The 49210-nt window shown below is 70.3% G+C and carries 52 protein-coding genes and 2 pseudogenes (1 of these 54 cut by a window edge); 35 read left to right on the plus strand and 19 right to left on the minus strand.

Going from position 1 to position 49210, the window contains the following annotated elements:
- From ABZ135_RS23510 to ABZ135_RS23520, 3 genes are all read right to left on the minus strand, one after another.
- Positions 1–281, minus strand: partial view of a DUF6300 family protein gene (locus ABZ135_RS23510; protein ID WP_356698200.1) — the 5' portion only. The gene continues 94 nt to the left of window position 1, outside the view; only the first 281 of its 375 coding nucleotides appear in the window; it begins with the start codon at positions 279–281; the stop codon falls past the left edge of the window.
- Between the two features lie 40 nt (positions 282–321).
- Entirely contained in the window at positions 322–498 is a 177-nt protein-coding gene (locus ABZ135_RS23515) for a hypothetical protein (RefSeq protein ID WP_356698201.1), read from the minus strand.
- 261 nt (positions 499–759) lie between these two features.
- A complete protein-coding gene (locus ABZ135_RS23520) occupies positions 760–1143 on the minus strand; it encodes an ankyrin repeat domain-containing protein (RefSeq protein ID WP_356698202.1) in 384 nt (127 codons plus the stop codon).
- Between the two features lie 362 nt (positions 1144–1505).
- Here ABZ135_RS23520 and ABZ135_RS23525 point away from each other — a divergent pair, with 362 nt between their 5' ends.
- Complete coding sequence (locus tag ABZ135_RS23525) at positions 1506–1769, plus strand: hypothetical protein (RefSeq protein ID WP_356698203.1); 264 nt, start codon at positions 1506–1508, stop codon at positions 1767–1769.
- A 319-nt stretch (positions 1770–2088) separates the two neighbouring features.
- On the opposite strand, the gene ABZ135_RS23530 is transcribed toward ABZ135_RS23525, so the two are convergent.
- Positions 2089–2607: a ricin-type beta-trefoil lectin domain protein gene (locus ABZ135_RS23530; protein ID WP_356698204.1), complete on the minus strand. Its 519-nt coding sequence runs from the start codon at positions 2605–2607 to the stop codon at positions 2089–2091.
- 117 nt (positions 2608–2724) lie between these two features.
- On the opposite strand from ABZ135_RS23530, the pseudogene ABZ135_RS23535 reads away from it, so the two are divergent.
- The 5 genes and pseudogenes from ABZ135_RS23535 to ABZ135_RS23555 all read left to right on the plus strand — a co-directional run.
- Positions 2725–2979 (plus strand): annotated as a pseudogene (locus tag ABZ135_RS23535) (transposase); the annotation flags it as partial.
- A gap of 47 nt (positions 2980–3026) precedes the next feature.
- Positions 3027–3848: a hypothetical protein gene (locus ABZ135_RS23540; RefSeq protein WP_356698205.1), complete on the plus strand. Its 822-nt coding sequence runs from the start codon at positions 3027–3029 to the stop codon at positions 3846–3848.
- A 336-nt stretch (positions 3849–4184) separates the two neighbouring features.
- Entirely contained in the window at positions 4185–4517 is a 333-nt protein-coding gene (locus ABZ135_RS23545) for a hypothetical protein (protein ID WP_356698206.1), read from the plus strand.
- A gap of 293 nt (positions 4518–4810) precedes the next feature.
- A complete protein-coding gene (locus ABZ135_RS23550) occupies positions 4811–5245 on the plus strand; it encodes a hypothetical protein (protein ID WP_356698207.1) in 435 nt (144 codons plus the stop codon).
- 516 nt (positions 5246–5761) lie between these two features.
- Entirely contained in the window at positions 5762–6406 is a 645-nt protein-coding gene (locus ABZ135_RS23555) for a hypothetical protein (protein ID WP_356698208.1), read from the plus strand.
- Here ABZ135_RS23555 and dnaB read toward each other — a convergent pair.
- From dnaB to ABZ135_RS23570, 3 genes are all read right to left on the minus strand, one after another.
- On the minus strand, positions 6351–7700 hold the full coding sequence (gene dnaB / locus ABZ135_RS23560; RefSeq protein ID WP_356698209.1) for a replicative DNA helicase: 1350 nt from the start codon (positions 7698–7700) through the stop codon (positions 6351–6353). The genes ABZ135_RS23555 and dnaB overlap by 56 nt on opposite strands.
- 76 nt (positions 7701–7776) lie before the next feature.
- Entirely contained in the window at positions 7777–8532 is a 756-nt protein-coding gene (locus ABZ135_RS23565; RefSeq protein WP_356698210.1) for a DUF721 domain-containing protein, read from the minus strand.
- Positions 8533–8579: 47 nt separating this feature from the next.
- Positions 8580–8915, minus strand: a complete 336-nt coding sequence (locus ABZ135_RS23570) for a DciA family protein (RefSeq protein ID WP_356698244.1) — start codon at positions 8913–8915, stop codon at positions 8580–8582.
- A gap of 54 nt (positions 8916–8969) precedes the next feature.
- Between ABZ135_RS23570 and ABZ135_RS23575 the strand changes: the two genes are divergently transcribed.
- Positions 8970–10148 carry a hypothetical protein gene (locus tag ABZ135_RS23575; protein WP_356698211.1) on the plus strand — a complete coding sequence of 393 codons (1179 nt, stop codon included), beginning with the start codon at positions 8970–8972 and terminating at the stop codon, positions 10146–10148.
- Between the two features lie 794 nt (positions 10149–10942).
- On the opposite strand, the gene ABZ135_RS23580 is transcribed toward ABZ135_RS23575, so the two are convergent.
- Entirely contained in the window at positions 10943–12355 is a 1413-nt protein-coding gene (locus ABZ135_RS23580; RefSeq protein ID WP_356698212.1) for an RNA-guided endonuclease TnpB family protein, read from the minus strand.
- A gap of 274 nt (positions 12356–12629) precedes the next feature.
- Between ABZ135_RS23580 and tcmP the strand changes: the two genes are divergently transcribed.
- Complete coding sequence (gene tcmP, locus ABZ135_RS23585; RefSeq protein WP_356698213.1) at positions 12630–13814, plus strand: three-Cys-motif partner protein TcmP; 1185 nt, start codon at positions 12630–12632, stop codon at positions 13812–13814.
- Between the two features lie 47 nt (positions 13815–13861).
- Here the strand turns inward: tcmP and ABZ135_RS23590 are convergent, their stop codons facing one another.
- The 5 genes from ABZ135_RS23590 to ABZ135_RS23610 all read right to left on the minus strand — a co-directional run bounded on the left by ABZ135_RS23590 (position 13862) and on the right by ABZ135_RS23610 (position 19083).
- Complete coding sequence (locus ABZ135_RS23590) at positions 13862–14608, minus strand: phage Gp37/Gp68 family protein (protein WP_356698214.1); 747 nt, start codon at positions 14606–14608, stop codon at positions 13862–13864.
- 163 nt (positions 14609–14771) lie between these two features.
- Positions 14772–15440 (minus strand): DciA family protein, encoded by a 669-nt coding sequence (locus ABZ135_RS23595; RefSeq protein ID WP_356698215.1) that lies wholly within the window; start codon positions 15438–15440, stop codon positions 14772–14774.
- 10 nt (positions 15441–15450) lie between these two features.
- Complete coding sequence (locus tag ABZ135_RS23600) at positions 15451–16287, minus strand: hypothetical protein (protein WP_356698216.1); 837 nt, start codon at positions 16285–16287, stop codon at positions 15451–15453.
- A gap of 1480 nt (positions 16288–17767) precedes the next feature.
- Positions 17768–18328 carry an ATP-binding protein gene (locus ABZ135_RS23605; RefSeq protein ID WP_356698217.1) on the minus strand — a complete coding sequence of 187 codons (561 nt, stop codon included), beginning with the start codon at positions 18326–18328 and terminating at the stop codon, positions 17768–17770.
- Positions 18325–19083, minus strand: coding sequence for a GntR family transcriptional regulator (locus ABZ135_RS23610; RefSeq protein ID WP_356698218.1), 759 nt, complete (start codon positions 19081–19083; stop codon positions 18325–18327). Before ABZ135_RS23610 ends, ABZ135_RS23605 begins: the two co-directional genes overlap by 4 nt.
- Positions 19084–19454: 371 nt before the next feature.
- Between ABZ135_RS23610 and ABZ135_RS23615 the strand changes: the two genes are divergently transcribed.
- From ABZ135_RS23615 to ABZ135_RS23690, 16 genes are all read left to right on the plus strand, one after another.
- The gene (locus tag ABZ135_RS23615; RefSeq protein ID WP_356698219.1) at positions 19455–20291 is read left to right on the plus strand and encodes a hypothetical protein; all 837 of its coding nucleotides are present in this window, start codon (positions 19455–19457) and stop codon (positions 20289–20291) included.
- A 144-nt stretch (positions 20292–20435) separates the two neighbouring features.
- The gene (locus ABZ135_RS23620; protein WP_356698220.1) at positions 20436–20810 is read left to right on the plus strand and encodes a hypothetical protein; all 375 of its coding nucleotides are present in this window, start codon (positions 20436–20438) and stop codon (positions 20808–20810) included.
- Between the two features lie 78 nt (positions 20811–20888).
- Positions 20889–21068 (plus strand): hypothetical protein, encoded by a 180-nt coding sequence (locus ABZ135_RS23625; protein WP_356698221.1) that lies wholly within the window; start codon positions 20889–20891, stop codon positions 21066–21068.
- Positions 21069–21231: 163 nt separating this feature from the next.
- Positions 21232–21537 carry a WhiB family transcriptional regulator gene (locus ABZ135_RS23630; protein ID WP_356698222.1) on the plus strand — a complete coding sequence of 102 codons (306 nt, stop codon included), beginning with the start codon at positions 21232–21234 and terminating at the stop codon, positions 21535–21537.
- 189 nt (positions 21538–21726) lie between these two features.
- Entirely contained in the window at positions 21727–21918 is a 192-nt protein-coding gene (locus ABZ135_RS23635) for a DUF5999 family protein (RefSeq protein ID WP_356698245.1), read from the plus strand.
- Positions 21919–22034: 116 nt separating this feature from the next.
- A complete protein-coding gene (locus ABZ135_RS23640) occupies positions 22035–22604 on the plus strand; it encodes a hypothetical protein (RefSeq protein ID WP_356698223.1) in 570 nt (189 codons plus the stop codon).
- 148 nt (positions 22605–22752) lie between these two features.
- Positions 22753–25323, plus strand: a complete 2571-nt coding sequence (locus ABZ135_RS23645; RefSeq protein WP_356698224.1) for a hypothetical protein — start codon at positions 22753–22755, stop codon at positions 25321–25323.
- A 270-nt stretch (positions 25324–25593) separates the two neighbouring features.
- Entirely contained in the window at positions 25594–26106 is a 513-nt protein-coding gene (locus ABZ135_RS23650) for a hypothetical protein (protein WP_356698225.1), read from the plus strand.
- 58 nt (positions 26107–26164) lie between these two features.
- Positions 26165–26740 carry a hypothetical protein gene (locus tag ABZ135_RS23655; RefSeq protein WP_356698226.1) on the plus strand — a complete coding sequence of 192 codons (576 nt, stop codon included), beginning with the start codon at positions 26165–26167 and terminating at the stop codon, positions 26738–26740.
- Positions 26741–26960: 220 nt separating this feature from the next.
- Positions 26961–28766, plus strand: a complete 1806-nt coding sequence (locus ABZ135_RS23660) for a hypothetical protein (RefSeq protein WP_356698227.1) — start codon at positions 26961–26963, stop codon at positions 28764–28766.
- A gap of 21 nt (positions 28767–28787) precedes the next feature.
- On the plus strand, positions 28788–29168 hold the full coding sequence (locus tag ABZ135_RS23665; protein ID WP_356698228.1) for a hypothetical protein: 381 nt from the start codon (positions 28788–28790) through the stop codon (positions 29166–29168).
- A gap of 101 nt (positions 29169–29269) precedes the next feature.
- Positions 29270–31594, plus strand: a complete 2325-nt coding sequence (locus ABZ135_RS23670) for a hypothetical protein (protein WP_356698229.1) — start codon at positions 29270–29272, stop codon at positions 31592–31594.
- A 353-nt stretch (positions 31595–31947) separates the two neighbouring features.
- On the plus strand, positions 31948–32478 hold the full coding sequence (locus ABZ135_RS23675; RefSeq protein WP_356698230.1) for a hypothetical protein: 531 nt from the start codon (positions 31948–31950) through the stop codon (positions 32476–32478).
- A gap of 80 nt (positions 32479–32558) precedes the next feature.
- Complete coding sequence (locus ABZ135_RS23680; protein WP_356698231.1) at positions 32559–33197, plus strand: hypothetical protein; 639 nt, start codon at positions 32559–32561, stop codon at positions 33195–33197.
- Between the two features lie 108 nt (positions 33198–33305).
- Positions 33306–33908, plus strand: coding sequence for a hypothetical protein (locus tag ABZ135_RS23685; RefSeq protein ID WP_356698232.1), 603 nt, complete (start codon positions 33306–33308; stop codon positions 33906–33908).
- Between the two features lie 94 nt (positions 33909–34002).
- On the plus strand, positions 34003–34251 hold the full coding sequence (locus ABZ135_RS23690; protein WP_356698233.1) for a hypothetical protein: 249 nt from the start codon (positions 34003–34005) through the stop codon (positions 34249–34251).
- Here the strand turns inward: ABZ135_RS23690 and ABZ135_RS23695 are convergent.
- The 6 genes from ABZ135_RS23695 to ABZ135_RS23720 form a co-directional block, all read right to left on the minus strand.
- Entirely contained in the window at positions 34213–35118 is a 906-nt protein-coding gene (locus tag ABZ135_RS23695) for a hypothetical protein (RefSeq protein ID WP_355273817.1), read from the minus strand. The two genes, ABZ135_RS23690 and ABZ135_RS23695, sit on opposite strands and share 39 nt — an antisense overlap.
- 72 nt (positions 35119–35190) lie before the next feature.
- Positions 35191–35664, minus strand: coding sequence for an ATP-binding protein (locus tag ABZ135_RS23700; protein ID WP_355273814.1), 474 nt, complete (start codon positions 35662–35664; stop codon positions 35191–35193).
- A 94-nt stretch (positions 35665–35758) separates the two neighbouring features.
- Positions 35759–36205 (minus strand): hypothetical protein, encoded by a 447-nt coding sequence (locus ABZ135_RS23705; RefSeq protein WP_355273811.1) that lies wholly within the window; start codon positions 36203–36205, stop codon positions 35759–35761.
- Positions 36202–38319, minus strand: a complete 2118-nt coding sequence (locus ABZ135_RS23710; RefSeq protein WP_355273808.1) for an integrase — start codon at positions 38317–38319, stop codon at positions 36202–36204. The genes ABZ135_RS23705 and ABZ135_RS23710 overlap by 4 nt, the downstream gene beginning before the upstream one ends.
- Positions 38316–40055, minus strand: coding sequence for a hypothetical protein (locus ABZ135_RS23715; RefSeq protein WP_355273805.1), 1740 nt, complete (start codon positions 40053–40055; stop codon positions 38316–38318). Before ABZ135_RS23715 ends, ABZ135_RS23710 begins: the two co-directional genes overlap by 4 nt.
- The gene (locus ABZ135_RS23720) at positions 40052–41521 is read right to left on the minus strand and encodes a site-specific integrase (protein ID WP_355273802.1); all 1470 of its coding nucleotides are present in this window, start codon (positions 41519–41521) and stop codon (positions 40052–40054) included. Before ABZ135_RS23720 ends, ABZ135_RS23715 begins: the two co-directional genes overlap by 4 nt.
- Here ABZ135_RS23720 and ABZ135_RS23725 point away from each other — a divergent pair.
- The 11 genes and pseudogenes from ABZ135_RS23725 to ABZ135_RS23775 form a co-directional block, all read left to right on the plus strand.
- Entirely contained in the window at positions 41462–42466 is a 1005-nt protein-coding gene (locus tag ABZ135_RS23725; protein WP_356698234.1) for an ATP-binding protein, read from the plus strand. The genes ABZ135_RS23720 and ABZ135_RS23725 overlap by 60 nt on opposite strands.
- On the plus strand, positions 42463–42672 hold the full coding sequence (locus tag ABZ135_RS23730) for a hypothetical protein (RefSeq protein ID WP_356698235.1): 210 nt from the start codon (positions 42463–42465) through the stop codon (positions 42670–42672). Before ABZ135_RS23725 ends, ABZ135_RS23730 begins: the two co-directional genes overlap by 4 nt.
- A gap of 111 nt (positions 42673–42783) precedes the next feature.
- Positions 42784–43542, plus strand: coding sequence for a hypothetical protein (locus ABZ135_RS23735; RefSeq protein ID WP_356698236.1), 759 nt, complete (start codon positions 42784–42786; stop codon positions 43540–43542).
- Between the two features lie 93 nt (positions 43543–43635).
- A pseudogene (locus tag ABZ135_RS23740) lies at positions 43636–43749 on the plus strand (GGDEF domain-containing protein); the annotation flags it as partial.
- A gap of 102 nt (positions 43750–43851) precedes the next feature.
- The gene (locus ABZ135_RS23745; RefSeq protein WP_356698237.1) at positions 43852–44052 is read left to right on the plus strand and encodes a hypothetical protein; all 201 of its coding nucleotides are present in this window, start codon (positions 43852–43854) and stop codon (positions 44050–44052) included.
- Positions 44052–44531, plus strand: coding sequence for a hypothetical protein (locus ABZ135_RS23750; RefSeq protein ID WP_356698238.1), 480 nt, complete (start codon positions 44052–44054; stop codon positions 44529–44531). Before ABZ135_RS23745 ends, ABZ135_RS23750 begins: the two co-directional genes overlap by 1 nt.
- Positions 44532–44726: 195 nt before the next feature.
- Positions 44727–45125 (plus strand): HIT domain-containing protein, encoded by a 399-nt coding sequence (locus tag ABZ135_RS23755; RefSeq protein ID WP_356698239.1) that lies wholly within the window; start codon positions 44727–44729, stop codon positions 45123–45125.
- Positions 45122–45616: a nucleoside 2-deoxyribosyltransferase domain-containing protein gene (locus tag ABZ135_RS23760; RefSeq protein ID WP_356698240.1), complete on the plus strand. Its 495-nt coding sequence runs from the start codon at positions 45122–45124 to the stop codon at positions 45614–45616. Before ABZ135_RS23755 ends, ABZ135_RS23760 begins: the two co-directional genes overlap by 4 nt.
- Positions 45617–46210: 594 nt before the next feature.
- On the plus strand, positions 46211–47389 hold the full coding sequence (locus tag ABZ135_RS23765; protein ID WP_356698241.1) for a ParB N-terminal domain-containing protein: 1179 nt from the start codon (positions 46211–46213) through the stop codon (positions 47387–47389).
- A 12-nt stretch (positions 47390–47401) separates the two neighbouring features.
- Positions 47402–48253, plus strand: a complete 852-nt coding sequence (locus ABZ135_RS23770) for a ParA family protein (RefSeq protein ID WP_356698242.1) — start codon at positions 47402–47404, stop codon at positions 48251–48253.
- 787 nt (positions 48254–49040) lie between these two features.
- On the plus strand, positions 49041–49210 hold a 170-nt coding region (locus tag ABZ135_RS23775), incomplete at its 3' end, for a DUF2637 domain-containing protein (RefSeq protein ID WP_356698246.1).

Raw genomic sequence — 49210 nt, forward strand, 5'->3', positions numbered from 1 at the left:
GTCTCGGTGCGACGTGCGGCACCCGGGGCGGCGGCCATGCGCTCCCTGGTCCATTCGAGGACGAGGCGCGCGGCCTCCGGGAGGTGCGCGGCGTCGCGGTCGCCGTCGTCGGCGAGGACCCGCAGCAGGTGCCCGGCGGCCGGTCGGGACGGGGTGTCCGCGTCGCACGCCGGGCACAGCTCCAGAAGGAGCGGCCAGCCGACGGCGTCGTCCTGCGCCAGGACCACGCTCATGAGGAGCTCGCTCGGCAGCGCGAGCATGGCGGCAGCCGCGTCATCCACCTCACCCAGGCCCGACGCCCCCCTGGGGTCTGACGGCAGGCTATGCAGGCCGGGCGCGTCGCGCGAGCTCGACGGGGGCGGGGACGATCTGCACGTCCGAGACACCGGGCCGCGCCTCGTAGGCCGCCTTGTAGTCCTCGGCAGCCGCCGGGCTGAAAGCGACCGCGGACTCCCGCCGCTCGCCGCCCTCTATCCACGTGATCCGGACGTTCTCCACCTGCGCTCCTCTGGTCTGATTGCCCCGCCCGGCGGCCGCATCGGCTGGGGCCGCCGGGCTCCGTCAGGGTGTCACGGGGCACTGACAAGAGCCTCGACCAGGTCCGGCCGGGCTCCTCGGGTGGCGACGAGGTGGTTCCGGATCGCGCCCAGGTGCTCGCGTTCGGAGTGCGAGACGCCGCTGCGGACGATCTCGGCGGCCAGGCGGGCGCTGCACCGCAGGCGCTGGGCGAGGTCGGGCGTATAGGACCTGTCCGGCCGATCATCGGCGAAGCCACCGCCGGCGGATGCTTCTGAATCGGGCCTTCGGTTTGGCCTGGCGGGTGCCGAACCGATCCAGCAGCCTGATCGCCATGCCGTGATCGTAATAGCGGGCCAAGTCGTGGGCTGTTCTGCCGTCGATCTCTGTCGCAGGATCGGCGCCGTAGGCAAGGACGATCGCGGTGAGAGCACTGTCGATCGGTTTCCCCGATTGCAGCGCCGAGTCCCCTTCCAGGTCGATGGCGTGCATCAGCAACGTCATCCCGCAGCAGACCTCATCGACGTCCGCTCCTTCGTCGAGGAGCCGGGTGAGCGTGGCGGGTTCGCTGGACTCCACCGCTTGATGGGCGGGCGTCCAAGGGTTCTCGATCTCGAAGCTGATCACCAAGGCATCATGCCTGCTCCCAAGATCGGCCGGACAGTTCCTAGGCGGCACCGAGGGCGCGTAGGGCCCGGTGCTGGGAGGTGATGAAGCTGCGGGCGGCTGCGGGCCGGGCAGCGGCCACAGCCGCTCGATGACGTCCCCGATGGGTTCGAGGAGGTAGGGGCCGTGGATGATCGTGTCGTGGAGGTAGCGGGCGGAGGCGGCGACGACCGGGGATTGGGAGCTCTTCAACGCCTCACGGCTTCGACTCCCATACCGAGCGCTGGCGGGAGGACGCCCTCAAGGCCGCCCTGCCCGCACTGCTGGCCCGGACATCGGCCAAGCGGCTGCGCGGCCAGCTCTTGGTGCACGCCGACGAGAAGATGCTGACCGACCTGGCCGCCAAGGGCACGGTGACCATCGCTGACGTGCCCGCCATCCTGAAGCACCGCCGCGTCTGGGCGGACCTGGTCGGGCCTGCTGCGCGAGACGGCTCCACCTCATCGCCCGCCTCTACGGCGTTCGCCGTCAGCCGTGCACAAGGCTGCTTCTCACGCCGTAACCGTGAGGGGGTCGGGCTCTTGCCCGAGAAAGGCGAGGTGATCCCGTCTGCCCCCCATAGCCCCGGGCCGAAGGCCAGCGTCTGAGCTGCGGTCATTCGCGGCCCGACGGACGTCGTCGTCGAGGTGGGCCATGGCGTAGACGTATTTCACGGGACCTATCGGTTTAGTCACTCATGGAGCATCGCGGAACTCGCAGACCAGAAGTGCACCTCGGCAAGCCTGACCCCTACATTTACGCGCCAAATAAGATGACATCTTAGGAGGTGAGACAGTCCGTCGGTCGCCGTGAATGCCGAAGGGTCCGGCGGACGGATGTCTCGCCGGACCCTTCGTGGCGGGGTCAGTGACTACTTCCACAAAATGCAGAGCAATTCGCAAAACTCACGAAGTGATCCAGGAAGCTCTAGAGGTCACCGGGCATGTGCCAATTCTGAACCAACGGAAAGTAGGAGTTGCACTTCCATAGGGTCATCCATGTCCCGTTACTACCACCGTTGCCATAATTCGTTATGCACTTACTCCCGTAAACAGTCCATACCTGCTGATCAAAGCGATCACCAGGCCATGTATCAAACATCTGGGAGCTTCCATCAACATTGTCGCACGGCCAGAGGGTGAGGACCGCACCATCAGTTCCGGACGCGTTCCCGCGTGGAGTGATGCACTTTCCACTAGAAATGTGCCGGATCTGGTAGTCATGTTCCCAGATGAACTGCTGAAGAGGGCTTCCCGTGCAATCCCAAATAGTGAGGACGGTGCCGTTCGCCGTACTATTCCCCTCAGGTGTAGCGCATTTGGTCCCGTTGGGGCCCCAATTGACCATTTCGCCAGATTGACCCCTATCCGCAAAAGCGGGTGAAGCGGACAAAGTGACAAAGGTGACGATACCGGCCACCAGCGCTGCAATCCTGCGTGCGCCCATTAGACAACCTTCCCTCAGATGAGAGATTTGATCATAAGCGCAGGTGGGGTAGGAAGTGAAATTGGAGCAGAGTACCTAAGACGTCATCTCATTGGCTGCCTCGGTAGGCTATAGCTCTTGGGGATCGTTGGGCGGCTGGTGCCGGAGGAGTTGTGGAAGTTTCTCCAGCGGGTGGTGCCAGAGGCCCCCTTGCGACCTCAAGGCGGTGGCCGACGCCGCCACGGTGACCGGGAAGTGCTGGCCGCGATCGTGTTCGTGGCCACGTCAGGCTGCACGTGGCAGCAGTTGCCGTCCGCGTCGTTCGGGCCGTCGGGAGCGACGGCCCACCGGCGTTTCTCGGAGTGGACGAAGGCTCGAGTGTGGGCCAAGCTCCGGCTGGCGGGGACTGACAGGGGGCGGGCCCCCGTACGATCACGGCCATGTCGATCACTCCACCCATACCGGCTCTCCACGCCGACGGGGACACCGTCGTCCTCGCGGAGGGCGACGCGCTGCTCCTGCGCCGCCCGCACGAGCAGGCGCGCATCCCGCTGGAGGCCGTCAGCCGCGTGCTCGTCGACGGGCGGACCGTCTCGATCGAGCTGACCGCCTCGCCGACCGCGGAGAGGACGCACGTCCACCGGATCTGGGACGTGGCTGACGAGGCCGCGGCCGTCGCCTTCGCCGATGCCGTGAACGCCGCGCTCCCCGAGCGTACGGAGGCGATCGCCGGTGCCGACCTAGTCACCGGGGAGCGCCTCTACCAGCCGAGCTACCGGAGGTGGCTCCGCGGGGTGAAGCGGGGCGCGCTCATCGCGACCCTCGTGGTCATCGGGCTGTGCGTGCTCGCGCGCTCCTCGGGGCACCCCGGCGCCATCGTCGTCTTCATCTCCGGGTTCTTCGCGGTCCCGACCCTCGCGCTCGCCGCATGGCTCATGTTCGAGCCGATCGAGGAGCGGTACCTGCGGAAGCACGGCGTCCGGACGACCGCCGTCCGGCTCCAGAGCCAGCCCGGCCGGTACGAGTACGTCGATCCGGCCGGCGTGTTCCGCGGCGTGCGACACTCCGTCCAGACGTGGAGCATCGAGGCGATGTACGACCCGCGCGACCCCGGCCGCGTGTGCCCGGTCAAGTCGCGGGGCCAGCGGATCCGGTTCGCGTCCCTCATCCTGTTCATCGCCATCATCGGCCTCCTCTTCACGGCTGGGACGGTCTTGGGTGTGGTCTTCGCCTTCCTCGGCACATGGGAGGGCCAGCTCTGAGACTCCGGGACCTCGCAGGTGGGAGGGTCAGGCGCCAGCGATCAGCCCCACCGTCGCCAGGACACACACCGCGTCGGACAGGAGCGCCGACCGCTGCGCGCTTCGTTTGAACCCCAGGCGGGCCTTCTGCTCCCGATGCGACCGCCTCGCCGTCTACCTCGCGCGATAGCCAGCACGCGCCCCACTACCAGCAGCGCACCGGCCGGCCCCCGGCCAGCGGGCCCGGCATGGATGCCCTCGCGGCCGCCGCACAGCGATAGCCGCCTTGAAGGCCGGTCATGTCTGCCGCCAACGGCGCAGTCGCCGCCCCCGAGACGCGGTGTCAGGGTGGATGCCATGGGCAGATACAACGGGTCGGCGACCGTCATCGCCGATGGAGTCGACTACACGGTCCGCGCCGAGCTGTGGTGTGAGCCGAGCCCGCCGCAGAGCGTGCGGTCCTTCGCCGGTTCGAGTCCGGTCGGCGGCGGCGGGATCGAATGGGGCGGCACGCTGTACGCCTCCGGAGGGACGGACGCGTTCGCCATGCACCAGGCGAACAGCCTGCTCCTGCGCCTCGACGACGGAGCGGAGGCACCCTTCACCTTCCCTCCGGGTGGCGAGGGCGACCTTGAGGCCGGGGAGCTGGAGATCCGGGGCAGCGGCACGGTGCCATTCGACTGCGGCTAGACCGCGGAGCTGCGCCGTCTCGCGGTCGTCGGTGGCCGATACGGGCTGGATCGGCGGACCGATGCCCTCAGCGGGCGGCGGCCACCGCTGCTTTGGGTGTGCAGCGCCTCGGAGGCTCATGCCGGTGTTCGGCCAGGTGCTAGCGGCGCGCCACGGATGCCTTCCCCGCCCGGCCGCAGCGTCATCTCCGTCGGAGGCCCCGATGCGCGCTTCCTCCAGGTTGGTACAAGCCGGCCGCGCCCCTTGGTGTTGCGTTCCCGTCCTGACCGCGGCAACCCTGGTAGGACGAATCCATGACCGCCACGAGACACCGCCGTACTTACGCAGCACTCCAGCATGTGATCGATGCCCTGGAGTCCGATTCCTGGAGCGACGCGATCCACGAACGTGGCTTTCGCCTGACAGTCAGTGATGAAGGCGGCGCGCTCATCATCTCACCGGATTCCACCGTGCCCGGCCCGTCCGCGCCCCCAGTTCGCTGCCGGTACCCCGAGGACCAGCGCCTTCAGCGCGCGAGGAATCACCTGACCTGGCTGCGTGGCGACTTGCTCTCCATCGGCCTCGACTTCGCTGACCGTTTCCCCGATGTCTTTCGGAAAATCACAAGCGGCGAGGCCGTCCAGGTCGTCGAGTACGAACCGAGGCGCAGTGTCGGGGACGCCGTCCTCCGCCCCGAAGATGGCAGGGTCCAAGGGGTCACCGTCGCAGCCACCGGATTCGACGAGTAACTGGTCAGGCACTTCTGCAGCGGTCTTGCGGACCTGCTCTGTGGTCGCAGGGCCGGCTGTTCCGGGGACGAACCGGTTCTCGGGCTGCTGGCGGGCGAATCGCCGTGGATGAGGGTCCGTCTTCGCAGGTCCTGTAGACCGGCGGGCCCTTGCGTCGCCGGGACGGAACCGTGGCCCGCGCCTGCTTCGCGGGCTGAGTGACCGCCGTCCCGTCCGGCTTGGGGAGGGGCACCTCGCAGGCCGGTGGGACGGAGAAGGACCGCAGGGCGGTGGGCGGTGTGGCTCTGCCCCTTCCGCTCGCTTCCGTCGCGCCGGCTGGCTTCATCGTGGCCAATGTCCTGGTCGGGCTGAAGCGTCGCGCAGTTCGGGGCGCTTCTTTCGGTCGGTACGGCTGGCGACGAGGGCTTGGCGGATCTCTGCGGCAGTTTTACGGGCGTGCTCGGTGGTCGCAGGACCGGCTGTTCCGGGGACGAACCGGTTCTCGGGCTGCTGGCAGTGCGGGCAGGGTGAGTCGTCGTGGAGGAGGCGGCCGTCTTCGCAGGCTCGGTCACCGCAGGACCTGGGCCTGACAAGGAACTCGGCGATCTCCTGGGGGGCCCAGCGGCGCCGGTTGTCCTCATCGCGTTCGTGGATGGCGTGGGACCACCGGTTGTGCCAGCGACGCTCGATGCGGTCGAGGAGCTGGGCAGGAGTTCGGTGGGCAAGCTCGGCGAACAGGATGTCGGGCAGGGTGGGCGGCAACCGGTGGCCGAGGGCCTGAAGGAGTGGTTGGGGGAAGCCCTGCATGATAAAGCCGACGGGGTCTCGCCCAGGGCCGCGCTTCCACTTGTTGCAGGTGCAGGTGCTGTCCTCGGGAAGAGCGTTGCCACATCGCTGGCAGACTCCGCGGCAGTCCGCGCACAGGCCGTTGTCGAGGCCTTGGAGGTGGGGCGCCGGCGCGCGGCCGCAGTCTTGGCAGCAGGAGGCGCACAGGCCGCAGAGGCGTTCTTCGCCTACCCATTTGGCCCAGGGGCGCTGCTGGCAGCGGCAGCAGAGGTGGACCTTGCAGAAGTCGCCGTGGGCGCCCTCGTAGCGGCCGAGGATGTCGAGCATCTCAGAGTCTCCCTCAGGTTCGGGCCATGTCGACGAATCGGGAGTAGTGGCCTTGGAAGGCCACGGTGATGGTGGCGGTGGGGCCGCCTCGGTGCTTGGCGACGATGAAGTCGGCCTCGCCGGCGCGGGGCGACTCCTTCTCGTAGGCGTCCTCGCGGTGCAGGAGGATGACGAGGTCGGCGTTGTCCTCCAGGGACCCGGAGTCGCGGAGGTCGATGAGCATCGGCTTCTTGTCGGTGCGCTGTTCGGCGCCGCGGTTGGCCTTGGAGATGGCGACGATGGGGACGTGCAGTTCCTTGGCCAGCAGTTTCAGGCAGCGGGAGATCTCGGAGATCTCTTCGTAGCGGGATCCCAGCGGGCGGGTGCCGTAGGTCATCATCTGCAGGTTGTCGACGACGATCAGCTTGACGTCCCGCTGGCCGGCGAGCCGGCGGCACTGCGCCCTCAGGTCGGTGAACGTGGGCCACGCCTCGTCCTGGATGTACACGGGGGCCTTGGCGACGTCCGGGACTCGGCGGGCCAGCCGGATCCAGTCCTCGTCGTCCATCATGCCGCCTCGCATGTGATGCAGGGCCACGCGGGCTTCCGCGGACAGGATGCGGGTGGCGATTTCCTCGCGGCCCGACTCATAGGTGAACAGGGCCGCGGGCAGGCCGTGCTTGATCGCGGCGGAGCGCAGGAGGTCCAGGGCGAGAGTGGAGGTGCCCATCGCGGTCCGGGCGGCGACGACGATCAGGTGTCCGGGGCGCAGTCCGCCGGTGAGCAGGTCCAGGTCAGTGAAGCCGGTCGGGACTCCGCTGAGGATGCCGGTGCTGCCGGCCGCCTCGAGCTCGTCGAGTGCGCCCTCCAGGACATCGCCGATCGAGTAGGAAGGGGCGAGGCCGCGGGGGCGTTGAGCGGTGGCCGCGAGGATTTCGGCCTGAGCGATGTCGGCGAGACGATCGGCCTCCTCCGGCGTGCTCTCGGCGGCAAGGCTCTCCACCCGGGCGGCAGCTTCCTTCGTGCGCCGCAGCATGGCGTGGGCCTGCACACGCTCAGCGGCGCGGCGCCAGCCATCGCCGCTGCCTCTGGCAATCAGCAAGTCGAGATAGTCACGGCCGCCGGCGGCGTCCAGGCTTCCGTCAGAGTCGAGCACCTTGGCCACTCGAAGGAGGTCGGGGCTTTCACCAGAGCCGTAGACGTGGAGCACGGCCTCATAGATCAGGCCATGGGCCGGCTCGTAGAAGTCGCGGGGATGGAGCATCTCGACGACGTCGGCGATGGTGTCGGTGGACAGCAGCATCGCGCGCAGCACGGTCTTCTCCGCCGACACCGCGGCCTCGTCGCTGCCCGAGGTCTCTCGGCCGTCTGACTCGTTGCTCATGGTGGTGTTCCCCCGCTCCCCCGCCGCCGTGCCGGCGTCGACACGTCCGGTGAATGGTCGTGATCGGACAACGACTTTATGGCCCCGGCGACGGTGACGGTGCACTCGCCTTCTCCATCCGGGCCCGGCGCAGTGCCGCCTCCCACACCGAGTCGGAGGCCTCGAAACTTCCAGCCGCCGCTGCGGTGCGGGCGCGCTGGCGCTCCAGTCGGCCACGTGACTCCCGCTCCGCCTGCGCCGCTTGCCGGGACACCGCGTCGTCCACCGCCTGATCCATGACGGGGGCGTAGCGAGGGGCGAAAGCCCGCGGCAGCCAGGACATCTGCCGCGGCAGCGAGCGGAAGGCCTCGGCACAGGCCCCTTCCCTCTCCACGCCGGCCACCTGCACCGGCGTCAGCTTCGGCCCGGCGAGGCGCATCGTCCGAACCGGCCCAACACCGGCCTGCACGAAGATTTCGTTCAGCACGCACGTCAGCCGGGGCGCAAGAAGACGGGTCTGCGTCGCCCACGCCACCGAGTCGGCGCGCACAGACAGCACCCCATCCGTTGCGTCGTACGCGGTGACGGCAACATGCTTGGCGAGATCGGGTCCTACCCGCTCCTGCCACAGCGCGCTCGCCACGGCGAGGGAAGGAACCGGAAAACGCCTCTCGATAAGGTCGAGCAGGACCTGCTCGAACGGGACCGGCACGGCGTTGCGGCGCCGTCGCGGCGGCGGCAGCGTCATCTGGCTGCGGCGCGCCCGGGCCCTGCGGAAGCGGGCGTCTTCCCTGGCCGCCCTGAGCGCGGCAGCGGCCATATCGACGCGCCCGGCGGGCTCATCGGGCCCCATCACCGACGTCCCCTCCTCCGTCCCGATCCACGAGGAACCGCATTCTGTCAGCTCTCGCCGTTCGTCGGAGTACTTGTGGCCAGGAGGACCTCGAGCGGGCGCCGGTACCCGGCCGAGGCGTTCTCCCTGGTTTTCACCGGGCTGGCCGGCTGGGACTCGGCCCAGCGGTCAGCGGCCGGTTCCGGCGCCGGAACGGCAGCGGCACCGGCCGGAAGGACGCGGACTTTGCGGACCACGGACCTGCCGGCCCGCTGGTTGGCTGCGTCGATGATCCGGGCTGTGAGCAGGCGGAGGTGCGTGCCGTAGGCCGGCGACTCGGGCCGCAGGTTGAGGGACCACCTACGGCGGCGGCCACTTCGCGGTGATGCCTTCGCGGGCTGTATGAACCGCGGCTTGTGTTCGCGTAACTCTTGCGCTTTGCGTCCGTTGGGCGAGGTATGCCAGCATCAGCGTCGAACGCGTCCTGCGCCAGTACAGCCCCGGGCGGCACGCCCCCGCAGCTCGCCTTCCTGCTGACCACAAAGCAGGGTGAAGCGGCCCGCGCCCTGCTCGACTATGTTGCGGCGCTGCCCCTGCCCGGTCCCGACGCGCAGCTCTTGGCGGCGGTGGTTGCCATTCGGGCAGCGCGCGGCGGCGTCGGTAACATCACCGGCCAGGATCTCGCCTCACTTCGCCTGGGCGACGCCCACGAAGCCGTAAACGCCCTGCGGGGCCTGGGATGGCAACTGACGGACACCGTCTTCGGCACCGACCCCACCGCACCTCCGACTCCCGTCACCGTCCCGGAGCTGACCCGCAACGACGACCACCCCCTGCCACTCGGAAAGCTGACCCGCTCACGCGTATCGGGCTGGACCACGAAGTCGCTGTCGGCCAAACCGGTAAAGAAACTCCCGCCCGCCGCCCGCCTGGCCGGCCTGTTCCTCGCCGCCCACGCCACCTCCCGGCTCCTCGGCTCCCTTCCACCCCAACTGCCGGCAGCCTGCAGGGCAGAACTCCCAAAGCTCATGGAGAAAGGCTTCCTCGCCGAGCTATCCGGTGATCGGTACCGCCTCGACCCCCAGGTACGCCACCTCTCCGGACTTCGGCCGCCCACCGAGGAGGAACGGGCGCGCACCGGTGCTCCCGCCAAGCCAGCACGCGGATTCCGCTTCGACCCGGATGCGTGGCTTCGGTGGAAGCAAGCCGCCACTCCCGGCCTGCAGCGGCATGTGGAGAGCATCGAGACCTGCGGCCTGTGCGGGCTTGCCCCCGAGCGAGTGGCAGAGGCGTTCACGACCCCCAGCCGAGCCCAATTCATGTCCAAGCAGACCAGGACTCTGTACGGACAGTGGAAGACCGAGCACCCCGACCACGGCCCGCAGGCCGCCGCCTTCACGGTGGCCTTCCGCGCCGAGCACGGCCATGGCCCCTCGTTCCGGCAGGTCGCGGAAGGCATGGGATGGAACCTGCCATACCAGCTCCGGTGGTTCATCGTGCAGCGCCTTCTCGCGAACAACTGGCTTACGAGCACCGGGACCGTTCCCTGGACCTTGCGCCCCGGAACGGCAGCACAAGAACAAGGCATCACCCTGCCCCGAGCCCGTACCGCTCCCGTCGCCGCCCAGCGTTCCTGACCACACCCAGTTCCCTCAGCCGCTCCCAGCGAGGAACTGCTGCGCCCCGCCCCCTAACAACGTCGATCCCGACCATGACTGCCCAGCCCGGCTCCTGGAACGCCACAACGAGCACCGCCGCGTCCAGGCCTGGCCGCCCTCACCGCCAACCCACACACCCCGCGCACCGCCGTTACCGACGTCCTGGACGGGCTACACCCCACGGAGCTCGCCTGGATCGCCGAGAAGGCCTACGGGCCCCAAATCGCTCCTGGACGCGGGAGCGGCCGTCCCGGCCGACGAGGAAGACGACGGTGTGCTGCGTCTGATGAGCGACGACCAACTCGACCAGCGCCCCGCCACCGCAGCCGCCCTGCAGTCCTGGCTCGACTCCCCCGCCACCGGAGAGGTCCTCCCCGCTCCGACATCCCGGGGGTGCGCCGCTTCACTCAGGTCGCCCCCGGCGCGCGCCATACCGCAGCCACAGGCCGATGGGTGGGCATCGCACCGGTCGTCCCCCCTGCGCGCCCGGGCTGTACTGGTACCTCTACGGGGTCTGGTGCGGCTGTTACGGTCGTCCCCTGCGCGCCCGGGTCGCACAGGGACCGAAAGGGGGCGGAAGACAGGTTGTCAGTCGTCCCCTGCGCGCCCGGGCCGTACCCTTCGTGACCTGCTGGTTTAGAAGAGTGTGGCCTGGCTGTGCGCATGTACGAGGGGCGCCAGCGGGTTGCTCCGCTGGGGTGGCACCTGGCTGGGGGGCCGGGTGTCTTCCCGCTTCATCGTTCCGTGCCGGGCGGCCTTGCGGTCGTCTGGTCTTACCGGGGCTCGGCGGGCGTTTTGGTCTCCCCTCTACCAGGGGCGACGGGTGGTGCGTCGGCCACGACGGCGTGGCGGGCGATGTTCCGGGCGGCGTTGAGGTCCCGGTCGATCGTCAGCCCGCAGTCGGGGCAGGTGAACGTCCTGTCGGCGAGCGTGAGGCGTGGGTTTTGCCATCCGCAGGCCGAGCAGGTCTTGCTGGAGGGGAACCAGCGGTCGCAGACCGCGCGTTTGGATCCGTACCAGGAAGTCTTGTAGGTGAGCTGGCGGCGGAACTCGCCGGGGGCGGCGTCGAGGATGGCCCGGTTGAGGCCGGCCTTCTGCCGCACCCGCCGGCCCGGCGCCTTGACGGTGCCGCGGGCGCTCGCGGTCATCCCGGCGACATGGAGGTCTTCGACGGCGACGACCGCGAAGACGGTCGCGAGCCGCTTCGTGACCAGGTGCAGCGCGCTCTCGCGGCGTACGGCGACCCCGTGGTGGAGCCGGGCGACCTTCTGTCGGGCCTTCTCCCGGCGCCTCGAGCCCTTCTCCTTACGGGACAGGGCCCGCTGCGCCTTCCTCAGCCGCTGCTCGGCGCGGGCCAGGTGCCGCGGGTTCGCGATCAGGACGCTGCCCGGGTCAGCCAGGTCGAGGGGCTGGGAGAGGGCGGCGAGCGTCTTCACCCCGAGATCCACCCCAACGGTCCCGCGCTCGCGCTGCCGCCGCGACGGCTGCTCGGGCACAGTCATGGTCACCTTGCACAGCACCGAGGCGTACCAGCGGTGCCCGGCGCGGGAGACGGTCACGGACTGAACGACCGCCAGACCGCGGTCGACGAGCCTGCCCAGGCGCTTGCCGGAGTCGTGCAGGCGGACCTCACCGATCGTCGGCAGCCGCAGCCGCCGGTACGTGGCCAGCCGGATCGACGGGCGCTTCACGTCGTGGTGGAGGCGGAAGGAGTCCCGCGAGCGGCCCTTCTTCTTGAACCGCGGGTAGCCGACCTTCCGCCCCGCCCGTGTGCCGCGCAGCGAGTCGAGCCAGTTCTTCCACGCCCGGTCCACGTCGATGAACGCCGACTGGAACGCGTAGGTGTTCACCTCGTGCCACCACGGGCACGGCCGCTGCGGCCCGAACACGCCCTCCGGCAGCCGCCCGTCGGCCCGGGAATCGCCCTTGACCTCGTTCAGCCGCTTCTGGATCTGCGGCTTCGACGGCACCGGCACCTTCACCCGCCGCCGCGCCTCCGCCTCCGCAACTCCCTGGGCGACGAGCTCGGCGACCTCGGCCCGCCACCGCTGGTGCGCGGACACCTTCACGCCGAGCGCGTAGTTGAACGCCCACCGCGCCGCGCCGGCGTGCCGGGCCAGCGCGGCGTCCTGCGCCGGGGTCGGATCCAGCGCGAACTTGAACGCCCGGAGCACCTCCCGCTCCACCAACCCACCTCCCCACACGCGCCTGGTTGCCCATCAGCTCAGCAGGACCGTACAGGGCGCCACTGACAACGCCTCTGACGTGCGGGTTTCTACACCAAGCGGGTTCACCAGGCCGAATCACCGGCGCCACCTCTGGCGTACCGACCAGAGCGGCTCGCCTCGGTGAGCCCACTGCCACAGTCACGCGCGGCGATGTCGAGCGCATGGCCTTGCTGGAGGTCACCGCCGTGCTTCACCATCTGTGATGGGGCAGACACAAGATCTGGGGGTGGCGATGTCGTCAGGTACAGGCGGGAGCTACTGGGCGGACAAGGCGCTGCCCAGCGTGTTCAAGCACGATCTCCTCAAGCGGTACCTGCCGCAATTCGGCGGGATGACCGGTACCCAGTCCCACGACAAGCGCGTGGTCTACCTCGACGGATACGCCGGCGAAGGGCGGTACGAGAACGGCGATCCGGCCTCGGGCGAGATCGCGATGCGGGTCGCTTCGTACCTGCGGGCCAAGCCCGGGCTCACGCTGGAGTGCTTCTTCTCCGAGCCCCAGCAGAAGTCGTTCGACCGGTTGCACGACGTCGTCCAGCAGTACCGCGCCCGCGGCGTGCGAGCGCACGCCCACCACGGTGAGGTCGACGGGGTCCTCGACCAGGTCGTCGAGCGCGCGCATCGGGAGCCGCTGTTCCTCTTCCTGGATCCGTGCGGTCTCGTCCTGCCGCAGGACCGTCTGGTTGAGGTCCTCGCCCGAAAGCGCCCGCAGAAGCGGCCGGCGACCGAGCTGTTGATGAACTTCAGCATGATGGCCGTGTGGCGTCTGGGCGGTCACGTCCGTTCCCCGCACGGGAACGAGAAGTCGCTGCAGCGGTTCGATGACGTGTGCGGCGGAACCTGGTGGCGGGAGTACTTCGCCGACGCGGTGGCTTCGCGCGAGAAGGAAGGTGCGGCCGAAGACGCGATCGAGGCGGTCGCGGAGGAGTACGCACGGCGGCTCGCGCAGCGGACTGGGATGTTGGTGCAGTCCGTGCCCGTCTCGCACTCGCCGCGCAAGAGGGCCGTCTACCGGCTGGTGTTCGCCACCCGGAGCCCGTACGGGCTGTGGGTGTTCGGCGACACCGTGGCCCGGGCGAGGGCGACGTGGTGGGAGACGCTGGAGGAGCGCGAGGACGACGACGGTGCGCTGTTCTCCATGGCCTCAATGGCGCGCCCGGACCCCAAGGAGGTCGAGCGCCAGGCGGTGCCGGAGATCGCCGAGAACCTGGCGAGGCTGCTGGCTCGGACGCGGCAGAAGATCAAGCTCGTCGACTACCCGCTGGAGATTTTCGGCTCCTTATACGGCCAGGTCACCGAGCCCGTAGTGCGCCAGGCCGTACGGCTTCTGCACGATCAGGGCAGGACGCCCAGCAACGGGGTCGGAGTCCCCAAGGTCCGGAACATCGTCGTCTACCCCGCACGCGCGGCCGCCTGACGTCATGGCCGGGCCCAAACCGGAGCCCGGCCACACATGTGCCCGCGTCAGACGGCGATCGGCAGCGGCATCTGATCCCACGTCCGGCCCTCGAGGAGCCGACCGCCGGCCTTCGGGGTACGGCCGCCCCACTGCTTGAAGAAGAACGCAACGCAGGAGTCCTGGCAGGTGTCGCGGATCTGGGTGACCCAGCTGGGATCGAGCGGCCTGTGCCCGGGGCCGGACTCACCGCCGGCGATGACCCAGTGGATTCCGTCCAGGTTCAGTCCTGGCAGCGGCCCCAGCAGCGGCTCGCACGACAAAAACCGCACCGCTGCGGGCACTTCACGCAGGTCATCGACGCGCGCCAGCTCCTTCTCCGTCTCCACAGACACGCCCATCCACAGGTTGTCCGGCCAGTCGAGCCTCGGGGCGACCTGCCGAAGGCGCCGGGCCCGCTTGGTGAGGACCTGGTAGGTGTGCTGCGGCGTGTCGGCCATGACCTGGAAGACCTGGCGGACGAAGTCGAGCGGCACCCGGGCGTGGAACAGGTCGGACATCGAGTTCACGAACACCGTTCGCGGGCTCTTCCACCCGTAGGGCACGTCCAGGGCGTCAGGGTGAAGGGTGACGTCGAACCCTGGTCCGGATGTACGCGGATCGCCGTCGTTCTGGTACTTCGCCGCTCCCATCGCCTTCAGCCGCTTCGCCAGGGTGAGGGCGTAGCAGTTGTCGCACCCCGGTGATACGCGGTCGCAGCCGGTCGTCGGGTTCCAGGTCGCCTCGGTCCACTCGATCGCGCTGCGGTCGCTCACCGGTCTCCTCCTGCCCTCACGCACCCGGCCGCGCCGCCCAGGACGGCTTCGGTGTGCTGCCTAACGATGGCTTCCGAGACGGGACACCCGGGCAGAGGCGCCGGTATCCGCACGCCCTCGATCGCTTCTCGTAACCTCACGTGTCGAACCTCCGTTCAGGAACCTAGTGCTTGGACTGGGCTCGGTCGACCTCCTGCCAGCCCGCCTCATGGCCGGGGCTGGAGTGCACGCCTTGTACACCCCGCGCCACGAGGTGCGCATTGAGAGCGCGCCGGTAGCCGGCCGAGGCGTTCTCCCGGGTCTTCACGGCGCCGGCTGGCTCGGCCGCGGGGCGGGCTGCAACGGCGGGCTCGGGCGTCGCGACAGTGGGACCGGCCGGAAGGACGCGGACCTCGCGGACGACAGATCTGCCGACCCGCTGGTTGGCCGCGTCGATGATCCGGGCGGTGAGCAGGCGGAGCTGCGTGCCGTAGGCCGGCGAGTCGGGGCGCAGGCTGAGCCGCCCGGTCGGGGAGTCGAAGGCGACGGTGGCGGTGTGGGCGGCCAGGTTCGGCGCGACCGCGGCCGCGATGTCGGGCCACTGGTCGAGGACGCTGCCTCCGGAGGCGGGTACGTCCCAGGCCCGCTCGGTGATGAGGGACTGGATGACGGTGGCGAAGCCGGCGGGGTCGCGGCGGTCGCGCTGCAGGGTCACGCGCTTCGGTCGGCGCGGGGCACGGGTCTGGGCGCCGCGCTGACGGGCGGCTTCGCGGGCCTGATGGAGTGCGATGCGGGCGAGGTCCGCGCCCGATGCTTCAGGAACGCTCGGTGCGGCCAGGTGGGAGTTCGTCATGTCGCGCCTCCTACTGCGTCTTGTAGGTGGTCAGGGAGCTTCGGGCGAAGGTGGCGAGCTGCTCGGCGCGGCGGACCAGGTCCTCGCCGAAGATGTGCTGCGCCGCGGCGGCGCCGAGAGCATGGATCGTGTCCTCGATCAGGTCGATCGACCCGAGCTGGAGCTGGGCGCGGGCCTGGGCGCGCATCTCGGTCCGTTCCGCGTCGCTGATCTCGAACGGGTCGGCGCCTACCTGAGCAGGCTGATGGAGGTCGTTGGCTACCTGCGGGTGGAGGCTGTTGCGGGCGACCTGGTTGACGTGGGCAAACGCCGCCTCGATCTCGTGCTTGAGGGCGGTGTCGGCCGGGGACTCCCAGGCGCCGTCCTTCCGCTCGCGCTCAGCACGGACCTGCGCGATGCGGTGGCGGCGCCGGGCTTCTTCTGCCCGGTGCGACTGCTCCACCACGCCCGCGCGCTTGGCCGGGGTGTCCAGCACGGTCGTCGCCGAGGAGAGCAGGACGGCGAGCAAGCCGGAGCCGCGGCGGACACGCTCGGCGGTGCCGCGGATCTCCAGCCAGGCCAGGACCTCGTCAGCGGTCCACCCGGCGTCGGCGACCTCACGCGCCACCCAGGCGATCCGGGGCACCGAGCAGCCACGCAGCCACTCGACCCGGCGGGTCAGCTCACCGGCCAGTTGGAACCGGCGGCCGATCCGGTTCAGCGACTTCCGCTTCGACTTCCGCCCACCGGCGGCCTTCGCCTTGAACTTCCTCGAGGTGGGGGACTTGCTCCCCCCGCTTGCGAGCTCGCTCTCAGAGGGGGAGGAAGTACCACCCGCAGAAGAGACACCTGAGGTACCAACCTGCATTGGGGTGCAACGGGCCTCATCCGAAACAGCCGTCACAGCCCCCTGCTCAGCACCCTTCCGGGCACCCCTCGTCGGGGCTTTCGATGACGTCTTCGAACGCGGCTTACCCACCTTCCGCGACGCCTTCTTGGCCAGCTTCGCCATCAGCTCCCGGCCGGCCTCCGCGATCCCGGACGCCGCCCGCGTGTACGCCGGAGCCGCCCCGTCCCGCTGCACCGTACGGATCCCCAGGGCCCCGTCGAACTCCGGCGGGATCATCCGCGCGAACTCGCTGGCCCGCGCCGGACCGCCAGAAACCCGCGTACCCCTGACGATCCACGCGAGCAACCCGGCCTCCCGCAGCATCGCCAGGTGGTACTCCACCGCCCGTTCCGACAACCCGGTACGCCGCACCAGGTACTCGATCCCCGGACGGCACGGGAAAAGCTGAGCGAGCTCCTGGGCGATGCGTACGGTCGTCGGACCGAACGACCGCGGACCGTGCGACCGGTGCCGCCGAGGTCGGAACAGCCCCGACTCAGCCACCCAGTGCACCGCCTGCATCCACGAGAAGCCATCAACCGCCAAGCGCCCAGCAGACGACGACAGCCACTGCGACGCCTCCGGCACCCACAGCTCCGGCAGCGGGACCACGGAGTCGTCGACCGAACCGCGCGGCACCGGCACAGCCGCCGGAGCGATGGCGGTGAGGGCGCTCACCGCGGCCCGCCGACAGCGGTGTCGAGGGCCGGGTTGGCACGGTGTGTCGTAGAGGACAACGCGCAGACAACGCTAAAGCCGATCAAACGGTCACGGCTGAGCTGGAAAACGGCAAGGCAGTCCTGCACAATGGCTCCTGTCGTGGAGGCATCGCCAAAACGGCATGACGAAGCCCCCTGTAGGTGCTTCGTGGTTCTGGAGCGAACCAGTACGAGTGTTCGGATCCGACCGCTAATCGGTCCGGACGACCCCTTCGGGCGGCGCTGCTAACGCCGGCCGGTGTCAGAGGGGGCGCTCAGCCGAGGTGCTGCTATCACCTCGGAGACTGGGCGTCCCGGCGGCTCTGGGCCCCGAATGAGGGCGCCGCCAGCCTCACGCTTCTACGCCAATACGGCCTCCGGAGTGGAGTGCTGCCCGAGCTGCCAACCAGCGCGGAAGTCAGTGGACGCGAACCGGGCGGTCTGGCCGCCGATCGGCGCGGCGAAGAGGTCATGGAGACGCGTACGGCCCGCCGGAGCGACACGGGAGCGTCGCTGCAACGGCGGGGTGGTGTGTGTCCGCGAGCGGGTACGGGTACCCTGCATCACGCGACCGCCTTCCTCTCAGTAAAGGTGGTTCGCCGGGCCGGGATAACCCCGGCCGAGAGCCCCCGAAGACCCTGGCCGGTCGAAGGGGGCTTTTTCATTGCTGCAGTGGATCAGATCCGAGGACACCCTACTCCCCCGACCTGCCACAGAGTGACGACAGGTCACACCGTGTCGAGCCCGTAAGTGACGGCCCATCACGACGTCCCTCCGCCAGCAAGAGGGCACCCCTGACCCAATCTGGCGAGCAAGGCTTCGGGGTTGCCGTCGTAGATGACGTGGGGCTCGGCCTTAGTGGGCGGGTGGAATCGGCCAGCGAACCTGAGGAGGTCGGACTCGCTGAACTCGATCGAATTCGCATCCACCAGGGCGCGCGCGTTTCGTTCTTGGATACGGCGCCATCGCACGTCGTGGGGCACGGGCAGGTAGACGAGGACCGGAACGCCCCCTGCCTCCCTAACGATGCCCGTCCACAATGCACGCTCCGCCGGGGTCCAGAACCCGTGGTCGACGACCACGTCACGTCCCTCGGCGACGAGATCGCGAAGCTCCTCCTGAACTTCAAGGAGGATCGGAGCCTCGCGAACTAGGTACTGACCGCGGGGGAAGTCCCGGCCGTAGTGTCCGTGACGCTCGAACATGACCTCGTCCGGACACAAGCGAATGAAGCCGGCCTTCTCTGCCGCACGGGCCAGGGTCGTCTTACCCGCTCCAGGGAGACCCGACATCAGCAGCACCCAGGGCTGCCGCCTTGTCATGCCCCCACCTCGGAGGTGATCATCCGAGTCCGCCCGGGAGCGCCGAGGTCGACTCCGAACTCGAGAACGTTCCCGTCGGCGTCGTAGAAGCGCGAGGTTAGTACGAGGATCGCCGCCACAGTCTGCGGGTCCAGCTCCAGGAGGTCGAGGTCGCTGGCGGTGGCGATGCGGGCCGACTCCTCATCGACGCGGCGTACGGTGATCCGGCCTGTTGCCCTGGCGATCTGGTCCAGCGACAGGCCGTTCTTGAGGCGGGCGCTCTGGAGCAGCTCTGGAACAGCCTCGGCGAACTTCGCGGGAATCCACGACGTGGAGTGAGCCACGATGCCGCGAGCGTCGCGGTATACCCGGGTGCGCCGGATAACTTCCGCATCGCGGGCGATGTTCAAGGCGGCTGCTACCTCAGATGGAGCCGGCACCATCGCGGCGCTGTGGCCGGACGACTGCTCGCCGGCGCCCCATGTCGACTGTGTGCGTCCGCTACGGTCATGGCGCTCGGACCCCGACGACAAGGGGACGGGAGGGCCGACCACTTCCGTGCCGACGCCCGGAATGCCCTGGACGAGGCCCTCTTCGCGGAGGATGCGCATCGCTCGGTCCGCAGTGGCTGTGCTGACCTCGAATTCCGCGGCGAGCTTCTTGATGCTCGGCAGCAAGTCGCCGGGGCGGAGGCTGCCCGAGTTGATGCGGCCGCGGAAGTGCTCGGCGATCCGCATGTAGGGCGGTCGATTGTCTGCCCGGTGCTGCCCAGTCATCGCTCTCCTCCATTCCGTCGTTCGTGTGTCCATCTTCGGCAGCCTCACTATACCGCTTGACACCTGAGGGTACCTGAGGCAACCTGATGTAGGTCAAGGGGCTGCGAAACAACGGCTCCTGACTGCCCCTCGTCTCACGCGGGGCACCTCAGATCTGCAGCAGGAGTCCTTGCCCCGAGGAGGGGGAGGGCCGGGGTCGATAGTTCCACCAAATCCCCCGGATCGGTCACTGGACCGGGCACTCCCGTGTACGTCGCAGCGCAGATGAGCTGCCCGTCCTCCAGGACTACTGGCCCCTGGCCGTACGCCTGGCGGTCGGAGAGCGCACCCGCGACGCAGCCCCCTCTCCCCACTACAGGAGGAGTCTCCTCATGACGACCACGACGACCGTGGCGGCCAAGGCCCGCAAGCGCCGCCGGAAGACCCGCACGAAGAACGTCAACAGCCTCCCGCCGATCGTCGCGTCGGAACTCAAGGCCAACGAGATCGACCTGACTCCCGGCAAGGAGCACCTGGTCTGTCCCGACTGCTCGACCTGGGTCCCGATCACCGGCATGCTGGGCACGCCGAAGCTGGTGCCCCACCACACCGGCCGCGCCGGCGCCGCCGATCCGCAGCGCTGCACGGACGGAAGCAACCGCCGGGTCACCGTCGACGTTGAGGTCGACGTCTGGCGCGCGGAGTTGGCCGAGGCGGCGCCGAGCGTCGCGTCCCGGCGGGCGACGAAGGTGCTGCCCAAGCCCAAGACCGGCTCCGTGCCGGCTGCGACCCAGCTCAGGCCCGCCCCGCTCAGCGCGGAGTCGGTCCGCCTCGTGTTCGCCCGCCACCGGACGGCGTGCGCGGTCTGCGAGCAGGAGGTGACCGGCCGGGATCGGCAGCCGCGGCTCTGCCCCGACGGCGAGCGCCTGGTGGTGACGTACCTGCGTCTGCTCCGCCAGGAGCCCCGGCGCAAGGCGCAGCGGGACTTTTTCGCCCGGGAGCGTCGGCGCTTCGACCGCCAGTACGCCGATCCGGCCCAGCGCACCGCCCAGTGGGCTGCCGTACTGCCTGCGGTCCGGGAGGCGGATGGTCGCCGCGTGGAGGTTCCTGCCGGGCCCGCGTCGGCCGAGGCGCGCGATGTGCCGACGGCGCCGGAGAACTCGGAGGCGTTTGACGTGCGGCAGGCCGAGCTGGGGCGCAGGTCCGTGATGAGGGCGTCGAACCGCTGATCCGGACCAGCCACCACGGTCCTGGCCGCCCTCCCCTTGCGGGTGCGGGCGGGGCCGTGGCTGCTCGTCCGGCAGTCATCCGAAATACAGATCGGCCCCCGGGTGCATCCGGGGGCCGATCGCAGGACCTGTTAGGAGGCCCTCTTGAACCCCTCCAGCATCCCACACACCAGCCTGCGTCTCACCGGCAACTGCCCTCGCTGCACCGGCACGTTCGAGACCTGCCGCTGCGGTGACCGGCTTACGGCCGTGGTCGGCCCCGAGGCCCGGCTCCACGAACTCGTGAAGCACCTTGTGGCCGACGGCGACCGCCGCGCCCGGCAGGCTGACCGTCTGACCCGGCGCACCCTGGGCCAGATGGTGCCGGGCCACGAGCACCGCGAGCTGCTGTCGCTGGCTCAGCCGGTACGGGCCGCCGACGACGCCTGCCCCGTCTGCGCGTACTGGCGGTGCCGGTGCGGCGGCTCCCTCGCTCCCGCCCCGGCTCTGGCCGGGACCGGATCGGTCCGAGGGGAGTGAGCGTGGTCGACGAGCAGCAGCAGAAGCGCCTCAGCGAGGACGTCCGGCGGGTCAACCAACAGTCGAAGGACGACCGGCGTGCCCGCGGCTGACGACCTGCATCGCCGGTACATGGCCGCCAACACCGCGTACCGCCGGCACGCGGCCGCCTGTGCGGCCTGCACGACCACTGTTCCTAGCCAGGACTGTCGTGCCGGGAAGCGCTTGTACGAGGCGTTCTTCACTCTCCAGGAGGCGTACCTCAACCACCTGAAGTAGTGCCGTTTCCGGCATTGCCCATCGGTCCCGCGCCCTTTCGGCGGGGCCGGTGGAGAGCGCCGGGAGTTCACCCCTCGCTCCGGCCGTCTGGCCGTAGACATGCGAACAGCCCCAGGGATTGCGCCCCTGGGGCTGTTCCGTACGGACCTTCTGGGAGGCCCTGATGAACCGCTCCATCGTACGCACGACCTACGCGCCCTCCGCCGGCGTGCCGGTCAACACCGACTGGCGGGCCCGCTCGGTGTGCAAGGACGAAGACCCCGAGCTGTTCTTTCCGATCGGCACCACCGGGCCGGCGCTGCTGCAGATCGAGGAGGCGAAGGCCGTGTGCCGTCGCTGCCCGGTCATGGAGCGCTGCCTGCAGTGGGCGCTGGAGAGCGGCCAGGAGCACGGTGTGTGGGGCGGCACCGACGAGGAGGAGCGGCGCCGGATGAAGCGTCGCGCGGCCCGCAAGCGCGCCGCCGCCTGACCGCTGGACGGGGCGGGCGGGCAGGTTGTGGCCCGCCCCGCATTGCCATCGACCGCCCGCCCGCACGACGGGTGGCGGGCCTTTCGCACGTCTCCAGCCCGGGAAAGCCTCGGGATCCCTTCCTCTCCGGGAGAGCTCATGAACCGCACCACCCCGACCGTCACCGGCACCCGACGGCTGCCGGACTCGCTGTGCACGCACACCCCGAAGTGCCCGGCCGCCGACAGCCCGGACCGAGAGGCCGCGCACGTCGTGGCCGGCCACCCGGAACAGGGATGGAGCCTGCTGTGCAACGCCGTCCTGCTGTTCAAGGACGCAGGCGAGCTGCTTCCCGACGGCAAGGTCATCGCCCCGCACCGGCCCCTCGCGGCTGCGGCCTGACTGACGGCTGCCTGATCCGCCCGCGCCGACCGCCCACCACCGTGGCGGCCGGATCGGGCGGTGACGGGGAGCCGGACAGCCCGGACCCACTCACCGAACCCTGGAATGAGGCTCGCATGACCGAGACGACCACCACCCCCGCCTCCACTGCGGCGGTGTTCTCCGACGTGACGCTGAGCAAGGCGGCCGAACGCGCTGCCGAGTCCTACCAGCCGCTGTGGATCGGCCCGTCCGGCGAGGAGTCCTCCGGCGAGGCCGTGGCCCGCCACCTGGAGGCCACCATCGCCCTGCTGGCCAAGGACGGCTGGATCCGCGCCTACGACTACAGCAAGGACTGGTCGGCCGGCGCGGACCTCGCCGACGACGACTCCATGACGGTCAAGGCGATGCTCCGGGCGTTGATCCGCTTCGTCCGCGACGAGAGCGGCACCGACCCGCAGCGGACCCTGTTCACGGCGCTGCGTCACGTCGGTGAGGACGGCGCCCACGGGGACACGGACACCGCCTACGTGGCGGGCTTCGTCCTGGACCGGCTGGTCCAGGCCCACACCGGGTCCGACTCCGCCCGCGCCACGCCCTGGTCGGAGCGGCAGCACCGCACCCACACGGACATCACCGCCCTGCTGACCGCGGGCGCCCGCTTCGCCCGGACCTACGGGCCCAGCCAGGACGCGGCGGCTGCCTGATCCCCGGCGCTGACCGCACCACGACGACGGCCCTCCGAGTCCCCGGCATGAGAGCTGCCGGGGACTCGGAGGGCCTGGTCACGACCTTACCCACCGCCGCAGAACCACGGTGCCCCTTCTCGGAGGCGCCCGGAAGAGAGGACTTTCCGTGGCCACCAAGCCCGCTACCCGCCGCCGGCGCCCCGCGGCGAACCCGAAGCCCCGCAACGGGCGCGCCAAGGCACCGGCGACGCCGGCCTCCGTTCCCGCCCAGGCCGCCGCGCCCGAGGAGACGGTGTCGCTGGTCTTCCTGGAGGCCGACCCGGTCCTGGCCGACGCCGCCGACCGCGCCGCCGACCTTCGGGACCTGGCCGCCGACGACGTCGCGCGGATCCTCGCCGACGCGGAGCGCGCCCGCACCGAGCTGCTGGACGGCGCGTGCACCGAGGCGGCCTCGATCACCGAGGCCGCCACCGCGGAGCAGTCCCACCTCCTTGCCGTCGCCGCGACGGACGCCGACCGGGTCCGTAGGGAGGCCGCCACCACGGCGGCTGCCGACGCCGATGGCGTTCGTGCCGCCGCCGAAGCGATGGCGCAGCAGATGCTCGCCGATGCGCGTGCGGAGGCCGACACCATCACCGCGGCGGCGTCCGGCGCCGCCGAGAAGGTCCTCGCTGACGCCAACGCGGCTGCCGAGCAGATGCTCGCCGACGCGCGCCGCCAGGCGGACGAGGTCGCCACCACGGCGGCCGCGCAGGCGGCGCAGGTCCGCACCGAGGCCGCTCAGGCCGCTGCGAAGGCCCTCGCCGACGCGGAGATCGCGCGCACCGAGCTGCTCGCGGTGGCGGAGCGCACCGCGACGGAGACTCGCACCCGGGCCACCATCGACGCCGACGAGCTCCTTCAGCGGGCGCGCGGCGAGGCCGACCGGCTGCGCGAGAGCGCGGATGCCCAGGCCGCGCAGGTGCGCACCGAGGCGGAGAAGGCGGCCGCCGAGCTGCGTGAGGACGCTGCCCGCGAGCGGGAGGCGTCCCGCGCGGATGCGGCTCGTACCCGAGCGCTCGCCAAGGAGGACATCGGCCGGCTGCGGGCGACGGCGGCCGAGGACGCCGAGCGGCTGACCCGCACCGCCCGGGAGGAAGCCGACCGCATCCTGGCCGCGGCCCGCACCAAGCGGGACGCGGAGCTCAAGGAAGCCGAGCAGGCCCTGGCGCAGGCCCGGCTGCGGGAAGCGGACGCGGAGGTCACGCTGAAGGCCGCCGACGACATGGTGGCCGAAGCCGCCGCCCGGATGAAGCGCGCCACCGACCGCACCGAGCGGGCGCTGGAGCGCAAGCGCCTCAAGCTCCAGGCGAAAGGGGAGCGCAGGGACGCGAAGGAGGCCCGCCGGGCCAAGGCCCGGGAGCTGCGGGCCGCCGCTCGCAGCGGGAAGCCGTCCGTGACCGACCGCGTGAAGCAGTTCGTGAAGGTCAACGCGGAACGTCTGCTGGTGATCGGTCCGATCACCGCCCCGATGGCGGTGGCGTGGACGGGCCAGGCCGGGTTCGCCGAGGACATCCTCGGCTGGGTCGTCCCCTTCACGATCCTGTTCGCTGCCGCCTGGGAGCTGTCGACGGCGTTCGTGGGCTGGATGTACCACCAGGCCCGCCAGAGCGGTGACGCCGGAACCCTCTACCGCGTCAGCACATGGATCTTCGCCCTCGGGGCGGCGGTCATGAACTTCTGGCACGCCTCCGGGCAGCCGTCGGCTGGCAGCCGGGTCTGGGATGCGAAGAAGGAGATCTGGACGGAGCAGATCACCTACTGGCACTTCACCCCGAAGGCCGTGGCCTTCGCCGCCATGAGCATCGTGGGCATGGTGCTGTGGGAGCTGTACGCCTCGCTGATCCACCGCCGCAAGCTCCGTGAGGACGGCAAGGTCGCCAAGGCCCGCCCGTCCATCGGGGCGGTCCGCTGGTTCCGTTACCCGGTCCACTCCTTCACTGCCTGGTCGCTGGCGATCACGGACCCGCGGCTGACCACGCTGGACCGGGCCTGGACCGCAGCGGGCGCACAGCTCGCGGACCGCAAGGCGGTCCGGACCGGTCTGGCCCTGCACCGGGTCGTCGTCCCCCGCGTCGGGGCCGACGACCACGGACCGGCCGCCATCCCCACCGTGCTCACCCTGACCCGCACGGACCGGCCTGGACCGCTGGACAGCATGGTCCCGGTCCGCCCGGTCCAGCACGGCGGGTATCCGGTCCGGTCCGGTCCGGCCGACCGGAAAGCGGTCCACGGTCCGGTCCGGACCGCAGGACCCACGGACCGGACCGGCGGACCGGCGCTCGCCCTGGAAGCCGGTCCGGCCGGACCGCAGGGAGCTGACCTGCGGACCGGCCCCGGTCCGGACCGTGGGTCCCGGACCGTGCCCGCCGCTCAGAGCACGGCGGGCACGCGCAAGGTGACGGTCCGGACCGCCGACACCGTTCCCGGACCGCAGGAGCCGGACCGCACCGGACCGGCCGCCCAGGAAGCCCCGGACGGCACCTTGGGCCCGGACCGTGGCGAGGGCGGCGGTCCGGACCGCACGGTCATCACGCTCACGGACCTGGAGCGGACCGCGCTGGACCGGCTCCGGACCGAGGGTGAGCCGCTGAACCGGTCCAACATCGCCAAGGCGGTCCGGGCCGAGGGCGGCTCCATCGCCACGGACCGCGCCGGACAGATCGCCGTCGCCCTCAAGCAGCACACGGTCCGCTGACGGACCGGACCGGACCGCCCGCACAACCGTCCTGCCGCTCATAGTCGCCCCCCGGTCCGCGCACGCCACTGAGTGCGGACCGGGGGCGGCCACGGCCGGCAGGCCGCGAGCCCGCACCGCGCCCCGAGCGCGGACACAGCGGGCCAGGCACAACCGAGCACCACCCGCCCCGCGCCACCGCGACGCGGTTCAGGCGCACGAAGGCCCCTTGCTGAAGCGTGATCAGCGGAGGGCCTCGGCTCGTCTGCTCACGCAAGAAAGGAGCACAGCATGGCACCCACGACGACCGGGCCAGCCCCGAAGTCCGGGCGCACCCGTACGACGACCCCGCCGGCGCCCGCGCTGGCACCCCCCGCGGTGATCCCGCCGGCCCTGGAGATCTGGGCGCCCGACCCCCCGACCTGGGGCCAGCGACTGATCCCCAAGGGGGTCCGGTCCGCGATGGCTGACCTGGGGCTTTGGCAGGAGCCGCGCCCCTTGAAGCCCTCGTTCCACCTGGTTCAGGTAATCGAAGTCCTCACCCGCTACGGCTGGTGCCAGTCCTTCGACTTCTCCCCCACCGGACGTATGTGCATCAGGGGTGCCCAGACCTTTCTGGAATCCACCGGGCACGTCACCACGATCGACCGGGAAAAGGCCGTGAATTACCTCCAGTCCCAGCTCGCCCGGCAGGGCATTAACATGCGGTTCTGGGAATGGAATGACCTTTCCACCAACACCTTCCGAGGTGTGGAGGCCATGATCTCTGCAGCCTCTGACCTGGCGCGCAAGAACGGAGACTGAAATGACACCCGACGAAGAGAAGGTATTCGAAGGAATTCAGGCAGGAATGGCGGCCGGAATGACTTTCGGGAACAGCGCTCCGGACGCCTCCCCGTACGCCGATGAAGGGCCGTACGGAACCCCGGTCGTGCACAAGAAGGCCGGTCTCACCCGCCGGGGAAAGGTCGCGATCGCGGTGGCCGGGGTGGCGATCGCCGGTGGCGGAACCATCTGGTTCCAGGTCCATTCGGCGGCGGTCGCGAAGGACGAGAAGGAGGCCGCCGCCCTCCAGATCCAGATGAAGAAGCTGGAGCTGGAGGAAATGAGGCTCCGGAACGAGCAGGCGATCAGCGACAAGAGGGCCGCGGCCGCCTCCGCCGAGAAGATCCAGGCGGCCGTCGACAAGTGCGTGAAGGACTCCTCCGGCCTGATCGGTAAGGGGTACGGATCACCCTCCAGGAGCGACGTCGTCGCGGACTGTAAGCAGCAGTACGAGTCCCTCGATGGGTCCGGCATGCAGGCCGCCGGCAACGCCCAGAACGCCAGCAACGGCGGGGGCGGGGAGATCAGCTCCCCCGCCCTACTGGGTCTGGTCGCCGGTGGCGGCCTGGCCGTCGCGGTGTTCGCACGCAAGGGCAGGAAGGCCGACGCGTAGTCACGCACGGTAGCCGAGGTGGTTACTCCTTACCGACTCCCGATCGCCTGAACAGCGAAAAGGCGCCCCTGGGGGTGCGCTGGCGGCCTTCTGGCCCGAGAAGTAGGTAAGGAGTAACCACCCTGAGTCACGATCGAGGGAGCATATGAGGCACGACAGGACCGGTCGGCGCAACGCGCACGGCGTGGTCTACGTGATCGGAGAGGAAGGGGAGTAAGAGATGGCGACCGATACGGCGCCCCCGGTCCCCGCGGGCCCCCCCGATCCGCCTGCGCCGGCCGCCAGCACCGCGCCGGCGCCCGCCGCGGACACCGGCATCATGGCCGCCCTGATGGCCGCGGTGGAGCCCGCCCGACCGGTCACCGCGACCGGCGCCGGGGCCCGGCCGGACGGTGACGATCCGGCCGCGAAGGCGGACGCCGACGGAGTGGTGGACCGCTCCTCCCCGGGCGTCACCAGCGAGTCGTTCAAGGCCCCGGAGGACCTGACCGGGGCCGGATCCGACGCGGCCGGTGCCCGGCACAAGGAGGGCGTGTTCAAAACGCTGATCCGGGCGGGCGCGACCCGCTGGGCAAAGGGCGGCGGAACAGCGAACAAACGGCTGGACCTGGAAAAGGCCAAGGCCAGTGCGCACCAGGTGAAAGAGACCCGGACCACCACGGTCATGAAGTCGCCTGGACTTCCCACCCGAAACAGCTCCGGAGGGGCCGGTGGAGGGGGCCGCAATTCCGGCGGAAACAGCGGCCAGAATTCAGGCCGAATTTCCACCGGGAACGGCTCCACGGGCACCGGACGCGGCGGAAGCGGCGGCGCCACCGGAGGCGGCGGGCGCGGCTCGTCCGGCTCGAATGGGAGCGGCGGATCCGGCGGCGGGCGCGGCACTAGCACAAACGGTGGCGGAGGTTCGTCGCAGGACACCAGTCCCAAAAGTCCGAAGAACTCCGGGGGCAAAGAGAAGGGCGGCTCCTCGGGAAACGCGGGAGCTGGTGGAAAGGCTGGCAGGGACGGAAAGGCCGGTGCCTCCGGAAGCGGCGGCGGATCGACGTCGAGTGGCTCGTCCGGCGGTAGTTCCGGCAGCTCGAAGGACAAGGCCGACAAGGGCAAGGGCGAGAAGGTCGACCTGAAAAAGGGCGGCAGCCAGGGCCCGGGCGGCTCCTCCGGGACCAGCGGCGGATCCGGGAAGGGCGGCGGCTCCGGTTCGGCCGGCTCCTCCGGCAAGAACGGTGCGGCCGGCCACAGCTCGAACGGGACCGACGACCGGACCCCGCTGCAGCGTTCGCGGGAGACGGGGCACGGCGACGGCTCCGCGGTCCGGGACGTGGTCGACCACGTGAAGGCGTACGCGAAGGGCGCGAAGGACGGCTACCGGGACAAGAAGGAGGAGAACGGCAAGGAGCACGTGCGGCTGGACAAGGCGCACGCCGACCACAAGGCGAAGCAGCAGGACCCGAAGAAGGACAACCCGAAGGGGACGACGGTCACGGGGCCCAGCGGCCAGACGCTCGTCATCGCCCCGCCGGACGAAGGAGACGACGGAGTGAGCACGGACGTGAAGCGCCTCCTGGTCAAGGAGATCGACGCGAACACGCTGACCCTGGGCACGGAGGGCGCCCGTGGGTCGATCAGCCGCAAGGAGCTGCGCAACTTCAAGCAGTACGAACGCAAGCTGGAGGCCAAGGAGAACCACCTGATCAAGGTGGCCGAAGCGTGCAAGTCGCTCGAGGCCGCGGCGGAGGACGAGGCGAAGGACTGCCAGCAGCTCGCGGAGCAGGCGAAGGCCGTCGAAGGCGGGGAGAAGCTGGCCGCGAAGCTGACCAAGCTGGCCGACGCGACGAAGGCCCAGGCGGCGGAGGCCGCCGAACTCCACAAGCGCGCGAAGCGGGCGGCGGAGATGTGCAAGGTCGTCCTGACCAACATCGGGACCAGGTACGCGCCGCTGTACAAGGCCGTGGTGGACAGCGACGAGACGAAGCCGGCCGAGCTCCGCTTCTACAACGACAAGGGCTCCTACGCGCCCGCTGCGTAGCAGCAGGAGGGACAGAAGATCATGGCGGAGCTGACGTACAAGGCCCTCGTCCGAAAGACCGAAGCCAAGGAGAAGGCCCTGGCCCGCAACGCGGAGGGCGTCAAGAAGGCCGCGGAGAACATCAAGGAACTGGCCGACGACACCGCCTCCGACGCGGACGCGCTGGGCGCCAAGAGCGTGGACCGCGACTCCCTGGCGGAGTGCCAGGAGCTCGCGAAAATCATCCGCGGTGTGTCGGACGGCGCGATCACCTACGCGTCGAAGACGGCCGACACCGCGAAGGCCGCGAAGGCGGCAGGCGACCAGGCCCGCACCACCCACGCCGGGTTCCAGGAAGCCTTCGACCGCTCCAACGTCGACGGCCTGGAGAAGGTCTCGCGCGACTGGTTCGAGCAGGAATAGCCGCCACCCACCACCGGCGCGGCCGGCCCGGGGACCCCATCCCCGCGGGCCGGCCGCGCCCTTTGCGGATCACCCCGGATCCAGAGCAGGAGTAGCCCCCGATGTCCACCATCAAGACCGTGCCGAACGCGGAGCCGGCGGAGCGCGCCGCTGCGGCGCTCCAGGTCGTCCTCCCCGTCGGGGTGGGCATCCTGGCCCCCTACCTGGACCCGAACGCGGCGGCCTACGCCTGGGCCGGCTTCCTGGCCGGTGCGACGTTCGCCGGAGCCAACTACATGAACCGCCTGGGCCGCTGGGCGGACCAGCTCCCCGGGATCGACATCGCGCGGGCGCACCGCGACACCATGGGGATCTCCACGATCACCACCGGCATGGGCCTGGCCCTGGGCCAGATGGGCGGAGCCGAAGCGTCCGACGCGCTGATGGCCGGCGCCCTCGAGCCAACCACCATTCCCGGGATCCTGTCGCTGGGCTGGTGGGCCGCGATCGGCTTTACCGGCTGGCGCCTTCGCCGCGTCTTCGGCCGACACAAGATCGAGGTGGAGCAGGCGCTGACGCAGGCCGCGCCGGCGAACACCGGCACCCCGGGTCCGGTGTCCCTGGCCGACAAGATGATCGCGGCCTGGGGGCGCGTGATCAGCGACCCGAAGAACGGCCGGCACAAGAACCAGGTCCTGTCCGACGTCGTGATCTACGCCGACCGCTGGGAGGGCCGGATCACCGCAGCCCTCGGCGACTCCGTCAACGTGGCGAAGGAGACCGTCTCCAGCCTCTTCGGACGCCCCCCAGCGGACATCGACATGAGGGTGGGCACGCACTCCGGAGAGGTCTTCATCACCGTCTGGTACACCCAGCGCGCGGAGCTGGACCCCTCCACGCTCGAGGGCGCCTGGAAGCGAGTGAGGGAGCGGGTCCTGCCGAAGACACACCTGGAAGAGGTCGGCAAGGACGAGAACACCGGCGGCCAGGTGGCGCGCGTCGTCGCCGACGACGACCTGGACGCGCTCCCCCGCGTCGTCAACCTCGGCGAGCTGGCAGGAGCGCTCCGCCGCTCCATCGACCTCGTCTCCTACGAGCCGGGACGGCGCGACCCCAGGCGCGCGATCATCCGCGTCATGGACCACAACCCACTGGAGGCCGGCCACGACTTCCAGGGCCTGGACTCGCTGAAGGCCACCCCCGGTGGCTGGGTCAACATCGGGAAGATCGTCTCCGGATTCCCCGCGAGGATCCAACTGTTCGACCCGAAGCTGGGCGCCCTCCACGTCGTGATCGCCGGTACCACCGGCTCCGGCAAGGGCGGCACGGGCCAGATGATCAGCCTGGCGTACCACGCCAACCAGATGGCTCAGATCTACGGTGACCCCAAGGGCGCCAGCAACCCCGCGATCCCGAAGATGGCCGCCTACAGCGGCCTGACGCAGTACGGCGCCCTGGGCGCCATGCGGCTGTCCTGGTGGGTCCTCCAGCACCGGATCGAAGAGGCCGGCCGCCTGGAACTGAAGAACTTCGAGCCGTCCGCGATGCGGCCGTACTGCGCCACGATCCTGGACGAGGCCGCCCAGATGCTGGCCCCAGGCGCACCGAACCGCAAGGAAGCGGTGAAGATCGTCAAGGACGGCGCCTCCCTGACCCGCTCCATGGGCATGCCCTGGGTCCTGATCAACCAGACCGTGAACCTGGACCAGTTGGGCGGAGAGCAGGCGATCCGCGCCAACCTCCTGGCCGGCGGCACCTGGATCATCCTGCGTACCGACAGCGACCAGGTGAACCTGGGAGACCTTCCCCCCGGCTTCGAGGGGATCGACCCCTCCCTGATCCCGCCGGTGTGGGTGGAGGAGGACGACGCGCTGGTGTACGACCCGACCATGGAGGAGTCGGACCCGCGCCGCACCTTCGGCCTAGGCTACGTCGCAGCCCCGGGTGGGCGCGCAGGCATGATGCGGATCGACACCCTCGAGGACGCCACCCCCCACATCCGTCCGGAGAACATCATGGCCCCGGTCGACGTGCCCTGGTGGGGCGACCAGGCGCGCATGGAGGAGCTGGCCATGACTCCCATCCCCGGTTTCGAGGAGAAGGACGGCGAAGGCGGGACCGGCGAGGCCGGGATGTCGTTCGCCGGCGTCGACCTCCCGAAGGCCAAGGAGCTGACGTCGGAGGAGAAGGTCCTGGCCGCCCTCCGTGACGAGTCCGACCCCATGTACGTGGACATGCTCGACGAGGGCGACGACATCGACCCCGAGGACATCGACTACGTGGAGCGGGGCCAGCTACAGGCCGCCTGCGGGGTTGCGGAGTCGACCTTCGCGAACGTGCTGAACAAGCTGGAAAAGGCAGGAAAGATCCACCGGATCAAGGAAGGAAAGACCTCGAAGGTGGCCCTGGGCCCCCGGCCGGAGGTAACCGGCGAAGAGGCCGCCTGACCGCTGTCACACAACGGCGCACTTCCCACCCGGGAGGCGCGCCGTTCCAGTCCGCACATTCCGCTGACCTGACGCTCTGCCTGGCCCTCGCCCACCCCGCCTTCGGGGCCGACGAGGACCGGACAGGCCGCCCGGCCAGACGCCTCGCCCCTTCCGCCCCGTCGACGGCCTTTCTGTCGGCGGGGCGCAGCACTGCCCGCCATCAACCCTGTTGGAGGACACCCGTGCTTGTCGCCCGCCCGCACCGCCGCACCGGCTGCCCCCGCTCGCAGCGCCCCGCCCGGCTCCCCAGCATCTGGAGCCGGTGATGCCCCGGCCCCGCCGAAAGCGCCGGCGCCGCGAGGTGACCCCGGGTGCCGCGCAGCAGCGCTCCCCTCGAGGAGTACGACCGCGGTGCAGTCCCCGAAGGCATGGCCACCCGCCGTCAACTGCGGGACATGGGCCCGAGCCCCGGCGCCAACGAAGGCCCCGTGGCGATTCTGCGGTGCAGGCTGTGCGCGACCCGGCCGCAGTGGTCGTGCACCCACCCCACCCGCGGCTTCCTCCGAGAAGTGCCGCGCCATGCCGGGGCAGTGACCACCGTGACTCCGCGCACCGCGCTTCTGCTCGCCGCCGTCCCCGTCACAGCAGCAGTGACGGCGGCAGCCGCGCTCGCCCTCAAGGCCAGCGCCTGGCAACTGGACGTCTCCCGCCACGAGATTCGCCTCACCCCGCGCCCCCGCCCCGGCTCCCCCGACTGCCGGGGCGCCGGCGGCTGGTGGTCCGACGGCATCTACCCCGGCGGAGAACTCTGCTGGCGCTGGGACCGTCCCACCCACACCCTCCACCTCCTCCCCCGCCCCGACTGGGACGACGAACCCCCGTTCTGCCGGCTCCCCTTCTGACCCGCCCCTCTGCTCGTCCCGCACCGCCCCGGGTGGCCCGCAGCTTCGCGGCCGCCCTTCCGTATCCCGAAGGAGATCCCGTGAACACGTTCGTACGCCGTACCACCGCCGCTCTGACCGAGGCCGCCGACACGGTCACCATGCTGATCGGCGCCGCCACCGGCGCCTGGACCGGCTACACCTACTCCCCCGCCGGCCTCGACGCCGCCCTGCACCTGCCCTACACCGGCGCCGCCGCCCTGGCTGGCGCCCTCGTTTTCAGCGCTGCCGCCGACCTGGTCCTCATCCCGGTCCGCCGCCGCCTCGCCCTGAGCGCTCCGCTCTACACGCCTGCCGCCGGAGGCCGTGGAGTGCGCGTGCCGGCCGACCTGGACGAGGCGCTCGGCCAGATCGGCGCTGCCACCGAGACCGACGCCGCCCACCGCGCCGCCCAGGCCGCCTACCGCATCGACCTCAGCAAGAGCCTGCTCAGCAGCGCCGACCGGTGGCGCGGCTACACCACCGGCGACGCCACCTTCTACCTCGCCCCCGGCGCGGTCCTGCACCACAGCCGCGAGGAGGACGAGTACGGCGTCCCTCAGCACCGCTACACCCTGCTGACCGCCGAAGACCCGACCTCCGTCCCCATCACCAACATCGGCCAGATCCACCAGGACCTCGCCCCGCGCGCCCGCAAGACGACCGAGGCCGCCAACGAGACGGCGCCCAGCACGGTCTGACGGCTCCCTGTGCCGTCCCCTGGCCCGCGCCCCGCGCGGAGTCCGGGGACGGTGCGGAGGACCGGACAGCCCGGTCCTGCCCTCATCCGCCTCACGAAGGAGACTCCCGTGACCGCCTTACCGCCCCGCACCGCCGAGCGCCTGGCCCTCTTCGGCACCCTCCTCAGCGTCTTCGACGCCGTCCACCCGCTGTGCGACCACTGGGTCCAGTCCAGTGAGGACGCCCGCCTCAAGGGCCTGCACGGCGACCACTACGTCTACGCCGACGGCAGCCCGCTCCCCGACGGTGCCGACCCGGCCGACTCCGACGTCCCCGTCTTCAAGGCGAGTGTCCTGGGCCGGGCTGCCGCCTGCCGGCACGTCCGCTCATACACCGCCGTCCAGGTCGCCACCACCCTCACCGTCACCCGCGCCCTCGGGCACCGCGTCCCGCTCGGGGCGCTCCTCGCCGGCGCCGCCGTCAACGCAGCCACGCACCTGGTGATCGACCGACGCGAGCCGCTGCTGAAGCTCGCCGACACCTTCGGCAAGCGCGGCTACGTCGACCACTGCACCGCCGCCCGCGTCAACGACAAGGGCGAGGTCACCGCCGAACTCTCCGGGCCCGGATCCGCGCTGATGGAACTGGACCAGGCCCTCCACCGGGCCATCGGCATCGGCGCCGCCGCGCTGACCACCTGGCTTGCCACCCGCCCCCGCGCACGCCGGTGACCGCCGCCCGCAACCGCCTGGAGCGCGTCCGTGCCCCCGCCGGAATGCGCCTGCACCAGGCCACCTCCACCCTCCAGCCCCAAGGAGTCCGCCCGTGACCCGCACCTTCAACGCCACGCTCCAGCCGCTCGACACCACCATCCCCGACCCCGCGCTCATCGTCCTGATCGGCGCGGCCGGCTCCGGCAAGTCGACCTTCGCCTCCACCTGGAACCCCTCCCAGGTGCTGGAGCTCGACCGCTTCCGGGCGATGGTCTCCGACAACTTCTCTGTCAAGTCGAGCGTGTTGAGCAGTCTGACCGACTTAGTTGCCGTAGGCGGGCAGCCCGATGACCTCGCCTAGGCCAAGGAAGAAGAGCTCTTCGGCGTTCAGATATAGACCGCAGCGGAAGCACAGTGCGCTGTGCCGGGCCGCTGCCTCGTCGTCTTCGGGCTGCTTGTGGATCATCGGAACGAGCGAGCGCTGCTGGCAGGCAATGCAGACGACGGCTTTCATTCCCTCGAGGACGCTTTGGTCAGTGGCGCGCAACGACAGCAGCACGGCGGATGGCGATCCCAGGCGAAACCCTCCAAGGTCCCTGTCCCAGTCCGGCGCGAGCGTCGGCGGCCACGTCTCCCTCGCCCAGTCATCGGGCAACTTTGCGTTCTTGTAGGCCTCGCGGAACCTGTTGATTCGCTTCTCGATCTTGTCGCGGAGCTTGCTCGTGTGCGCGGCAATGAGCCGATTCCGCACACCCTTCGTTTCGCCCCAGTATTCGTCCGGGCTGGCTGCTGGCACGTGCGGCAGGACGGCGTCGGCCAGACGGATGCAGACGGTGATGAGTTCCCTGGTGCAGGTGTCATCGTGGACGCCTGAATGTGCCACGCCGTTGCGTGCGTTCGCGACTGCCTTCACCTCGGTGGCATCGACCGGCAGAGCGGGGAGCAAGATCGCGACGCGGCCATAGGCGTCAGGCAGGCCGATGCTGCGGAAGGCGGTGATGGGCGCGGGGGCTTGACTGCCCCGACCGACAGCGTGAAGGAGAGAGGTGAAGTCCTTGCCCTCCGTGATGAGGACGGGGTGGATGCTGGCAAGGTATGCCTTGAGAAGGTGCTCGCTTGCTACCGCGGCGTGATGCACCGCGATGTCCCCGTTCTCGCCTCGGCCCAGCGTCGTGAGCGCCAACTGCATCCATCGGCTCGACGAGCGTGCGAGCTTGGCTGTGTTCATGGCGGGTGACCTTAGCCAGCACGGCTTGGGTGCCCAACTGGTTTGCTCCCTGCGCGGCCGGTTGACGGCCGGTCACGGCTGGCGACCGGCCGCGTCACCACCCGGATCATCCGCCAGCACCACGCTCGCTGTAATGCGCTTGCCCACCGGTTCACGGTGGACAGCGAAGCTCTGGGACACGGCCATCACGATTTCCAGACCGTGCTGACCTATCCGGTCCGGGTCAGAGCTCAGTACCGCCGGCAGCGTGGTGCTGCTGTCCCAGACGCTCACCTGGACAGCTCCCCCCTCGACCTGAAGCGTCAGCAGGCAAGGGCCAGGAGCGTACTTGCGGGCATTGGTCACGAGCTCGCTGACCACGAGTTGAACCATGCCCATCACACGGCTTGACACGGGAAGGCCATGAACGGCCTGGACCTCAGCCAGGAAGGAACGCGCCATGTCGCGGGCATCGGCAATTTCCTCGCTGCCCTCGTACGCCGCTGACACTGACAGCGTTCCGCCGACCAGCGATTGCAGGTCGTCGTCCCCCGCTCCGTGATCCATCTGTATCCGCCTCGCGTGTTGAGCAGGCCCCCGTGCGAACGCGTTTACCCCCGAAATGCCAGGGAACGCAGGTGCCGACGGTCAGGCTGGACGATCACGTGAGGCCGGGGGAAACCGGGGGCTCGGTTTCGTTGATGCGGGGCTGTGTGGGCAGCATCCGTACTACGCCAGCTCCACCGGCCAGCTGCTGCCGCAGCAGCCGGGTCTCGACGGTGGACTGGTGCAGAGCACCGACCAGCGCCTCGACGTCGGCCTTGAGCCGGGCGATCTCTTCGGCGTCTGCGGCCCGCAGTTCTTTCAGCCGCCGGACCTGCTGGCGCAGCCGCTTCTCACTGTCGGGAGTCTGTCCGCGGGCGCGGACCTGGTCGTAGAACTCGTTCTTCAGGTCGGTGTGGCGCTGGGTGAGAGCGTTGCGGGGAACTCCGGCCTCAAGTGCGAGGGCGACGATGGTCAGCGCGCCGTTGGAGTGCTCGGGGTGCCCGGCCAGGATGCGGTCCATCGCCGCACGGATGCGATCGCGTTCGTCGGGGGCTGGGCTCATGAGGTCGGCTCCTGCGGGTGGATGCGGTCATGCTCGTGGCGATCGGCCAGCGCTCGCAGCTGCGCGGCGCGGCGGGCGAGGCGGTCGGCGAGGGGGCCGGGAATCGCCTCGGAGGCGGCCTGCTTCTCCAGGGCCTGGGCGTGCTGAACGAGCTGGGCGGCATGGTGGTCGGTGCGCGCGATGTTCGCGCACGACGGCCGGCAGCGGTCCAGGCGCGGGGCGTCGTCGACGTCCAGGCGGTGACACAAGGCCCGCTCCCGGTTGTAGACGCACATCAGGAAGGAGCGCTCGTTGTCGTAGACGTTCAGCGCTGGGTTGCCGAGGATGTCGCGGGCCTGTTGGTGGGTGCGGATCGACCCGGCGAAGGCCGGCGCCTGCGCCGCCGCGTGGATCGCGCGGCGCGCGGCCGGACCGGAGATGCCCACCCCGCGCGCGAGGTCGTCGTGGAGAGTGGTGAGGGTGTCGGCGGTGGCCCGGGCGGTTTCGAGGTCCAGCAGTTGGTGGATGCCGTCGCGGCCGCGGGCGGCGTACCCGCCGCTGACCGCGGTGCGCATGTGCCCGTACTGGATGGCCAGTGCCACCAGGCCGCCCGGGCGGCGCGCGATGTGCCAGGCCAGGGTGCGGCGGAATCGGGCCAGACCGATCGAGCCATGCGGATCGTCGGGGATGACCTCGCCCTCCCGTCCCAGGCGCCGGGCCAGGCTGGAGGCCCACGCGACGAAGGCCTCGATGCGCGAGCGCAGCCCCGAATACCGCAAGGAGGCCGTGCTGGGAGTGGGGGTGTTCACGAAGGTGTGCGTGGCTGCGTCGAACAGCAGCCCTTCGGTCGGGGCGATCTTCTCCAGCACGCGGATCGCCCTCACCACCGGTGGGATCGCCACCCAGGGCACCTCGCGCAGGCGGCCGGCGGAATGGTGGTTGCCGTCCTCGTCGAAGGCGTTCTTGAACTCGCGCCCGTAGATGAGGTGCCGGCCGGTGGCGACCTCCGGGCAGCACCCAGCCTCCAGACCCAGCACCTCGGCCGGGCGCATCCCGGTCAGGTAGGCCAGGACGATGAAGCACGCCGTGCCCAGATGCCGCATGAGCTCACGGGTCTCGGTGAAGTCGATAAACGCCGTCCACGGCTCGCCGTCGACGCGGCCGGTGATGGGTGTGGCCAGCGGGCACGGACCGGGGTTGGCGTCGACGTAGGCGAGCAGGTGCTGCCATGGCTCAGTCATCAGCAGGGCGTTGATCTGCGACGACGGGCAGCCGACGTGGGCGGCGATGTAGGTGTTGGCCAGGGCGTGGCGGTAGCCGGCGTTGGGCCGGGAGGGCACCGGCTGGCCGCGGTCGATGAGGTCCTGCAGGTAGCGCTTCAGGCGCGCCTTGGACTCCGGCGTGCCTGGCGTGCGCACGGCGGCGTCGGCCAGGTGTCGGCTTTCTGCCCAGGCGGCGAGGATGTCGTCGGCGAAGTCGTCGACCACGCGCAGCGCCCAGATCAGCAGCGGCCCCATGGTGGCCGGGGAGATCACCTCGGTGGCGTTCTCGCCCCGCCCGGCGGCGGCCGCCCGGGGCAGGAAGTCGTCGACGCCGAGACGGTGCCAGGGCGGCATCGCCATCCCGTTCGGAGCAGGACCGGCCGCGTCGAACGCCCACAACCGGGTCAGGGCCACCAGATCCTTGGTGACGTTGCCGCGGCTGGCACCTGGCTGCCGGGCCAGATGGCCGGCCCACGAAACCAGAACGTCCTCTGTGACCGCGTGCAGAGCGTCCAGACCCTTCTCGTGCAGCCAGAGCGTGAAGCGCTGCCAGCGCAGCACGGTGTGGTAGATCCCGATCGGGCCCAGGCGGGAGTGCCAGCTCGGATGCCCGACCAGCACGCTCGCCGGCAACGGGGTGTTGATCATCATCCAGGCGGCCAGTTGCACCTGGGACCGCACCGCGTCCGGGAACCGCGCCCAGTCCAGCCCGGGCCGGGCGGCGCTGGGGTTGGCGACCAGCGGGGCCAACGACCACACCTCGTCGGCGTAGATCGACACCGGCACGGGGCCGGGAGCCAGGACCAGCGACGGCGCGACGACCGGGGTATCCCAGGAAGGAAGGACAGGGAGTTCGGCAGGCAGAGCGGTCACAGGTCGAAGTCCCCTTGCAGAAGCTGGTCGATGACCATGCGGTCGGTGTCGGTGACGGCCTCCAGCGCCGCCTGCCAGACCGGCTCGCCGAGCCGGCCGCGCAGGTCGGTCAGCCGGGCATGGGCATCCGCCCAGTCCGCCTCCCAGATGCCCGGCTCCACCACGCCGCGCAAGTGATCCAGGGCGTTGAGCAGGTGAGCCAGGCGCGGGTGATGAGCCGGCGTGACCCGGGCGTTCGGGCAGGCCGTGCACAGCAGGAACGAGGCAGCGCAGCCCTGCCCGGCCGGGCTGAACGGACTGTGCTCCCAGCCCGCGCAGGCCGCGGTCACCGTCTGCCGGTCCCCCGCCTCCGCGGCCGAGGTGAGGCGGGCGGTGAAGACGGTGCGGCTGGCGGCATCCACCGCCTCCAGCGCACCGTCGGCGATGACCGGAACCGCCGCCTGCTGGGCCTGCGGCTCGCCCACCACGTAGATGCTGTCGTGAGTCTCCTGGGTGTTCTGCCCGGGCTCGCGCCGGTGCAGCACGTTCACCGTCTTGCGCATGCGCCGCAGCGGGGACCCCGTCAAGCCGACCGAGCGAGCCCATGCGCCGCCGGCCATCTCGTCCACGCCGAACCCGAACGGGCCGATCCGCACCGCGTTCGGATACGCCTGTGCGTCGTGCGGAGTGGTCTGGCGCCAGATGAGCAGCCGGTCGACGTCGGCGTCCAGCTGCTTCAGCAGGGCCCGGGCGTGCGCGGTCGCCTCCAGGGCCTCGGTGATGATGCGCCCGGAGGAGTCGGCGCCGGAGTCGGTCACATTGCGGCTCTCGAACCGGCCGCGGTGCCCCGCGCGGCGCCGTTTCTCCAGATGCAGCCGGTAGACCGGCATGCCCGCCTCCGCTGTGCCCGGCAGTGTCTCGGGCACGGGCATCTCGGAGAGCGTCGTGACGTTCAGGCCGAGCTCCGCGACGATCAGCACGGCCAGCGCGGCCGTCTCCTTGCGGCCGAGGTAGAGCCGTCCCCAGGTGCACCGCGCCGAGCCGCCGACCAGCGCGGCCCGGTAGGGCCTGCGGACCGTACGCGGCTTTTCGTAGACGGGCACGTCACCGGTGCGGGACAGGACGTCCAGCGCCTCGCCCAGCAGCCATGCGGTGCCGCCCGCCTCGATCCGGCCCGCCCGCCAGGCCGCCAGGTGCTCGGTGTTCTCCCGGATCCGCAGCAGCGCCGTACGAAACGTTCGCCGCGCTGCCACACGGATGGCTGTGAACTCCTCGTGTGTGTAGGCCAGTTCGCGGCCCGGTGTCCACGCGAACCGCTGGGCCATCGCCTCCCGTACCGGCCGCGCCAGCCGCCTATCCAGCTGCAGCAGGCCGGCCACGATGGAGTATTTGGTGTACCCGTTCGTGGTCGGCGGCAGGCTCAGCCGCCACGCATTCCAGTGCGCCGTCGTCAGCCGGTCCACGTCCTGCGGCACTTGGTCCAGCTCGCTGAGGAACTCCGCGAAGGGACGAACCACGTACCAGCTGGCTTCGCTGGTCTCCACGCTGTCCCAGCCCCCGCCAGGGGTGCACTTGGCGGCGAACAGCACGGCCAACGACCGCTGCAACGGCCCGGGGACAGGGAACGCGCCGAAGTCGTAGCGGCGCACCCGGCCCTGCTGATCCCGATGGGTCACCACCAGGCCGTCGTGTTCCAGGGCCGTCGGCCGCTGGTGCGGGGTATCGGGCAGGGCGGCCGCGCGGCCGCGGCGGCTCACCGGGCCACCAGCGTGTCGCTCAGGTCCTGAATGCCCTCGCTCTCCCTCGCCAGCCGCGCGAACACCGAGGTCAGCTCCCCTTCGGAGATCGGGCCGTCGGACGGCTGGAAGTCGGCCAGCAGCGACCGTAGCTGCAGGTCCGCGACTGGAGCGAGGTAGATGTGCTTTGTGGTCTCCAGCTGGGCGTGGCCGAGCAGGTCCTGCACCATCCGCCACGGATCGCCGTACAGCAGCCGGAAGTCCCGCCGCTCCTCCGGCGTCAGGCCCATGCGCCGGTCCATGACGTGGTTGAGTACCACGAGCATGACCAGCGCGAAGCTGTGCCGGGCCATGTGCGGGGTGCAAAACGGAGGCTCGCTCATCACCGGCGCCAGCACGTTCTCGCACCGCTCGTTCGCCATGCGGAACACGCCTTCCCAGGAAGCCGGGTGGAACGGCAGCCCGGACTCGTTCAGCCACAGCCACAACGGCTCCGGACCGGCGGGGCCTTCGACGAACAAGCTCATCCGCTCATCCACCGTCGCCTCCGTCAGGGGCGTCTGACCCACCACGCCGTTCCGGTCCCGCCACTGCAGCATCCGGCGGTGCCGGCCCGTCTCGTGCGTGACCAGCCGCATCGGCAGCCCGTCGTACCGGCCCACCGCCTGCGCGCGCCGTACCACCCGGGCGCGCGACGACTCCACGTACCCCTCGACCTCTCCCACCACGACAGAGGAGGCATAGAACGTGCGCGCCCGCTTCGACTTGGTCACTACCCGCGCCAGACGCCCCGCGTAGTAGCGGCCGCCTTCCAGCTGAAGACGTGGAACCTCCACCGTCAGCAGCGAGGCCCCCTCCGTCAGACGCACCCCGGAGGAGAACAGCAGATTAGCGAAGGCCGCGTTGCGGTCGGCCAGCCGTCCCGCCCACCCGGCGTCCGGTAGCCCGTCCGCGCTGTGGCCGCGCAGGCCCACATCCACCCAGCGGCGGAAGGCGCGTGGCGTCAGCCAGCGCACCTCGCTCGTGCGCGCGTTCTTCGCCCGCGCCGTCGGCACCAGCACTGCCTCGCCGGTCCGGCCGGTGACCGTACGCATCAGCACCGGGTTCGCCAGCACGTACTCGCGCTGCACCGCCCACTCATACAGCCGCGCGAGCGCGGCCAGTCCCCGGTTCCACCGCGCCCCGCCGACCCGGCGCGGGTTCCGCGGCGAGCGGGTCCGCCAGTCCTCGAAGTCCCACAGGTCGTCCGCCGACGCCTCGCTCCACCACTTCCCCCGACCCCACAGGAAATCGAAGAACAGGCAGTAGTCGTCCGTGTAGTTCCGCTTCGTCTCCTGCGCGAGACGGGCGAACGACGACTGGCACAGGTACCGGCTCAGCACCTCGTCGATCCGGTAGTCCGGAGAAAGAAGAATCGGATCCCCAGGATGAATCCCGACGCGATCCTCACGTACAGCCAGGTCCTCCCACCCGGCCAGAACAGCCACCCGTTCCCCCGCGCCCCGGCGATCTACCGGTACCCAGAACGTACGCCAACCCGGCACTCATCCACCCCTGCTCGATCCGCTTCAACACGCCGATCCAACAGGGAAGACAACGCCGGCGACCAGCAGGCCACCGCCGACGCGGTCGCCGCCCTGCGGACCGTCCTGGAAGCCCGCCTGGCCCGCAAGAAGACGACCGTCGTCGACGCCACGAATTGCGAGCGCGCCGTGAGGGCGGAGCTGGTGCAGGCCGCCCGCCGCCACGCCATCCCCACGGTCGCGGTCCTCATGGGCACCCCGGTCTCCCTCTGCGTCATCCGGCAGACCGCCCGCACCCCCGACCGCGCCGTGCCCGCCGACACCGTCCGCGCCCAGCACACCGCCGCCGTCACCGCCTTCCCCGGCCTGCGCGGCGAGGGCTTCGACCACGTCGTCTTCGTCGACCAGCTCCACCGCCTGGAGCCGCTCCTGCAGCGGGCGAGCAACCGGCGCCGCGCCGACCTCGGCTGGGACGGCCACCCCGGCCTCGGCTCCCTCCTCCTCGTCCGCCGCGTCTTCGGCGACGAGATCCTCCCGCTGTGGCGGTGGGTGGACGGCTCCACGCTCGCCGACGGCGACCGCGTTGCCGAGATCACCCTCGGCGCCGACCGCCTCATCCTCGCCCTGCGCACGGACGTCGACGAAGAGGGCGACTACGCCTTCGACCTGCTCACCAACTGCCCTATCGACCACGAGTGCACCGCCCCGGCCTGGACCCCCGCCCACTCCGTCACCACGCTCCTCGACGCGATCACCGGCGCCCTCGACGACCCGGACACCATCTGCACCGTCCACGGCGGCTACGACGACCTCGACCAGGAGGCCGACGACCACGCGGCCGGCATGGACGACGACCCTTACGGCCGCGCCGACCTGGAAGAGCAGTACGCCGCGGCGGTCCGGGAATGAGCCGCGCCGCCGACGGCCCGCACCCGCACCCGCTCACCCCGACCGAACTCCCGGCCGGGGACGAGTGGTGGCGCGGCTGCGGCGAGTGCCGCATCCCGGTCCAGGGCGGTGCAGCGGGCCTTGCCGCACACCACCGCACCGTCCACGACCCCCATCGCGACTACGGCGACCACCGCAGAGCCATCACGATCCGGCTCGACTTCTGACGACCGGCCCGGCCACGCCGGCCGAGCGTCCCGCCTCTTGCATCCTCCCGTTTCCTGCCGGGCGGGGCCCACCACAGACCCCGGCCCGGCCCGTTGAGTGAGGAGAACCCCTTGCACAGCGCCTTTCCCGACCGACTGCACGAGATCCGCGCCCGGCTCACCGCCCTGCCCGACGCCGCCTGGCGTCAACGCTTCGGCGACGCCGGCCTCATCGAGGACATCACCGGCCAGCCGGTCGCCGTCCTCGGTACCAGCGGCGACACCACGCTCCCCGCCGGCGAGTTCATCGCCCACGCCCGGGCCGACATCGCCTGGCTCGTCGCCGAGGTCACCCGGCTGCGATGCCGGGACACCATGAGGCCCGACCCGCTGGAGCGCCTCGGCGCCGTCCTGATCCTGCGGTTGGGCAGTGCCTGGGTGCCCGCCACCCGGCCCGGCGAGCGGGCGGTCACCCTCCTGCACACCGTCACCAACCGCAGGATCGTCGCCGACCCGTACCAGGGCCGGATCATCCTGCAGGCGCGGACGGACAATACCGACGCCTTCACTCCCACCGGCTCCTACACTCCGGACCTGACGGGACACGAGGACCTGGAGGACTGGCTGTCGACCGGCGACCTCACCGCCGCGAGCACCGTTCTGGCCGACGTGGCCCACCAGCTACTCGCGCAGATGCCCGCCGAGCCCGGTGACATCGCGGCCGAGGAGGTCCTCGCGACCCAGGCGAGCGAGCTCGCCGAGAAGGCAACCGCGTTCGCCGCCCACCTGATCCTTCGGCAGCCCGCTCGGGCTGCCGCGCGCGATATCTACCGCCTGGCCGCCCAGATCGTCGAGACGGCTGACGTCGTCGACGACCACCTCGGCTACTGACCACGTGAAAGCACTCCGTGCCGCCCCACCCCCGAGCCCCGCGGCCCGCGGCCGGGGCGGTCGCGGTGGCCCCTCACAGCCTGTTCAGCACAAGGCAAGCACTCCGGCCGGGCCCGGTTCGCCACCGCCGCGCACACCACGGTTCCGTCCCTCAACGGCCGCCGCGACGGGCGCCCGGGAACGGCTTCGTGGGGGCGAGCTGCGTAAGCACCGACCGCCTCGGACCACGCCCGACCTCCTCCCTTCACCGTCTGAAGGGTCCTGTGAACGACACCGACCACGCCTGAACCCTCCACCAGGAGGTCCCTTATGAGCAGCATCCGCGACGTCGACCACACCCTCGCCTACCCCGAGCCGCCTCCCTCCCCGCTCTGGCACCGTCACGGCGCGAACGCCCGTCCCCTCACCGACGCACAGCGCCAGCGCAACCGCGAGCTCCTGGTGCTCGCGCAGTACACCCCCCGAACCCGTCTTCCTCGCCCCACCGAAACCCTGGCGGAGGCCAGTTGATGGACACCAAGCACTGCGCCGTCGACGGCGGGGTCGACGCGATACCCGCCCCCGGCCCGCGCGGCACCACTACCTTCGACCTGATCGTCCCCGTCGACCTCGACTCCGTCGAAGACGACATCCACGACACGGTCGACACCTGCACCAGCGGCGATCCCCGGATCGTCCACGAGCTGCTGAACCGGATCCATCCCGGCGACCTGCTGCGCGCGACCGGCACCCTGGTCCAGCCGCCGAGGCCCGGCGAGCCCGCCCGGCTCGTCGTCGACGCCCTGAGGGTCCTGGACACCGCACTGGTCCCGGTCCTGCGCGACATGGTGATGGACCGGTACGGCGACTACTGCATCATCTTCGACGCCGACCGCGACCAAGTCCCCGTCCTCACCGCGCTCAGACAGTGGGTCGGCCTGGCGGACAACCCCGACACCATCACCCGCCTCATCGACATCCACGAGCGCATGAACGACGGCGACGCCTGAAGGCACCCACCGCGCAGGCCCGAACCGTCCTGGAGCGGTTCCCCGCCGGAGGCCCCGAGACTCCCGGCCCACCGAAGAGCACGCCGCCGCGCAGCGCGCCCAAGGCACCCCGGACGCCAGGGCCGTGACGGGCGTGCACGGCAACCCGTTCCGCGTCACCCACACCACCCCACAGCCCGCCCCAGAGAGGCACCCATGACCGAGACCTCCAAGGACATAAGGAACTGCGCCTTCTGCGCCATCGCTGCCGGGAAAGCCCCGGCCGTGATCGTCCGTGAATGGCCCGACGCCCTCGCGGTTCGGCCACGCAGTGGCGGCGTGAACGCGGGGCACGTCATGGTTCTGCCGCGTGTGCACGTCCAGGACGCCGGCACCGACCCGGAGGTGACCGCCGCAGTGATGCGCCGGGCCGCCGAGCTGATGGCCGAGCACCCCGCCGCGAACCTGATCACCAGCAAGGGAGCGGCGGCGACCCAGAGCGTCCATCACCTCCACGTTCACTGCATTCCTCGCCAGGAGGGCGACGGCCTGCCGCTGCCCTGGACCCCGCAGCACGCCGCCCGCGCTGCCATACAGAAGGGAGAGGCCCGATGAGCACCGTCCGCCTCGTCATGGCCCGCGAGACCATCCCTGCCGGCCTCAAGGTCTTCCTGGCCGGACCCACCCCCGACAAGAGCGCGCCGGTCCCCTCGTGGCGGCCCCCGGCTCTCGACCTCATCACCGCCCAGTGGACCGGCCCGGAACCGCTCACCGTCCTGTCTCCCGAGTCCCGTAACGGCCTCCGGGCCGAGCGCTACGAGCACCAGGTCGACTGGGAGACCGCCGCCCGCGCAGCGGCCGACGCGATCCTCTTCTGGATCCCCCGCGACATGCGCACGATGCCGGGCATGACGACGAACGTGGAATTCGGCCTGGACGTCAGCACCGGCCGCGCAGTTCTTGGTGTCCCGCCCGAGTGCCCCAACCCCGAGCGGAACAGGTACCTCGCCTACGTGGCCCGCCGCCACGGCGTCCCGGTGTGCGAGACCCTGACCGACGCCGTGGCAAAGACCCTCGCCCTGGTCGCAGCCGCAGGCGCCCGATAGTCCTAGAGGTGCCCGCGGCGTGGGCGGCCTGCAAGTCGAAGCCCCGGCTCCCCGCAGAGGTTCGCGAGGGAGCCGGGGCTTCATGCGTTCCAGGGGCCACGAAAGACTGAGACCCAGTCGCGCCCCTCTTCCTGATCCAACCGCGCCGACCAAGCCGCCACTTGTGCCCGTTCATCGAGTCGCCACGAAAGGCCGGCGCCCGCATCCTCGCGGGACGCCGGCCTTCTCGTGTTTTCAAGGCCCGGCCTCTATGCCGTCGGCACGCGGAGCGGACTCCCCCGGCTGGCGGGCGACGCCCCGGTCTCACCAAGACTCCGGGGCCCGCCGACTTCTTTACGGCGTAAAGATCGGAAAGTTCGAACCTCTCCCCGACGTCCTGTTCTTTACGTCGTAAAGACCGAGCACCTCGCCCCCGGCTCGACGAGGTTGTTCTTTACGGCGTAAAGATGCTCACCAAGACCCGGCGGCAATCGGGACATGTGCGACCTATCCCCCACGCTTCTTTACGGCGTAAAGAGCGGGGTGTGTCTCCGGCGCCGCAGGTGCTCGCTAAGCTCCAGGCCGAGACATCGGCAAGACCAACCTGGAGTGTGAATGGCCGGCGCGCAGAACGATGGGCTTTCCGTAGCGGAGCGGAGGCGGCAGCTCGCAGCCCAGCGGGCACAACAAGCCGCAGTGAACGCGCAGAACGCGGTGCTCGCCGGCAACGTATCCACTCCGGAGATGCCCCTCGACTCCCTCGTTCACAACCCGCGCAACGCCCGCCGGGACCTGGAGGGCGTCGAAGGGCTCGCGGACACCTACGAGACCGCAGGAGTCCTGCAGCCCTGTCTCGTCATTCCGGTGGAGACCTTCCGGGCCGCCTTCCCCGAGAACGCAGACGGACTTCCGGTCGCGGGGTGCGTGGTCATCGGCGGTAACCGCCGCCTGGCCGCCGCGCGCCGCGCAGGGCTGAAGACCCTGCCGGTGCACCTGAACACCAAACTGACGACGCGCGAGGAGATCCTCGTTGCGGCGGCGATCGAGAACATCGCCCGCGAGGAGCTCCGCCCCTTCGAGGAACTCGCCACGATCGAAGACCTCAAGGCGGAGCTCGGTACCTACGACGCCGTCGCCAAGAAGCTCGGCAAGACCCCAGGTTGGGTCTCCCAGCGCCGCCGTCTGGGCAACCTCCAGCCCGAGCTCCGCGAAGCCCTCGAGACGCGCGCTCCGGGCATGACCATCGAGATCGCCCGAGACCTCGGCAAGATCAAGGGCCGCGAAGAGCAGCTCGCCGCGTGGAAAGCCGAACAGAAGCGAGCCGCGAGCCGCGCCGCCGACCCGGCAGCCGCCAAGCAGCCCAAGGTGAAAAAGAGCAGCAAGGTACCCGCGCAGGGAGGAGCCGGCGGCGGAGACAGTTCCCCGCTAGACGATGCCGCGAAGGCCAGGCGCGAGTCCTGCCTCATCGCCATCGCCGCAGGGGCAGGCGACCTCGCTCGCCTCTCCATCATCGCCGCCCAGGCACCGGTCACCCCCGACGAGGCTGTCGCGCTTGCCGGGCAGTGGCTCACCGAAACCGCTGAGGGATCCTCCGCGCTGAACCTGGCGACCCTGGCAGGCGAGGAAGGCACCGATCGCCAACTTCGCGCCGCACTCGCCCTGGCCCTGGCCCGGTGCGAACTCCACGCCACCCGTACGGGTGGCACCGACTCCACTCACGCCCGCGCGTACGCGGACTGGCTGGAGACTCACACCGACTACCGGCCCACCACCGAGCCCGCTCCAGCGGCGTAGAGCGGAGAACCCGTGACCATCGACACCATGACCCCGCCCGCAGACACCGGCCGCAAGACCCGCGTCCTGACGCTTGCCAGCGGCTCTGCCGGCTCCGGCAAGAGCACCCTGGCCGCCGCTCTCGCCGAGCAGACCGCCGCCCACGGCCTGACCGTCTGCGTCATCGGCCTGGACCGGCAGCGCGACGTCTCACGGCTCCTCGGTTACGACGACCCCGACGCTGACGAGGAACTGCCCACCCTCATCGACGTCGTCGACGGCATCTGCACTCTGACTGAGGCCCTCGTTCCTGGCCGCCACAGCAAGACCGGCGAGGCCATCCCGGGCCTCTGGCTCGTCCTGGAGTCCGGCAGGCTCGACACCCTCAGCGTCAAGCTCGCGGGCGTCACCGCACGCGAATTGTGGCTCTTCCGGCTCCTCCCGGAGCTCCTCGGCCGCTTCGACGTCATCCTGCTCGACTGTCCCGGCAACCTCGACCTCGGCACCCAGGGCGCGCTCATCGCCGGACATGAGATCGTCGGGTGTACCAAGAGTCAGGAGAAGGAAGCCCGCGGCCTGACCTCACTTGAAGACAAGATCGCCGAACTTTACAAGTCCTTCGGATTCATGGGGATGCGCGACGGACTCGACTGGGTCGTCATCGGCGAAGGCGTCACCGGCGTCTCCCAGGGCAAGGTCTACTTCGACATAGAGCGACAGGTCCGCGAGGCATACGGCGAGCTGGTCGTAGTGCCCACCGTTCGCGATGACGTGAAGGTGCCCGAGTCGTACTCGGCCTCCTTGCCCATCACGCTCTACAACCCCAAGTCCGAAGCTGCCATGGCCTACGTCAAGGTCGGCAGGGCGATGAAGCTCTACGGCTGACCCATCTTTACGCCGTAAAGAACCCGGTCCGTAAGCGGGCCGGGTTCTCCCTGTTGTCAGCCCACTTGAGGGCCAGACGAGGGCGAGGATCGGGGCTGCGGGGCCAGCTACCGGGCGGCGATGCCCTTGAAGCCGGACCCGAGTCCGCCGCCTGCCGTGCGGCGCGGCGCCGGGCCGGGCCGGGCCGGGCGGTGAGGGGTGTGACCACCGCCTGGGCGGTATGCGGGGTGAGGCCGGAGCTCACCTGCCCGGAGAGCGTCGGTGAGCGCGGCGGCAGCGGTCTCTGCAGGCCCGGCCCCCCACCCGGCGTCACCTGGCGGGGACGAGTGTCGCGTCGGCTGAGGAGTACGGCCAGGGCCTGCGTCTCGGGGGTTTCCAGCATCACGGTGACCAGTGCGGCCCCGAGCTCGTGAACATGGTGCCGGGCCAAGCCGTGAGCGGCGAGCGCCTGGCGCAACGCCGCACTCGTCCCGGCCGCCGCCCAGGCCCTCATCCTTCGTCCTCGATTCGTGACCCGTGAGCGGCCTGCTGGTGAGCGACTTGGTGAGGGTGGCCAGCCATCCTGCCAACGAAGCTTGAAGGACGATGACCGCCGACCGCGAGTTCGGGATCCAACGGGCACGGACGCGCCGTCAGCACTTCGTGGAAATGCGGCATGCCCTTCGGGAAGCAGGGCGTTGAGGACCCGAGGGTTCATCGCTGCGGGAGTCCATGACAAGGTGATGGCTGAGTAGCACAGAAACGGGAGAGGCAGCAGGGCGTGACGGGGACCAGGGAACCACGCACCATGATTCAGGGCCGGGCGCAGCGGATACTCATCGGCCTGGTCGTCGCGGGCGCGGTGATCATCGCCGGGATCGGTTTCGCCGGCTCGTACGCGGCGGTGCGCGAGCTCGCCGTCGACAAGGGCTTCGGCACCTTCTCGTACTTCTTCCCGATCGGCATCGACGCGGGCAT

This window comes from Streptomyces sp. NPDC006339, from assembly GCF_040612775.1.
Lineage (GTDB): Bacteria > Actinomycetota > Actinomycetes > Streptomycetales > Streptomycetaceae > Streptomyces.

Bases quoted from the DNA above. Each gene is read 5' to 3' on its own strand.
- ABZ135_RS23525 (WP_356698203.1), top strand. From the start codon at position 1,506: ATGCTGACCGACCTGGCCGCCAAGGGCACGGTGACCATCGCTGACGTG.
- ABZ135_RS23530 (WP_356698204.1), bottom strand. From the start codon at position 2,607: ATGGGCGCACGCAGGATTGCAGCGCTGGTGGCCGGTATCGTCACCTTT.
- ABZ135_RS23540 (WP_356698205.1), top strand. From the start codon at position 3,027: ATGTCGATCACTCCACCCATACCGGCTCTCCACGCCGACGGGGACACC.
- ABZ135_RS23545 (WP_356698206.1), top strand. From the start codon at position 4,185: ATGGGCAGATACAACGGGTCGGCGACCGTCATCGCCGATGGAGTCGAC.
- ABZ135_RS23550 (WP_356698207.1), top strand. From the start codon at position 4,811: ATGACCGCCACGAGACACCGCCGTACTTACGCAGCACTCCAGCATGTG.
- dnaB (WP_356698209.1), bottom strand. From the start codon at position 7,700: ATGAGCAACGAGTCAGACGGCCGAGAGACCTCGGGCAGCGACGAGGCC.
- ABZ135_RS23565 (WP_356698210.1), bottom strand. From the start codon at position 8,532: ATGGGGCCCGATGAGCCCGCCGGGCGCGTCGATATGGCCGCTGCCGCG.
- ABZ135_RS23575 (WP_356698211.1), top strand. From the start codon at position 8,970: ATGCCAGCATCAGCGTCGAACGCGTCCTGCGCCAGTACAGCCCCGGGC.
- tcmP (WP_356698213.1), top strand. From the start codon at position 12,630: ATGTCGTCAGGTACAGGCGGGAGCTACTGGGCGGACAAGGCGCTGCCC.
- ABZ135_RS23595 (WP_356698215.1), bottom strand. From the start codon at position 15,440: ATGACGAACTCCCACCTGGCCGCACCGAGCGTTCCTGAAGCATCGGGC.
- ABZ135_RS23600 (WP_356698216.1), bottom strand. From the start codon at position 16,287: ATGCAGGTTGGTACCTCAGGTGTCTCTTCTGCGGGTGGTACTTCCTCC.
- ABZ135_RS23605 (WP_356698217.1), bottom strand. From the start codon at position 18,328: ATGACAAGGCGGCAGCCCTGGGTGCTGCTGATGTCGGGTCTCCCTGGA.
- ABZ135_RS23610 (WP_356698218.1), bottom strand. From the start codon at position 19,083: ATGACTGGGCAGCACCGGGCAGACAATCGACCGCCCTACATGCGGATC.
- ABZ135_RS23615 (WP_356698219.1), top strand. From the start codon at position 19,455: ATGACGACCACGACGACCGTGGCGGCCAAGGCCCGCAAGCGCCGCCGG.
- ABZ135_RS23630 (WP_356698222.1), top strand. From the start codon at position 21,232: ATGAACCGCTCCATCGTACGCACGACCTACGCGCCCTCCGCCGGCGTG.
- ABZ135_RS23640 (WP_356698223.1), top strand. From the start codon at position 22,035: ATGACCGAGACGACCACCACCCCCGCCTCCACTGCGGCGGTGTTCTCC.
- ABZ135_RS23650 (WP_356698225.1), top strand. From the start codon at position 25,594: ATGGCACCCACGACGACCGGGCCAGCCCCGAAGTCCGGGCGCACCCGT.
- ABZ135_RS23655 (WP_356698226.1), top strand. From the start codon at position 26,165: ATGACTTTCGGGAACAGCGCTCCGGACGCCTCCCCGTACGCCGATGAA.
- ABZ135_RS23660 (WP_356698227.1), top strand. From the start codon at position 26,961: ATGGCGACCGATACGGCGCCCCCGGTCCCCGCGGGCCCCCCCGATCCG.
- ABZ135_RS23665 (WP_356698228.1), top strand. From the start codon at position 28,788: ATGGCGGAGCTGACGTACAAGGCCCTCGTCCGAAAGACCGAAGCCAAG.
- ABZ135_RS23670 (WP_356698229.1), top strand. From the start codon at position 29,270: ATGTCCACCATCAAGACCGTGCCGAACGCGGAGCCGGCGGAGCGCGCC.
- ABZ135_RS23695 (WP_355273817.1), bottom strand. From the start codon at position 35,118: ATGAACACAGCCAAGCTCGCACGCTCGTCGAGCCGATGGATGCAGTTG.
- ABZ135_RS23700 (WP_355273814.1), bottom strand. From the start codon at position 35,664: ATGGATCACGGAGCGGGGGACGACGACCTGCAATCGCTGGTCGGCGGA.
- ABZ135_RS23705 (WP_355273811.1), bottom strand. From the start codon at position 36,205: ATGAGCCCAGCCCCCGACGAACGCGATCGCATCCGTGCGGCGATGGAC.
- ABZ135_RS23725 (WP_356698234.1), top strand. From the start codon at position 41,462: ATGAATCCCGACGCGATCCTCACGTACAGCCAGGTCCTCCCACCCGGC.
- ABZ135_RS23730 (WP_356698235.1), top strand. From the start codon at position 42,463: ATGAGCCGCGCCGCCGACGGCCCGCACCCGCACCCGCTCACCCCGACC.
- ABZ135_RS23745 (WP_356698237.1), top strand. From the start codon at position 43,852: ATGAGCAGCATCCGCGACGTCGACCACACCCTCGCCTACCCCGAGCCG.
- ABZ135_RS23750 (WP_356698238.1), top strand. From the start codon at position 44,052: ATGGACACCAAGCACTGCGCCGTCGACGGCGGGGTCGACGCGATACCC.
- ABZ135_RS23755 (WP_356698239.1), top strand. From the start codon at position 44,727: ATGACCGAGACCTCCAAGGACATAAGGAACTGCGCCTTCTGCGCCATC.
- ABZ135_RS23760 (WP_356698240.1), top strand. From the start codon at position 45,122: ATGAGCACCGTCCGCCTCGTCATGGCCCGCGAGACCATCCCTGCCGGC.
- ABZ135_RS23765 (WP_356698241.1), top strand. From the start codon at position 46,211: ATGGCCGGCGCGCAGAACGATGGGCTTTCCGTAGCGGAGCGGAGGCGG.